Origin of the sequence: Limnobacter sp., assembly GCF_036405155.1 — a bacterium.
In the GTDB taxonomy this organism is placed as follows: domain Bacteria; phylum Pseudomonadota; class Gammaproteobacteria; order Burkholderiales; family Burkholderiaceae_B; genus Limnobacter.
In genome coordinates, this window is record NZ_DASWYD010000007.1 from 1 (window position 1) to 54,937 (window position 54,937).

The following is a 54,937-nucleotide window of genomic DNA, read 5'->3' on the forward strand; positions in this document are numbered from 1 at the left end:
GAGATGGTGTTGCCTGGTGACAACGTGTCCATCAACGTGGAGCTGATTGCGCCAATCGCGATGGAAGAAGGTCTGCGCTTTGCGATCCGTGAAGGCGGTCGCACAGTGGGCGCCGGCGTGGTTGCCAAGATTACGAAGTAACTGTAGACTCCGGCGACTCCTTATTGGAATCGCCGGTTTTTTTCGAGGTGAGCTGCGTTTAGCGGTCACACTCCCTGCTCTTTAGGATTAAACATGAACAACCAAAAAATTCGCATCCGCTTAAAGGCGTTTGATTACAAACTGATCGACCAGTCCGCTCAGGAGATCGTTGAAACCGCCAAGCGCACGGGTGCCGTTGTAAAAGGGCCGGTTCCTCTGCCCACACGCATGAAGCGTTTTGACATTCTGCGTTCGCCCCACGTGAACAAAACATCCCGTGACCAGTTCGAAATTCGTACGCACCAGCGTCTGATGGACATTGTGGACCCCACCGACAAAACCGTCGATGCGCTGATGAAGCTGGACCTTCCGGCTGGCGTGGATGTGGAAATTAAGTTGCAGTAACAGTTGCACTAAATTCGATTTGTGAATATACTCATGGGCTTACCTTAAAAAAGGTAAGTTCAAGAGAATTTTATCATTCGGCCAATCGCAGCCGAAATTGGAGAAATCATGAGTCTAGGCCTTATTGGTCGCAAGATCGGCATGATGCGCATCTTTACGGAAGCGGGTGTTTCGGTGCCCGTGACTGTTGTTGATGTGTCGTCAAACCGCGTTGCGCAGCTCAAAACAATCGAAACGGATGGCTACACAGCTGTTCAACTGGCCTATGGATCCCGTCGCCCCACCCGTGTGGCCAAGGCGCAGGCGGGTCACTACGCCAAGGCTTCCATCGAGGCCGCTTCTTCCCTGGTTGAATTCACTGTTGATGCTGCCAAGCTTGCTGAATTGCAAGTGGGCGCACCTGTGTCCGTGGAAATCTTTTCCGTTGGTCAGAAGGTGGACGTCAGCGGCGTAACTCAAGGTAAGGGCTTTTCAGGTTCCATCAAACGTCACCACTTCAGCTCCCAGCGTGCATCCCACGGTAACTCTGTGTCGCACAATGCGCCCGGTTCGATCGGTATGGCGCAGGATCCAGGTCGTGTGTTTCCTGGCAAGCGCATGGCTGGTCAATTGGGTAACGTCAATCGCACCACGCAGAACCTGGAAGTGGTTCGTGTGGACGCCGAGCGCGGTCTGCTCCTGATCAAGGGTGCTGTTCCGGGTTCCAAGGGCGGTGAGTTGCTGGTCAAGCCGGCCGTCAAGGCAAAGGCATAAGGAGAACCTGATGGAATTGAAAGTAATTGGCGATTCTGGGCAGGCCTCTCAAACTGTTCAGGTGTCCGATGTGGTGTTTGGTCGTGAGTACAACGAGCCGCTGATTCATCAGCTGGTGGTTGCTTACCAAGCCAATGCCCGTCAGGGTACGCGTGCCCAAAAAGACCGCTCTGAGGTTCGTGCTTCTACGCGCAAACCTTGGAAGCAGAAAGGCACAGGTCGCGCCCGTGTGGGTGCGGTGTCCAGCCCGCTGTGGCGTGGAGGCGGCCAGATTTTCCCGAACCGCCCAGACGAAAACTTCACGCAGAAGCTGAACAAGAAAATGTTCCGCGCTGGTGTTTGCTCCATATTGTCCCAGTTGGGTCGTGAAGAGCGTTTGGTGGTTGTGGATTCCATGCAGCTCGAAGCGCCAAAGACCAAGCTTCTGGATCAAAAGATCAAGAGCATGGGTTTTGAGTCCGTGTTGATCATTGTTGATTCCGTGGATGAGAACCTGTATCTCGCCTCTCGTAACCTGCCCAACGTGGCGATTGTTGAGCCTCGTTATGCCGACCCCCTCTCCTTGATCTATTTCAAGAAGGTGGTGGTGACTCGTGCTGCGCTGGACAAACTGCAGGAGATGTACGCATGAACACCCAGCGTCTGATGAAAATTCTGTTGGCCCCCATTGTCTCTGAAAAGAGCACCATGCTGGCTGACAAGCACGAGCAAGTGGCTTTTAAGGTGTGCTCCACTGCAACCAAAGGCGAAATCAAGGCGGCAGTCGAATTGCTGTTTAAGGTCGAGGTCGAAGCGGTGCGCGTGATCAATCAAGCCGGTAAGCAAAAGCGGTTTGGTCGCACCATGGGCCGTCGTTCCGATGTTCGCAAAGCTTATGTTGCACTGAAAGCCGGTCAGGAAATCAATTTCTCGGAGGCTGCGTAACATGCCATTGATTAAACTCAAACCAACGTCCCCTGGCCGTCGTGGTGTGGTTAAGGTGGTGCATCCGCACCTGCACAAAGGCGAGGCTTACGCACCATTGCTCGAGTCGCAGTCCAAGACTTCGGGCCGCAACAACAATGGTCACATCACAACCCGTCACAAGGGTGGTGGTCACAAGCAACACTATCGCTTGGTTGACTTCAAGCGCAACAAAGATGGCATTCCTGCGAAAGTGGAGCGGATTGAATACGATCCAAACCGCACCGCGCACATTGCCTTGATTTGTTATGCCGATGGTCAGCGTTCTTACATTATTGCGCCGCGCGGTTTGCAGGTCGGTCAAACGCTGTTGAATGGTTCCGAAGCGCCGATCAAGGTGGGCAATACGCTGCCAATTCGCAACATTCCAGTGGGTACCACGGTGCACTGCGTTGAAATGTTGCCCGGCAAGGGTGCTCAGTTGGCACGCTCCGCTGGCGGCTCTGCAATGTTGATGGCTCGTGAAGGTACTTATGCGCAGATGCGTCTGCGTTCTGGTGAAATTCGTCGTGTGCACATTGAGTGCCGAGCCACCATTGGTGAGGTCAGCAACGAGGAAAACAGCCTTCGCAAAATCGGTAAGGCCGGTGCTGTTCGCTGGAAGGGTATTCGCCCGACTGTTCGCGGTACAGCCATGAACCCGATCGACCACCCGCACGGTGGTGGTGAGGGCAAGACCGGTGAAGGTCGCGTGCCTGTGAGTCCGTGGGGTCAGCCAACAAAGGGCTACCGCACACGCTCCAACAAGCGTACCGATACCATGATCGTTCAGCGTCGTCACAAGCGCTAAGTGGGGTAAGCAAATATGTCTCGTTCATTGAAAAAAGGTCCTTTCTGCGACGCCCACTTGATCAAAAAGGTGGAGGCTGCAGTTGCATCCAAGGACAAGCGTCCAATTAAAACCTGGTCCCGTCGTTCGACCGTGCTCCCAGAGTTCATCGGTCTGACCATTGCGGTACACAACGGCAAGCAGCATGTGCCTGTGTATGTCAATGAAAACATGGTTGGTCACAAGCTCGGCGAATTTGCGCTCACGCGCACATTCAAGGGTCACGCGGCCGACAAGAAGGCCAAGCGATAAGGGGATAACATGGAAACTCGTGCAATTTTGAAAGGTGTGCGCATGTCGCCACAGCGCGGTCGCCAGGTTGCTGACCTGATCCGCGGTAAGAAAGTGGATCAGGCTCTGAACATCCTGACCTTCTCTCCCCAAAAAGCGGCTTTCATTGTCAAGAAGGTACTGGAGAGCGCAATCGCCAATGCAGAGCACAACGATGGTGCTGACGTTGATGAGTTGAAAGTCAAGACCATCTACGTTGAAGAGGGCCCTGTGCTCAAGCGCTTCACAGCCCGCGCGAAAGGCCGTGGCAATCGTATTACTAAGAAGACCAGTCACATTTATGTGACGGTTGGTAATTAAGGGGGTTTCATGGGTCAGAAAATTAACCCAACCGGTTTTCGCCTGGCAGTTTCTCGCAACTGGGCCTCTCGCTGGTATGCATCCAACCGTGAGTTTTCTCAGATGTTGATTGAGGACATTCAAGTCCGCGATTACCTGAAAAAGAAACTGAAGAACGCGTCCGTGGCGCGTGTGTTGATCGAGCGTCCTGCAAAGAATGCTCGAGTCACCATCTACTCCGCCCGCCCAGGCGTAGTAATCGGCAAGAAGGGTGAAGACATCGAGGTGTTGAAGAACAGCCTGCAAAAGCTGGTCGGCGTGCCTGTGCATGTGAACATCGAAGAAGTTCGCAAGCCCGAGATTGATGCGCAGCTGATTGCAGATGGCATTTCCCAGCAGCTCGAGCGTCGCATTATGTTCCGCCGTGCGATGAAGCGCGCTATGCAGAACGCGATGCGCATGGGCGCGCAGGGTATCAAGATCATGTCGTCCGGCCGTCTGAACGGGATTGAAATTGCCCGTACCGAATGGTATCGCGAAGGCCGCGTGCCTTTGCACACACTGCGCGCTGACATTGATTACGCGACCAGCGAAGCAGCAACAACTTACGGCATCATCGGTATCAAGGTGTGGGTCTACAAAGGCGACAACCTGGGTCGTGGTGAGGTGGCCGCTGCTCCTGTAGAGCAGGAAAAGGAAGAGCGTCGTCCACGTCGTCCATCGTCTCGCCCAACCGGTGCTCGCAAGCCCCGTAAAGATGGTGCAAGTGGTTCTAACAAAGAGGAAGCATCCGCTGGATCTTCCGCTGAACAGTAATTAGGAGCGCATGATGTTACAGCCATCACGTCGCAAATACAGAAAAGAGCACAAAGGCCGCAACACGGGTCTGGCAACACGCGGTGCAAACGTATCGTTTGGCGAGTTTGGTCTCAAATCGACAGACCGCGGTCGTCTGACCGCACGTCAAATTGAATCTGCCCGTCGCGCCATGGTTCGCCACATCAAGCGTGGGGGAAAGATCTGGATTCGCGTGTTTCCGGACAAGCCGATTACCAACAAGCCTGCTGAAGTGCGTATGGGTAACGGCAAGGGTAACGTGGAGTACTACGTGGCTGAGATTCAGCCTGGAAAGGTACTCTACGAAATGGACGGTGTAAGCGAAGAACTCGCGCGTGAGGCATTCCGCTTGGCAGCTGCCAAGTTGCCGTTGCGCACCGTGTTCGTGACCCGTCAGATTGGAGGTTAATCATGAAAGCGTCTGAATTGCGTGGCAAAAGCGCAGCAGAACTGACAACCGAGCTGGAAGCGCTGCTGCGTGCGCAGTTCTCCCTGTGTATGCAGGTGGCAACACAACAGTTGTCCAATTCTTCTCAGTTGTCCAAGGTACGTAAAGACATCGCTCGTGTAAAAACAGTGATGACTCAATTGAAGAGGTCCGCATGAGCACCGAAGCCAAAGTTAGTTTGAAGCGTACGCTGGTGGGACGTGTGGTGAGCGACAAGATGACCAAATCCGTGGTTGTTGCTGTTGAAAACCGCATCAAGCACCCTGTGTACGGCAAGTATGTTGTTAAGACACACAAGTACACCGCTCACGACGAGTCCAATGAAGTGGGCGAGGGTGACCTGGTTGAGATCGCTGAAGGTCGTCCAATCTCCAAGACAAAATCTTGGAGCGTGACAAAAGTGTTGGAGAAAGCAAAAGTCATCTGATTTTTGCTTGATCGAGAGGTACAAGCCTGCTATTATAGCAGGCTATCTTTTCAACCCATGCGGGACCAAGACTGGCAGTTAAAGGCACAAAGCGCCGCCAGGCGCTGCCAAGAACGGCTAAGTTGGTAAGGACAATCCATGATACAAATGCAATCACGGCTCGATGTGGCCGACAACACGGGTGCACGCTCAGTCATGTGCATCAAGGTTCTTGGTGGTTCCAAGCGCCGTTATGCCGGTATCGGCGACATCATCAAGGTGTCCATCAAGGATGCGGCCCCACGTGGTCGCGTCAAAAAGGGCGAAATCTACAACGCTGTCGTTGTTCGCACCGCAAAAGGTGTGCGTCGTGCCGATGGCGCCCTGATCAAATTCGATTCCAATGCGGCTGTTTTGCTGAATGCGAAGCTTGAGCCCATCGGTACCCGTATTTTTGGCCCAGTGACTCGTGAGCTTCGGAATGAAAAATTCATGAAGATTGTGTCCTTGGCGCCTGAGGTTCTGTGAGGTCAATATGAACAAAATCCGCAAAGGCGATGAAGTGTTGGTGTTGACCGGCAAATTCAAGGGCAAGAAAGGCGTTGTGTTGGCCCGCATCGACGATGAGCATCTGCTTGTTGAGGGTGTGAATGTGGTCAAAAAGCACCAGAAGCCGAACCCCATGAAGGGCGAGACGGGTGGTGTGGTCGACAAGACCATGCCAATCCATCAGTCCAACGTGAGTTTGTTTGACAAAGAAACAGGTAAGCCGTCGCGCGTTGCGATCAAGCAGGTGGATGGCAAGTCTGTGCGGGTTCTGGTGAAAACCGGTGCCCAGCTGGCCAACTAAGGGGTTTATCGTGTCGCGATTCCAAGAATTTTACAAAACCGAAGTGGTGGGTCAATTGACCAGTCAGTTCGGCTACAAGTCCGTCATGGAAGTGCCTCGCATCACCAAAATCACCTTGAACATGGGTGTGGGTGAGGCTGTGAATGACAAGAAGATTATCGAGAATGCTGTGGGTGATTTGACCAAAATTGCTGGTCAAAAGCCTGTGGTGACGCGCGCCAAAAAGGCGATTGCAGGTTTCAAGATTCGTGAGGGTTATCCAGTTGGCTGTATGGTCACACTGCGTGGTCCAAAGATGTATGAATTCCTTGATCGTCTGATCACTGTGGCTTTCCCTCGTGTTCGCGACTTCCGCGGCGTGTCGGGCAAGTCTTTTGATGGTCGTGGTAATTACAACATTGGTATCAAAGAACAGATCATTTTCCCTGAGATCGAGTACGACAAGATCGATGCTCTGCGTGGTTTGAATATCAGTGTGACGACGACAGCGAAAACCAACGACGAGGCGAAAGCCCTGTTGGCCGCTTTCAAGTTTCCGTTCCGCAACTGAGGTGTAACGTGGCAAAACTGGCTTTGATTAACCGTGAAAAGAAGCGTGCAGCCTTGGTCAAGAAGTATGCGGCGAAGCGTGAAGCACTGAACAAAATCGTGAAGGATCAGTCCGTGAGCGAAGGTGAGCGTTACGAAGCGCGCTTGAAGTTGCAGGCGCTGCCTCGCAATGCGAGCCCGACACGTCAGCGCAATCGCTGTGAGCTGACTGGTCGTCCCCGTGGCACATTCCGCATGTTCGGTTTGGCCCGTAACAAGATCCGTGAGATTGCCATGCGTGGTGAGATTCCTGGTATCACCAAGGCTAGCTGGTAAGGGGTTCAGATATGAGTATGAGTGATCCAATCGCCGACATGCTGACACGCATTCGCAATGCGCAAGGCGTCGACAAGGCGACGGTTGAAATGCCTTCTTCCAAACTGAAGGTGGCTATCGCCAAGGTTCTGAAGGACGAAGGCTACATCGAGAGCTTTTCGATTGTTGGTGAGGCAGCAAAGCCTGTGCTGAGCATTGAGCTGAAGTACTACGCTGGTCGTCCTGTGATTGAAAAGATCGAGCGTGTTTCCAAGCCAGGTCTTCGAATTTATAAGGGCAAGGATGATATCCCCGAGGTCATGAATGGCCTTGGTGTTGCCATCGTGTCGACATCCAAAGGTGTGATGACTGATCGCAAGGCCCGTGCCACTGGCATTGGTGGTGAAGTCATTTGCCTGGTGGCTTAAGGAGTAAGCGAATATGTCTCGTGTAGCCAAGGCCCCGATTGCCGTGCCTTCAAGCGTTCAAGTGGTCATTAATGGCCAGAACGTGACTGTGAAGTCTGGCAATGCCGAATTGAAATTGTGTGTAAACCCGCTTGTGGCGGTGATTTTCGCGGATGGTGTTTTGTCTGTGAAGCCCGTTGAAGACTCGACTGAAGCAAATGCGCAGGCTGGTACAGCACGTGCCTTGTTGGCCAACATGGTGTTGGGTGTCAGCAAAGGTTTTGAGCGCAAGCTGCAGCTGGTCGGTGTGGGTTACAAAGCGGCCGTTCAGGGCGACTCTCTGAACCTGGCACTGGGTTTCTCCCATCCGGTTGTTCACAAACTGCCCGCGGGCGTAAAGGCCGAAACGCCAACCCCGACTGAGATCATCTTGAAGGGCGCCGATAAACAAGTGATTGGTCAGACAGCCGCTGAAATTCGCGGATATCGCCCACCAGAGCCCTACAAGGGCAAGGGTGTTCGGTACGCGAACGAGCATGTGGTGATCAAAGAGACCAAGAAGAAGTAAGGCGCATAGAGGACCATCATGGAAACTAAGAGAGAAGCACGTCTGCGTCGTGCAAAACAGACCCGGAAGCGTATCGCCTTGGCGCGTGCAACCCGTCTGTGCGTCTATCGCACAAATTCTCACATCTACGCCGCAATTCATTCTGCCGATGGTGGTGAGGTTCTTGCCTCTGCATCGACTGTGGACAAAGAAGTGCGTGCAGCAATGGCTGGTAAGACCGGCGGCAACAAAGCCGCTGCAGCGGCGGTTGGTGCGGAAATCGCCAAGCGCGCACTGGCCAAGGGTATTTCTGCGGTCGCATTCGATCGTTCCGGTTTTGCCTACCATGGCCGCGTGAAAGAGTTGGCCGATGCCGCTCGTGAAGCCGGCTTGAAATTCTAAGGGGTTATCATGGCAAGAATGCAAGGTAAAAATGCGGCTCCCGAAGCCCGTGATGACGGTCTGAAGGAAAAAATGATTGCCGTGAACCGCGTGACCAAAGTGGTCAAGGGCGGTCGTATTCTCGGTTTTGCGGCGCTGACCGTGGTTGGTGATGGTGATGGTCGAGTCGGCATGGGCAAGGGCAAGTCACGGGAAGTTCCCGTGTCCGTCCAGAAGGCCATGGAGCAGGCTCGCCGCCAGATGGAACAAGTGTCTCTGCGTGACGGCACCATCCATCACACGGTCGAAGGTCGCCACGGGGCTTCCAAAGTGTTTTTGGCGCCTGCGCAGGAAGGTACTGGTCTGATTGCTGGTGGCCCAATGCGCGCAGTATTGGAAGTCGTTGGTGTGCGCAACATTGTTGCGAAGAGCCACGGTTCTTCAAACCCCTACAACCTGGTGCGTGCAACCCTGGACGCGCTGTCCAAGTTGCAAACACCTTCTGAAATTGCTGCCAAGCGTGGCCTTTCAGTTGAAAAATTGTTTGAGGCCTAATCATGAGTGCACAAGTCAAGGTAACGCTGGTGAAAAGCATTATCGGCACCAAGGAAGACCACCGTGCCACCGTTCGCGGTCTGGGTCTGCGTCGTCTGAACCACAGCCGTGTTCTGGTGGACACGCCCGAGGTTCGCGGAATGATTAACAAGGTTTCATACCTGTTGAAAGTAGAGGCTGCGTAATGGAACTTAATACTATTGCTCCAGCACCCGGCAGCAAATTCCCCAAGAAGCGAGTGGGCCGTGGCATTGGCTCCGGTTGGGGAAAGACGGCTGGTCGTGGTCACAAGGGTCAAAAATCACGCAGTGGTGGTTTCCACAAGGTTGGATTCGAAGGCGGTCAGATGCCCATGCATCGTCGTCTGCCCAAGCGTGGCTTTACATCACGCACTGCACAGTTCAACGCACAAGTTCGCTTGACGGATCTGGATGTGTTGGCTGTTGACCAGATTGATTTGCTGACGTTGCTGCAAGCTGGCTTGGTTCCTGCGGGAACACAGTCCGTGAAGGTGATTCTGGCCGGCGAAATCAAGCGTGCAGTGACTTTGAGTGGCATCAAAGCCACCAAGGGTGCATTGGCTGCCATTCAGGCGGCTGGTGGATCTGTGAACGCTTAAAGAGAGACGCGTGTGGCTTTGAACCCATCAGCTCTGGCTTCTTCTGGCAAATTCACTGATCTGCGCAAGCGCTTGGTTTTTTTGCTGTTGGCCTTGATCGTTTACCGGATCGGCGCGCACGTGCCGGTTCCGGGGATCGATCCTGTGCAGCTCAAGCAGCTGTTCAATACTCAGCAGGGCGGCATCTTGGGCATGTTCAACATGTTCTCGGGTGGTGCTTTGTCGCGCTTTACGGTTTTTGCGCTGGGTATCATGCCGTACATTTCTGCGTCGATCGTGATGCAGTTGGCGTCGGTGGTGGTACCGCAGTTGGAGGCCCTGAAGAAGGAAGGCGAGGCGGGGCGTCGTAAGATTACGCAGTACACGCGCTATGGCACCTTCTTTTTGGCCACTTTCCAAGCGATTGGTATTTCAGTTGCGCTGGAATCTCAAAAAGGCTTGGTCATCGATCCTGGTTTGGCTTTCCGCTTCACCACCGCGGTGTCGCTTGTCACTGGGACCATGTTCTTGATGTGGCTGGGCGAGCAAATCACGGAGCGCGGGCTGGGCAATGGCATCTCGATTTTGATTTTCGCGGGTATCGCTGCCGGCATGCCGGGTGCTTTGGGCGGTCTGTTTGAGTTGGTACGAACCGGCGCAATGAGTTCATTGGTAGCTGTCCTGGTCTGTGTGCTGGCTGTGTTGGTGACCTATTTGGTTGTGTTCGTCGAACGTGGTCAGCGAAAAATCACCGTGAACTACGCCAAGCGCCAGGTTGGTAACCGAGTGTACGCCGGGCAGACGTCGCACTTGCCGTTGAAGTTGAACATGGCTGGTGTGATTCCGCCCATTTTCGCGTCCAGCATTATCTTGCTGCCGGCAACGTTGACCAGTTGGTTTGGTTCAGGCAACGGCGCAGTGGTGGGCTTCCTGAAGGAGGTGTCTCAGACGCTATCCCCAGGCCATCCTTTGTACATGTTGTTGTACGCCAGTGCCATCGTGTTTTTCTGTTTCTTTTACACGGCCTTGGTATTCAACAGCCGTGAGACAGCAGACAACCTGAAAAAGAGTGGCGCGTTCCTTCCGGGCATTCGTCCGGGTGAACAGACCTCTCGATACATTGATCGAGTGTTGATGCGTTTGACACTGGTCGGGGCTGCTTACATCACCCTGGTGTGTTTGCTCCCAGAATTTCTGGTGCTGGGCTTCAAGGTGCCGTTTTACTTCGGTGGTACATCGCTGCTGATTATTGTGGTTGTTGCAATGGATTTCATGGCACAGGTTCAGGCCTACGTGATGTCCCAGCAATACGAAAGCCTCTTGAAGAAGTCCAGTTTCAAGGGCTCCGGTTTGACGAGGTAAGGATTGTCTAAAGACGACGTTATCCAAATGCAGGGTGAGGTGGTTGAAAACCTGCCCAACGCCACTTTCCGGGTCAAGTTGGAAAATGGTCACGTGGTGCTCGGTCATATTTCGGGAAAAATGCGAATGAACTACATTCGAATTCTTCCGGGTGACAAGGTGACGGTGGAACTCACGCCGTACGATTTGTCCAGAGCACGAATTGTATTCCGAGCCAAGTAATTTGGTTCTTTTTGGAGTTCGCCATGAAAGTTCAGGCTTCTGTTAAGAAAATTTGTAGAAAGTGCAAAGTGATCAAGCGCAAAGGCGTGGTCCGTGTGATTTGTTCTGACGCGCGCCACAAGCAGCGTCAAGGTTAATAAAAGGGGATTTCCATGGCTCGTATTGCCGGTATTAACATTCCAAGCCACCAGCACACCGTGATCGGTCTGACTGCGATCTATGGCATTGGTCGTTCGACAGCCAAGAAGATTTGTGCAGTGACTTCCATCGCCGAAAACAAAAAGGTGAAGGATCTGGACGATACGGATCTGGAAAAGCTGCGTGATGAAGTGGCCAAGTACCTGACTGAAGGTGACCTGCGCCGTGAGATCACCATGAACATCAAGCGTTTGATGGACCTGGGTTGCTACCGTGGTTTCCGTCACCGCAAGGGCTTGCCCGTTCGTGGTCAGCGTACGCGTACCAACGCTCGCACTCGCAAGGGTCCGAAGCGCGCCGGTATCGCCCTGAAGAAATAATCTGGATTTAAAGGAAGACTTGCCAAATGGCCAAAGGTACCGCAAACACCCGCGCTCGCAAGAAAGTCAAGAAGAACATTTCTGACGGCATTGCGCACGTACACGCTTCGTTCAACAACACCATCATCACCATCACCGACCGTCAGGGCAATGCACTGGCCTGGTCGACCTCTGGTGCGCAGGGTTTCAAGGGTTCACGCAAGTCAACTCCGTTCGCTGCTCAGGTGGCTGCCGAAGTGGCTGGTAAGGCCGCGCAGGAATGCGGCATCAAAACAGTTGAAGTCTTGATCAAAGGACCTGGCCCTGGCCGCGAGTCCAGCGTTCGTGCTTTGAACGCACTGGGAATCAAGGTGACGAGCATTTCCGACATCACCCCAATTCCACACAACGGATGTCGTCCTCCCAAGCGTCGTCGCATCTGATTTTTTAAGACCATTGTTCGCGCAGGCGGACTGAAGCGGCCTAACGGCTGCGTAATGAAAGAGGTTTTCAAGTGGCTAAATATACTGGTCCAAAGTGTAAGTTGTCCCGCCGTGAAGGCACCGATCTTGGTTTGAAGAGTGCACGTCGTGCACTGGATTCCAAGTGCAAACTCGATTCCAAGCCTGGTCAGCATGGCCGCACTTCCGGTGCGCGCACGTCTGATTACGGTCAGCAGTTGCGTGAAAAGCAGAAAGTGAAGCGAATGTACGGTATTTTGGAGCGTCAGTTCCGCCGCTATTTCGCAGAAGCGTCTCGCCGCAAGGGCAACACCGGTGAAACCCTGTTGCAATTGCTGGAAAGCCGTTTGGACAACGTGGTGTACCGCATGGGTTTTGGCTCCACACGCGCCGAAGCACGTCAGCTGGTTAGCCACAAAGCGATTCTGGTGAACGGCAAGCCCGTGAACATCCCCTCGTATGTTGTGAAGGTCAATGACGTGGTTGCCGTGCGCGACAAGTCCAAGACACAGTCACGGATTATTGAGTCGGTGGGTCTGGCTGAGTCCAACGGTTTCCCGATCTGGTTGTCTGTTGATTCCAAGAAACTGGAAGGTTCGCTGAAGGCACTGCCGGATCGCGCGGATCTGTCCCAGGAAATCAATGAAAGCCTGATCGTTGAATTGTATTCACGCTGATTAAGTTTTCTGATCTGTTCATTAACAATCCCCAGCCTTATCGGTGTAACGAGCCGAGGGTATTGACAAGGATTCTGAATGTTTAATGCTAGTTTGCTGAAGCCTCGCATTGTTGAGGTGGAATCGGTTGGTCACAGTGCAGCCAAGATTGTGATGGAGCCCTTTGAGCGTGGTTATGGCCACACTTTGGGTAACGCACTTCGCCGCGTATTGCTCTCTTCCATGATCGGTTACGCGCCAACGGAAGTATCGATTGCGGGTGTTGTTCACGAGTACTCGACACTGGACGGTGTACAGGAAGACGTTGTTGACCTGTTGTTGAACCTGAAAGGGATTGTATTCAAGCTGGAATCGCGCGATGTGGTGACTGTAACCCTGAAGCGTGAAGTAGAAGGTGTGGTGACTGCTGGAGACATCGAGCTGCCACATGACGTGCAAGTGTTGAACCCTGATCACGTGATTGCGCACCTGTCACAAGGCGGCAAGCTGGACATGCAGATCAAGGTGGAAAAAGGCCGTGGTTATGTCCCAGGTACGGTGCGCCGTTTCCCGGACGAGCCGAGCAAGGCGATTGGTCGCATTGTATTGGATGCGTCTTTCAGCCCGGTGAAGCGTGTGTCGTACTCGGTGGAAAGTGCCCGTGTGGAACAGCGTACAGACCTGGATCGCTTGGTCATGTTCATCGACACCAACGGTGTGTTGTCTCCTGAAGAAGCCATTCGTTTGGCGGCACGGATTTTGGTGGAGCAGTTGTCTGTGTTTGCTGCATTGGAAAACACGGCCGAGCCCGAAGCTGTATCACGTGCTCCCCAGGTTGATCCGATCCTGCTGCGTCCCGTGGACGATCTGGAATTGACTGTTCGCTCCGCCAACTGCCTGAAAGCAGAAAACATTTACTACATTGGCGATTTGATTCAGCGCACTGAAAATGAGCTGCTGAAGACCCCGAACCTGGGTCGCAAGTCACTGAATGAAATCAAGGAGGTGTTGGCCGCCCGTGGTCTGACACTCGGAATGAAACTTGAAAACTGGCCACCCGCCGGTCTCGATAAGCCTTGAGCTTAGCGTTTGTTTGATTGAAGGATATTAAAAATGCGTCACCGTCACGGATTGCGTAAGCTGAACCGCACAAGCAGCCACCGTTTGGCCATGTTCAGAAACCTGACCAATGCTCTGCTCAAGCACGAAGTCATCAAAACAACCCTGCCCAAGGCCAAAGAACTGCGCAAGGTTGCTGAGCCGCTGATCACTTTGGGTAAGACACCCACACTGGCCAACAAGCGCCTGGCGTTTTCCCGTCTGCGTGATCGCGAGATGGTGGTCAAGCTGTTTGAAGAGATCGGTCCTCGCTACGCGACCCGTCCTGGTGGCTATATGCGTGTACTGAAGTTTGGTTTCCGCAAGGGCGACAATGCACCCATGGCCTTGGTTGAACTGGTGGATCGCCCAGAGACCGCCGAAATGGTTGAAGTGGCCGAAGAGCAGGCGTAAGCCGGTCGTCGGCTGCTGGTGGCACACCCAAACAGTTGTCCAGCGGCGCATGCTGGATGATTGAAATGAGGTGATGCACCGCAGTGAATTGAGAATGCCGTGTTAGCGTTAAGCCAACACGGCATTTTTTTATGGGCGTTTGAATGAATGGATAGCATGGTGCAGATGCCAGTGTTGCAACTGGACAATGTGGTGAAAAAGTATGGTGAGCGAGAGGTCTTGAAGGGCCTCAACCTGACCGTGAACCGAGGCGAGTGTGTGGCACTGCTTGGGCCCAATGGGGCTGGGAAATCCACCACAGTGTCCCTCTCTTTGGGTTTAAGTGCTGCGTCGGGCGGGCAGGTTCAACTGCTGGGCCTTGACATGGCCACACAGGGGCATCTGGCCCGGGCTCAGGTCGGTGTGGTGCCTCAGTACGATTCACTCGACCCAGACTTCACGGTGATTGAAAACCTGCAGGTGTACGGGCGGTATTTTTCCTTGCGTGGCGCGATGCTTCGCGAGCGCGCCATCGAACTGCTGGGTTTTGCAGGACTGAGTGACCGCCAGGACGACGCGGTCAGTGCGCTGTCCGGTGGCATGCGGCGGCGGCTGATGTTGGCACGGTCGCTGGTCAATGGCCCGAAGATGTTGTTTCTGGATGAGCCAACCACCGGGTTGGACCCAACAGCGAAGCATGGCATGTGGGACGGTTTGTTGGCACTCAAACGCCAAGGCATGGCCATTTTATTGACAACCCATGACATGGATGAAGCTGAACGCTTGGCGGACCGTGTGGCGGTGTTGAATGGTGGCCAAGTGGTGGCGCTGGACACGCCCCGGGCGTTGATTGATGCGCATGTAGGCACCCAGGTGCTGGAGGTGTGGGGTACAGCGGCAGGGACTTACCTGCATGAGCGGCTGGGTGTTCCGCTGGCTGAATTGGAGCGTCGGGGTGAAATGCTGTTTTTACGCAATGATGTGGCCAGCCGGGCCCTGGAGCGGATTCGGGTGGAGCGCCCTGCTGAGGTGGAATGCCTGTTCAGGCCGGGTAATTTGGAAGATGTGTTTTTCCGCCTGACCGGCCGAGCGTTGGACATGCAGTTGAATGATGGTTCGGAGGGTTAACATGCTGGAGCGTTGGTTTGGCGTGAATGCATCGGCCATTGTGCAGGTGTGGCGGCGCAATGCACTGGTGTGGCGCAAGTTGGCGGCTGCTTCATTGATGGCCAATGTGATTGACCCGGTGATGGCGCTCATGGCGTTCGGTTTGGGGGTGGGGTCGCTGGTCAACACGGTGGAGGGGCAGCCTTACTTGCAGTACCTGGCCGTGGGAGCAGTCTGCATCAGTGCCATGAATGCGCCCACATTTGAATCGCTGTATTCCGCATTTTCGAGAATGCAGGTGCAGAAGACGTGGCAGTCCATCATGAACACACCGGTCCGGTTGCGCGAGGTGGTGTTGGGCGAATGTTTCTGGGCGGCCGCGAAAGGCTGCATCAGCACGGCCTGCATGATGGTGGTGCTGGCTTTGTTGGGCGTGGGTGACGGCCTGTTCTGGTTGATGGGCTGGTGCGTGCTGGCGTTGGCGTGTGTGATGTATGCGGCCCTTGGCTTGTGTGTGAATGCACGCGCACCGAGCTACGACTTTTTCATGTTCTATTTCACCTTGGTGATTACGCCCCAAACATTCTTGTCGGGCGCATTTTTCCCGAGAAGCCAGTTCCCGGAGTGGCTGCAGTGGGTGGCGCAATGCTTGCCCTTGTCGCTGGTGGTGGATTGCATGCGGGCTTTGCACGACCATCGATTTTTGGCCATGCCGGCACTTTTGCTGGGCATGATGGTCTACACCGCATTGGGATTGTGGGGCGCTGTCCAGTTGAGTGAACGACGCTTTGCCAAAGCGTCCTGAGTGGGGTGTGCGCTGTGAAGTCTTCCGAGCCGATTGACACTGCAGCCGTGTGGCTGGCCTATACCACGGTGGGCAGCGAAGCCGATGCTCGGGCTTTGGCCCGAATGCTGGTGGAAGGCAATTTGGCCCGTTGTGTCACCCTGTTGCCGAATGCAACGTCGGTGTATGTGTGGCAGGGGCAGTTGGAGACAACCCCGGAAATATTGCTGATGGTGAAGTGCAGCAATGCTCAGCGGCTGGCATTGAAGGACGTTTGGGTGGATTTGCACCCGTATGAACTGCCGGAGTTGTTGTTTGTGAAGGCGGATGACGGGCATGCGCCTTATTTGGATTGGATTCGAGGTGGTTGATATGTGGGCAGAATGGATGCGTGGCCTGTGCGTGAGGGCAAAAGCAGCGGGGCTGCCCATCGCGATGGTCTGTGTCATGGGACTGTTTGGTCTGTTTGGCTTGTTTGGGCTGAGTGGCCCTGCCCATGCTGCGGATGATTTTCTGCCGCCAGAGCAGGCGTTCAAGGTGACCGTGAGTGCGCTGGACCCGACCTGTGTTCAGAACTGTTTGATGGATGTGCGCATTGAGGTTGCACAGGGCTATTACCTGTACAGGGAACGTTTCAAGCTGGAGCCAGCTGCGGGTGTGCAAGAACTGGCGTTTGTGGATTTGCCGCGAGGCGACAAAAAATTCGATGAGTTTTTAAAAGAGCAGATTGAAGCGCTGCGGGGTGAGCTGAATGTGCAGCTTCGATATTCCATCGCAGCAAATGGCCCGTCGGGTGGTCAGCCACCGGCTTCCCTGGGGAAGTTGATCAGCCAGGGCTGTGCCGATGCAGGCCTGTGTTACCCACCCCAGCCCACGGAATTGACCGTGTCCAGCGGTGGCCTGTTGGGCAAGGCGTTGGGGTCGGGCAAGCAGGCGTTGGGTGCTTGGTTGGGGGGCGGTTCGCAGAGCGCCAGCGATGCCCAGGTGAATGCTGAGGCACCAACCCCGGTGGCACCAGTGCCACAAGCTGGCCCGGCCAATGAGGCCGATTCACTGGCTCAGCGTTTGTCCGGGCAGTCTGCCGCGGTGGTGTTGCCGATCTTTTTTGGACTGGGTTTGTTGTTGGCCTTCACGCCGTGTACCCTGCCCATGTTGCCCATCGTGAGCAGTTTGGTGGTGGGGCAGCAGGTGGGGCGAGGTGCATCCACGTCAGGCAGTAAAGTAAAGCCGCTGCTGTTGGCTTTGATGTATGTGGTGGGCATGGCCCTCACCTATGCCGTGCTCGGCGTGGTGGCGGGTTTGAGTGGACAGAGCCTGGTGGTGGCTTTACAGCAGCCCGCGGTGCTGTGGTCATTTTCGGCCGTGCTGGCTGGCTTGGGCCTGGCGCTGCTGATGGGTTATTCCCTGCAATTGCCCTCGGGCTTGCAGGGCTGGATTCAAGAGAAAACAGGCCGCTTGCAGGGTGGGCAGTTTGTGCCAGTTCTGGTGATGGGCATGTTGTCGGCGTTGTTGCTGGGCCCTTGTGTGGCGCCTCCCTTGGCGGGTGCGCTGTTGTACATCGGGCAGTCTGGCGATGCCCTGTTGGGCGGTGCAGCCCTGTTTGTGCTGGCCTTGGGCATGGGTTTGCCCTTGGTGTTGTTTGCCGCGGGTGCCGGAACTGTGCTGCCAAAAGCGGGCCAATGGATGAGTTGGGTGTCGGCTGCGTTTGGCTTTATTCTGCTGGCCTTGGCGGTGTGGACAGCCACCCCGGTGACGCCTGTGCCCGTGGTGATGGGCCTGTGGGCGTTGTTGGGTGCGCTGGTGGCCGCGGCGTTGTGGAGTGGTGTGCAGCGGGCTCAAGGCATGAGCCTGAAGGCGGTCGCGCTGGCGCGTGCAATGGCTTTGCTCAGTGCCTTGGCTGCATCGGCGTATGCGGTTGGGTTGTTCAGTGGGTCGCAAAGTTTGTTGACCCCATTGGCGGGTGTGGGGCTGGGTTCACAGCGCAGCACCACGGCTTCAAGCCAGCAAGCGGGCAGTGCCCCGCACAGTTTGTTTGAACGGGTAGACAGTGCAAGTGCGTTGGCAGCCATTGCGCAGAGCAAGCAGCCGGTGATGCTGGATTTTTATGCGGACTGGTGTGTGAGTTGCAAAGAGTTTGAGTTGTTCACCTTGGTAGACCCCACGGTGCAACAGCGCTTGAACGGTGTGCGTTTGTTGCAGGTGGATGTGACAGCCAACACGCCTGCAGACCAGGTGTTGATGAAGCAATTCAAGCTGTTTGGTCCGCCCGCGATTTTGTTTTTTCAGGCGGGTGCACAAACCGATGTATTCCGCGTGATTGGTTTTCAAAATGCTGAAAAGTTTGCAGCCACATTGGGCACCGTGCGGCCTTTGGTGGGTTTGCAGTAAAGCTTGGTGATTTGCGTGAATTGAATAAACGCTGCTGTGTGCAGCGTTTATTTTTTGAGGTGCTGCTGACGCCGAATGTGCCAGATGAGCACCACTGAGGCGATGGTGGACAGGCCCATCAAGCCCATGCAGGCCATGAACCCCCAACGCTCTGAAAGCCACGGCATGTTGGTGAAGTTCATGCCAAACAGGCCGGTGATGAGCGTGAGCGGCATGAATACCGCCGACAGCATGGTGAGCACGGTCACGATTTCATTGGTTTTGTGTGCAGTAGCCGAGAAGTGCAGTTGCACAGCAGCCTCGGTGTTGGCGCCCAGTCGGTCGGCCAGTTTGATCAGCCGTTTCACGTGTTCCTGTGTGTCGGCCAAATTCACCAGCACTGCACGACTGGGGCTTTGACGTTTCTCCAGGTCTTCCGTCCAGTCGCGCAGCGCATCGTGGTGGTCTTCAGCCATGGACTCCAGCTTGTTGAGCTCTGCTCGTGCTGCCAGCAAGGCGTTCCAGTCTTCAAACCGTTTGCGCGGGCTGAGCAAATCCCGCTGCCAGCGCTCTAGTCGGTCTGACAATTCCACCCGAAATGCCAAAAACCGATCGACCAAATTGCTGATGAGTTGGGTGGCCAGTTCTTCAGGGCTGTTGGGCAGTTTTTTGAATTGCAGAAATTGCTCAATGGCGGGTTGGGCTCGCCCGGTGAGCCCGGTTTGGTGTTCCTGAACTTGTGCCAGGTAATGTTCGGCGGATTGGAATGTGCGACTGTCCCGCGCCCGGTGTGTGACCAGCAATCGATCAAAGACCAGAAAGTAGCTGGGCCGGGTTTTGATGGACAGACGGTGCGCCTCGTCAAACAGGGGCCGGTTGCTCAGTGTGCGCAGGATAAGGCGGCTGTAGCCCTCACCCCGATCGTGGTGACTGGGGTGCAATGGGTTGCCGAGGTCTTCCAAGTGCAGTTCATCAATGCGCAAACCCGTGATGGACTCCACTGCGGGCAGCCAGCTCAATTCGTCATCCAGGTCGGTGTCGAGCCACAAAAATGGCTGGTCGGCATCCACCCCGGGTTGTGGCAGTGTGCCAGGGGCCTCACGGAGTGGTGTGGGCCCTTGTGCGGTGAACAGCGTCCAACGCACGGCAGCGTCAAGCCTGTTTCAGCCACTTCGCAGCGTCGAGTGCGAAGTAGGTGAGAATGCCATCGGCACCGGCCCGTTTGAACGCCAGCAGGGTTTCCAGCACCACGGCGGGCTCGTCCAGCCAGCCATTTTGTGCGGCTGCTTTGATCATGGCGTATTCGCCGCTGACCTGGTATGCGAAGGTGGGGCGGGCAAATTGTTCTTTCACCCGGCGAACGATGTCGAGGTAAGGCAGACCGGGTTTGACCATGACCATGTCGGCCCCTTCTTCCAGGTCGAGGCTGACTTCCAGCAGCGCTTCATCGCTGTTGGCCGGGTTCATTTGGTACACCTTTTTGTTGCTTTTACCCAGGTTGCCTTTGGAGCCTACGGCATCGCGGAATGGGCCGTAATAGGCCGATGCGTACTTGGCGCTGTAGGCCATGATGCTGGTGTGGATGAGGCGATTCGCTTCCAGGGTTTCGCGAATGGCGCCAATGCGGCCATCCATCATGTCGCTGGGGGCGACGATGTCCACGCCTGCTTCGGCTTGCACCAAGGCTTGCTGGCGCAACACGGCCACGGTTTCATCGTTGAGCACATAGCCCGTGCTGTCGATGAGGCCGTCCTGGCCATGGGTGGTGAAGGGGTCGAGCGCCACATCGGTGAGCAGCATCAGCTCTGGAAAGCGTGATTTGATGGCGCGCACCACGGTGGGCACCAGGCCCTCGGGGTTGGTGGCTTCCCGACCGTCTTCGGTTTTTTTCTCGGTTTCGATGACCGGAAACAGGGCCATGACGGGCACGCCCAGTTGCAGGCATTCTTCGGCCTTGTGCAACAGCAGGTCGAGCGACAAACGCTCGACACCGGGCATGGAGGCCACGGCTTCCCGACGCTGTTGGCCGGGCAGTACAAACACGGGGTAGATGAAGTCGCTGGCGCTCAGGGTGTGTTCGGCCACCAGGCGCCGGAGCGCATCGGTGCGACGCAGGCGCCGTGGGCGATGAAGCAGGTGTTGGGTCATGGTGTACTTCCCTCGGCGGGGGTTTCGGCGGCCGTGTCGGCCGGGCGAATCCACTGGGTCAATTGGCGTTCAAATTCGTCCACGCCCTGTTTTTTGAGGGCGGACCACAGCTGGACGGTGATGGCTTGACCTTTGGCACGGTGGGGGTCGAGCGCCTTGTTGGCGGCGCGCAAGGCCAGCACCTGCTCTTGCCGGTTGAATTTGTCGGCTTTGGACAGCAGGATGTGCACCGGCAATTGGCGGTGGCTGACCCAATGAATCAGCGCGTGGTCGAGTTCAAGCAGCCCGCGACGGGCATCCACAATGAGCACGCAGCCGCGCAGGCTGATGCGGTCGGCCAGGTAGCTGCCCAGTTCACGGTCCCACGCGCTTTGGCTGCTTTGGGCCAGTTGGGCAAAGCCATAGCCGGGTAGGTCAACCAGGCGGGCAATGGCTTCGCCTTGCTCCAGCACATGGAAAAAATTGAGGAGTTGCGTACGCCCCGGCATTTTGGAGGCATAGGCCAGTTGCCGCTGCTTGCACAGGGTGTTGATGGCGGTGGACTTGCCTGCATTGGAGCGGCCGGCGAAAACGATTTCCGGAACGCTGGCGCCCGGGCATTCGTTCATTTTCGAGGCGGAAATCTCGAAGTGCGTGTTGTGGAAATTGATGGTCATGCAATCATTTTAGATGCATCCGCGCAGATTGCGTGGTTATAATCTGAGGTTTGTGGAAAACTTCGCCCAAAAGGGCCGGTTTCCTGCCGCTTCAACACTTTTTGATGGGTTTGACATGCTGACCAAGCCGACGTTGATTACGCGATTTGCCTCCACGGTTGTTGCTTCTTTTTTGCTGGTGTCTGCCGTTCAGGCCAATGAACCCGCGAAGGCTGCCAAGCCCGATGCCAACAAGGGCAAAGCCATTGTTGAGCAGCAGTGCGCGGCCTGTCACGGCGCCGATGGCAATGCGTCTGCACCGCTGTACCCCAAGCTGGCTGGTCAGCACGCCGAGTACATCGCCAAACAACTGTCCAACTTCAAAGCCCAGCCTGGTCAGGACAAGCCCCTGCGTGAAAACGCTGTGATGGCCGGTTTTGCGGGCCAATTGTCTGATGAGGACATGAAAAACGTGGCTGCTTATTTGTCAGCCCAAACCATGAAGCCCGGTGTGGCCCGCAACAAGGACACCCTGGCCCTGGGCGAGAAAATTTACCGTGGTGGCATTGCCGAGAAAAAGGTGCCCGCCTGTGCAGGTTGCCACAGCCCCAATGGCGCTGGTATTCCGGCCCAGTACCCGCGCTTGGGTGGACAGCATGCCCAGTACACTGAAAGCCAATTGGTGGCGTTCCGCGAGGGCACCCGCCACAACAGCGAGCAGATGACCGCGATTGCCACCAAGCTGTCGGACCGCGAAATGAAAGCCGTGTCGGATTACATCGCCGGTTTGCGTTGAACGTTTGAATGACAAGGTGGTCAAAAAGGGGCTAAGCAAGGCCCCTTTTTTTTCGAGTCTGGCAAGACAAGCCAGGCCGTTACAAATCAGATAACTGAGCAAAGAACCGAGCAGTGCGTGGAGAGTGTGAGTGAGCGGGGTTGTGGACATTTCCGAGAATAGCCGACGGCCTGTCAGGCCCAGTTTCTGGTCGAACTTGATGGAGTTGCTGGGGTCGATGCGCTTTGCCATCTCCCTGTTGACCCTGATCTGCATCGCATCGGCCATTGGCACCGTGGTGTCCCAAAACCAGCCGTGGGTGAATTACGTCAACCAGTTTGGGCCATTCTGGGCGGAATTTTTCCAGCCCATGGGCTTGTTCCAGATTTACAACGCGCCCTGGTTTATTGCGGTGATGGCCTTTCTGGTGGTGTCCACTTCGCTGTGCGTGTACCGCAACACGCCCAAGATGATTCACGAAATGCGGGTGTACCGGGAGAACCTTCGCGAGGGTAGCCTGAAAGCCTTTGCCCACCGCTGGGAAGGTCAGTTCACGGAGAGTGCCCAGGCCTTGCCCGGCATTGTCTCCGAGTGGCTGACCCACAAGGGTTTCAAGGTGAAGCTGGACACACGCGGCCATGGCACCCTGGTGGCGGCCAAGGCGGGCAGCGGCAACCGGTTTGGTTACATTGCCACCCACATGGCGATTATCGTGATTTGTGTGGGGGGCTTGCTGGACAGTGGTGTGCCCTTGAAGGTGGCGGTGTGGGCGCTGGGCAAACAGCCGGTGAGTGGTGAAGCCATTTCATCGGGCATTCCCGAGGCTTCCCGCTTGGGCACCGCCAACCCCAGTTACCGGGCCAACTTGCTGTTGCCCGAAGGCGAAACCAGCCGTGTGGCGGTGTTGAACACGGACCACGGTTTGTTGATTCAGGACCTGCCCTTTGAGCTCACCCTGAAACAGTTCCGCATCGACTTTTACAGCACGGGCATGCCCAAGTTGTTTGCCAGCGATGTGCAGGTGTTTGACCCGGCAACCAAAGCACGCTTTGACGCGACCATTGAGGTGAACAAGCCGTTGATTTACAAGGGCGTGACGGTGTACCAGTCCAGCTTTGACGATGGAGGCACTCGCCTGCAACTCAAGGGTATTCCGCTGACGGGCGACCGGGATTACCGGGTGGATCTGGAAGGCACAGTGGGTACATCCACCAACCTGGGGTCACTGAACCTGCCTTACAAAATGGAGTTTGCCGGGTTCAAGTCCATCAACGTGGAGCAGATGCCCACGGACAATTCCAAGGAAGCGGCCGAGGCTGCGTTGAAGGATACGCAAGATGGCATGAAGCCCTTCAAGGACAACCTGGCCAGTGTGTTGGGGCCCGGAGTGAAAGGGCACTCGTCCACCCGACCCACCAACATTGGCCCAGCCATTACCTACAAGCTGCGCGATGCGTCCGGGCAAGCCCGGGAGTTTCACAACTACATGCTGCCGGTGTCGCTGGATGGTGGACGCTATTACCTGACGGGTGTACGCGATACCCCTGCCGATTCGTTCAAGTACCTACGTTTGCCGGTGGATGACCAGGGCCAGTTGGATGGCTTTATGCGCCTGCGGGCGGCCTTGCAAAATGAGGGTGTTCGAAAAGAGGCGGCCCGCCGGTTTGCCGAGCAGGCGTTTGGAAAGCGGGGTGAGTCGGCCGATTTGGTGAGCAGTGTGGCCGAGAGCGCCAAGCGCGCATTGGACCGGTTTGCAGGCACGCAAGGCGGTGTGGCGGGTTTGACAGCCATTGCCCAGTTTATTGAGCAAACCGTGCCGGAAGCCGAACGTGAAAAAGCCAGTGATGTGATTATTCGCCTGCTACAGGGTGCCATGTGGGAAGTGTATGAATTGTCCCGAGAGCGGGCCGGTTTGCCGCGTGCGGAGCCCAATGAAGTGCATGGCCGCTTTGTGCAGGATGCACAAATTGCCTTGTCGGACTTGTCGTTGTATGGCGCACCGGTGATGTTCCAGCTTGACCAGTTCAAGGAAGTCAAAGCCAGTGTGTTCCAGGTGGCCAAAGCCCCGGGGCAGTGGGTGGTGTATGCCGGTTGTCTGTTTTTGGTCATCGGCGTATTTTCAATGTTCTACATTCGTGAACGCCGGGTGTTTTTCTGGGTCACACCGGCAGAGCAGGGGTCGAAGGTGATGATGGGCATGTCCACCACACGCCGCACGCTCGACTTTGAAAAAGAATTTGGCCACATGGTTAGCGAGTTGAATGCCCGCGCCAAAGCGGATACACCCACAGCGGTGCATGGATTGAAGGGAGAAGGGTTGTCATGAGTTCAACATGGGTGGAACGCGCACCGGCTGGTGACAGCCAAGGTGCAACACCAGCGCGCAAGGCGGGTTGGTTTTCAAAACCGCTGCACTGGACGGACTGGTTGTTTACGGCGCTGTTGGTGGCCGCAGCCGGGTACGCCACTGAGCAGTACAAAGCCTTCATGGATTATTACGAGATCGGCATTTTGTGGAGCGTGGTGCCCGTGGCTGCTTACATGGCTTACCGCTGGAGTTCGCTCAAGGTGTTGATGGTGGCGGTGGCGGCCATGGCGCTGCTGTCGATTGCCAGTTATGGCGGTGAGCTGGCTGCAGCGGAACGCAAGTTTTTCCTGAAATACCTGTTGTCCAGCCAGTCGGCCATTTTGTGGATGGGCGTGCTGTTTGTGATTGCAACCGCCTCGTACTGGATTGGCTTGTTGGGTAAGTCGCCCACGGCGTCATTCGTGGGCACGGCCACCACCTGGGGCGCGGTCGCCATGGGCTTTGCGGGCCTGTTTGTGCGGTGGTATGAAAGCTACTTGATTGGCGCGGATGTGGGCCATATTCCGGTGTCCAACCTGTACGAAGTGTTTGTGCTGTTCTCGCTGATCACCGGCCTGTATTACCTGTACTACGAGCAGGTGTACAAAACACGCCAGCTGGGTGCCTTTGTATTGTTGGTGGTGGTGGCGGCGGTGGGCTTTTTGGCCTGGTATGGCGTTGAGCGTCAAGCCTATGCCATTCAGCCTTTGGTGCCGGCCCTGCAAAGCTGGTGGATGAAAATCCATGTGCCTGCCAACTTCATTGGCTACGGCACTTTCTCGCTGGCGGCCATGGTGGCTTTTGCCTACCTGTTGAAAGTGCATGCGCACGCATCCAGCATCAAAGCACTGGCGCCCACCGCAGCGCTGGGTGTGTTGATGTTCCTGGAACCTTTGGTGTTCCGCAGCGGTGGTTTGCCCATTTACTGGGCAGCCTATTTTGGCGTGGGGTGCGTGGTGGTGGGCGGTATTTTGCTGGCGCGCAAGCGCATTGCCGAAGCCCTGCCGTCGCTGGAAGTGCTGGACGATGTGATGTACAAGTCCATTGCCGTGGGGTTTGCCTTCTTCACCGTGGCGACCATTCTGGGTGCCTTGTGGGCTGCTGAAGCATGGGGCGCCTACTGGCAGTGGGACCCCAAGGAAACCTGGGCCTTGGTGGTGTGGTTGAACTATGCGGCTTGGCTGCACATGCGTTTGGTGAAAGGCCTGCGGGGTGTGGTGGCATCGTACTGGGCGCTGGTGGGTTTGCTGGTGACCGGCTTTGCCTTCCTCGGCGTGAACATGTTCCTGTCGGGTTTGCATTCCTACGGTGAGTTGTAAAACAGGCCTGCATGGGCTGAACGAATTGCCGATGCAATAGACTAACCCCCAAGTGCTGACAGCAGACTTGGGGGTTTTTTCATGGCATTTCGACGATCCGATTGGGACAAGTACCGAGACAACGATGTGACGCCGGAAGCGGTATTCAACCAACGCCGCAAATTGATTCAGGCTTTGGGTGCGGGTTCAGTGGCTGGGCCATTGGAAGGCTTGGCGGCTGCAACCCGATTGGGCGCTGCAGCAGTGGGCACTTTGGGTGCGGCACAGGCAGCGCGCGCTGAGGTGAAAATTGCTGGTTCTGTGGCCTTGGCGGAATGTGCCGATTTACCGGCCACCAAAAACACCCGGTGGGCCACGCTGGAAAAAGTGACCGATGCGTCGCTGGTCACCACCTACAACAACTTCTATGAATTTGGCACTGACAAGTCGGACCCGGCCCGCCATGCGTTGAGCCTGAAAACCCGTCCCTGGAGCGTGGTGGTGGAGGGCGAGTGCAACAAGCCCCGCACCTTTGCCATTGAAGACTTGTTGAAGCTGGCGCCCATGGAAGAGCGGATTTACAAGTTTCGCTGCGTGGAGGCCTGGTCGGTGGTGGTGCCGTGGATTGGTTATCCACTGGCCCGCTTGTTGAAGGCGGTGGAGCCCAATTCACGGGCCAAGTTTGTGGCCTTCGAAACCTTGGCGGACCCACAGCAAATGCCGGGTGTGCGTTCACCCGTGCTGGACTGGCCATACAAGGAGGGCCTGCGCATGGACGAAGCCATGCACGAACTGGCGCTGCTCACGTTTGGTCAGTACGGCAAGGTGTTGCCCAACCAGTCGGGCGCGCCCATTCGCATGGTGCTGCCGTGGAAGTATGGCTTTAAGAGCATCAAGTCGATTGTGCGCATTCGCCTGACCGAGAAGCAGCCACCCACCAGTTGGAACGAGAGCGCACCGCGCGAGTATGGGTTTTTCTCGAATGTGAACCCAATGGTGGACCACCCCCGCTGGAGCCAGGCCACCGAGCGGCGTTTGGGCGAGGGCGCCTTGGGCGGTTTGTTTGCACCCCGCCGAAAAACCGAATTGTTCAATGGCTATGCCGAGGCGGTGCAGGGTTTGTACACCGGGCTGGATTTGAAGAAATGGTTTTAAGCACGTGGCGGCAGCCCCAGGTGCTGCGCCGCATGGCTTGGGTATTGGCCAGCCTGCCATTGGTGGGGCTGGTGGCCAAAGCTTTGGCGATTGAGCTGGGCGCCAACCCGGTGGAAACGCTGGAACACGAGACTGGCAGTTGGGCGTTGATCCTCCTGCTGTGTTCACTGGCTGTCACGCCGGTAAGGCACCTCACGGGGTGGGGTTTTATAGCACCACTGCGGCGTACCCTAGGCTTGTTTGGCTTTGCGTATGCGGCCCTGCATGTGCTGATTTACGCGGTGCTGGACCGCAGCCTGCTGTGGAGCGAGTTGTTGGCCGACTTGGTGAAACGTCCGTATGTGATGCTGGGCATGGCGGCCTTTGTGTTGCTACTGGTGTTGGCCTGCACCTCGACCAAAACCATGGTGAAGCGTTTGGGGGCTGGTCGGTGGAAAGCCGTGCACCGCGCCGTGTACCTGGCGGTGCCATTGGCGGTGTTGCATTTCACTTGGTTGAAGCTGGACAAGAACCTGTTGGCACGGCCGCTGGGCTATGCAGCCGTGCTGGGTGTGTTGTTGGGTTTGCGCCTGTGGTGGCTTAAACGTCCTGCTCGGGGCGCAGCAGGTCTTCAATCGTCTCGCGCCGGCGAATAAGCCGGGCCTGCCCCTTCTCCACCAGCACTTCGGCTGCACGGCCACGGCTGTTGTAGTTGGAGGCCATGGTTTGACCATAGGCACCAGCAGACAGAATGGCCAGCACATCGCCTTGTTCGATGGCCAGTTCACGGTTGCGAGCCAACCAGTCGCCAGACTCGCACACTGGGCCCACCACGTCGTAGGTGTTGGGCCGGGCCTTGGGGTTGGGCTTCACCGTCACCACGCCGTGGAATGCTTCGTACATGGCCGGCCGCATGAGGTCGTTCATGGCGGCGTCCACAATAGCGAAATGTTTGCCTTCGTTTTCCTTGAGGAACTCCACCTCGGTCAGCAACACACCAGCGTTGCCCACAATGGAGCGACCTGGTTCAAATGACAGGCTGGGCATGCTGCGGCCTTGTGCTGTGGCCCAGGATTTGACCCGGGCAATCAACTTGGGCAGCACGTCGGCGGGTTTGGGCGGGGTTTCGTCGCGGTAACGGATGCCAATGCCGCCACCCAGGTCGAGGTGGTTGACCACAATGCCTTGCGCAGCCAGTTGGTCCAGCAGGGCCAGCACGCGGTCCAGCGCATCAAAGTAGGGGCTGGCATCGGTCAGTTGCGAACCAATGTGGCAGTCAATGCCGTGCACCGACAACCAGGGGTGTTGATGCGCATGGGCATACACACCGGGTGCAGCGGCCATGGACACGCCAAACTTGTTTTCTTTCAGGCCCGTGGAAATGTAGGGGTGGGTTTTGGCATCCACATCGGGATTGACGCGCACCGACACATTGGCCTTGATTTGAAGGCGCTGCGCCACTTCGCCAATGCGCACCATTTCGGCGGCCGACTCGACGTTGAAACAGCCCACACCGGCTTTCAGGGCGTATTCAATTTCGTCCACCGATTTGCCCACACCCGCAAACACCGCTTTGGCCGGGTTGCCACCAGCGGCCAGCACTCGGGCCAGCTCGCCTGCGGACACCAAGTCAAAGCCTGCGCCTTCATCGGCGAGCAACTTCAATATGTGGATGTTGGAGTTGGCCTTGATGGCATAACAAATGGTGACATCGGCCAGCCCCGCGCAGGCCTGGGCATAGCTTTGGTAGGCGCTGCGAATGGCCTGGGCAGAGTACACATACAGGGGCGTGCCGAATTGTTGGGCCAAAGTGTGGAGCACAGCGCCGTCGAAGGTGAGTTGGCCCGATGCGTCAATTTGCAGTTGGTCGGACAGGCTGCTGGGGTTTACGGTGGTGTCGGTCACGGTAGAATCTCGAACGGTAACGGGGCATGGGGCCCCGTGGGTTTATTGTTGTGCAGGTGCTTGGGCAGGCTTGTTTTGGCTTTGCTCTGCGGGCTGCTGTGCCTTGTCATACCCGGCGGGTTTGGGCAGTGGCGCTGGTGGCTGGGGCAGCATGAGTGGCCCGCGCTGGCCGCAGGCGGTCAGTGCCACGGCAGCCAACAGGGGCAGCAGTGCGTGCAATACAGGGGCGCGGAGCGCAGCAATCAAAGGTGATGTTTTCATGACAGATACAGAGTTCCAAGCCTTGGTGGATTCCACCCTCGTTCAAGTGGAAGAGTATATTGAATCTCTGGTGGATGCACTCGATCTGGATGCGGATTCAAGCCGCTCAGGCAATGTGCTGACGCTGGATTTTGAAGACCACGGCAAGATGATTTTGAACAGCCAAGTGGCCAATCACGAGTTGTGGCTGGCAGCCCGGGCGGGTGGATTTCACTATGTGCACAAAAACGGCCAGTGGCAAGACACCAAAACTGCCAAACCTTTCCCCGCGCATTTTGTGGAGCTGCTGAGCGGGCAGATCGGTGTGACCTGCCCGCCCATGGTTTGAACGGTTTGTCCTTCAGCGATTGCCAAACAGCCGCTCAATTTCATCCTTGGGCTGTTGGCTTTGCTGGTTTTTGGGGCGTGCAGGCTCGGGGGCCGGAATCACGGTGCCATCACCCCCTGTGTTGCCAATGGGTTTGGCGGGTGCGCCATCGCCACTGAACACATTGCCCAAGCCTTTCAGGAAGTTGAACAGGCCCGGCACGTCGCCACCCTCGCCACCGGTTTCGCCGCCGGCGGCGTCGATGCGGGCAATGCCACCATTGCCCGGTGTGAACTCGCTGTAGTAATAATCGCCGTTGATTTGTTCAACCCCCGGTGGCACCACCAGTGGCGTTTCAGGGGAGTGGGTCAGTGCCACTTTCATGTAATCGATCCACATGGGCAACGCCAGGCCGCCACCGGTTTCACGGGCACCCAGGTTGCGCGGCTGGTCGTAGCCCACCCAGGCAATGCCCACGATGTCTTTGTTGAAGCCTGCAAACCAGGCATCGTGGCTGTCGTTGGTGGTACCCGTTTTGCCGACGATGTCGTTGCGGTTCAGTGACCTTGCACGGGTGGCTGTGCCACGCTCCACCACGCCGCGCAACAGGCGGTTCATCACGAAGGCGTTGCGCTCGTCGATGGCTCGGTTGGCTTCCTCGCCAGCCACTGCAGGCTTGGCGCGGGCCACCACGCGGCCGCTGCCATCGGTGATTTTTTCAATCAAGTAGGGGTTGATGCGGTAGCCCCCGTTGGCAAACACCGAGTAAGCATTGGCCAGTTGCAGCGGGTTGGTGGTGACTGCACCCAACGCCATGGTGAGGTAGGGGGGGACAGCCGACTCTGGGAAGCCAAAGTTCATGGCCCACTTTTGTGCATACTGCGGGGTGATTTTTTGCAGCACGCGGATGGACACCATGTTTTTGGATTTGGCCAAACCGTCTTTCAACTGCATGGGCCCATCGTATTTGCCATCGTAGTTTTTGGGGCTCCAGTCTTGCCCGCCCGGCACGTCAGCGGGCACAAAAATCGGTGCGTCGTTGACGATGGTGGTCATCATCACGCCTTTCTCCAGCGAGGCTGAATACACGAATGGCTTGAAGGATGAGCCCGGTTGGCGCGTGGACTGGGTGACGTGGTTGAACTTGTTGCGCGAGAATTCGAACCCGCCCACCAGTGAGCGAATGGCACCGTCGTGGGGGTTGACTGACACGAATGCGGCTTCGACCTCGGGCAGCTGGGTCAGCATGATGGGCTGGTCCTTGCGCTTGAGCAAACGAACCACTGCGCCGCGCTTGAGGCGTTTGTTGGCGGGCGCCCGATCGTTTAACCAGCTCTCGGCGGGCTTCAAGCTGGCGCCGGTCAATTTGATGTTTTCACCGTGGCCCTGCGACAACACCACTTCGTTGCTGTTGGCCGACAGGATCACCGCACTTTCGAGAAATCCGTAATCCGGATAGTCGCCAATGCCATCGGCAATCACATCTTCGGCTTGAGCGGGGTCTGCGGGCAGTTCCATAAACCCTTCTGGCCCCCGGAAATACTGGCGCAACTCATAGTCCATAACGGTGTTGCGCAGGGCGCGGCGTGCGGCGCGTTGCTCGTCGGAAATGAGGGTGGTGGTGACGGTCACGCCCGAGGTGTAGGCATCTTCACCGAAAATTTCGACCGCAGCCTGGCGGGCCATTTCAGCCGCGTAGTCTGCGTTGGCCACATCACTGGGCGCATCGGGGTCGTCGCCGTTTTTGCGGTTGCGCAACACCAATTGGTAATCCATGGCCTGTTTGTATTGTGCATCGTTCAGGTAATTCAGGTCGTGCATGCGACGCAGCACATATTCCTGCCGCACACGCGCCCGCTTGGGGTTGACGATGGGGTTGTAGGCCGAGGGCGCCTTGGGCAGGCCTGCCAACATGGCCGCTTCAGCGGCGTTGATGTCTTGCAGCCGTTTGCCGTAGTACACCTGTGCGGCGGCTTGAAACCCGTATGCGCGCTGACCCAGGTAAATCTGGTTGATGTATAGCTCGAGGATTTGGTCTTTGGTGAGCTTGCTTTCAATTTTGTAGGACAGCAGCACTTCATATAGTTTGCGGGTCCAGGTTTTTTCGCGGGTCAGGAAGAAGTTGCGGGCCACCTGCATGGTGATGGTGCTGGCCCCTTGCGCCCGCCCGCCAGTGACCACGTTGGTGACCATGGCGCGGGCCACGCCCATGAAGTCAATGCCACCGTGTTGGTAAAAGCGGTCGTCTTCAGCGGCCAGAATGGCCTGCTGCATGATGAGGGGCACCTGGCTGATGCTGACAGGGCGCCGCCGCTCCTCGCCAAACTCGGCCACCAGCACACCATCGCTGGTGACCACACGCAGCGGCACCTTGGGCCGATAGTCGGTCAGGCTGTCCAGGGATGGCAGTTTGGGGAAGATCATCGACAGGGCTACGCCCAGCAGCAGGGCACCGGCTGCGGCTAGCCCTGCGAGGATAAGCAGGCCGGTTGCAATAAAACCCTTGTTGCGCGAGGCAACGCTGTTCTTGTTGGTGGTAACCACAGTGGATTGGTTTCTTGTGAACAAAGGAGCCCACATTGTAGCCCTCAAATTCATTCAAAACCTGAAGGGGGACTCCAGCCCCCTCCCCCTAGCGGTTGGACCCTCACTTGAGGGTTAGAAGCAGCAGCGCTTGGCTCTAGGCTGTTGTTAAGGCTATTTCAGGTTCCTTTGACATGCGTATTCAGTTACCCCCAGGAATGTTGCAATTCAGCAACTGGTCGCGTTCCCGCAGCGTCACGGCAATGTCCGTTTGCTTGGATGATTCGTCGGTTCGATGGGTGTGCGGAAGTGTTGTGGTGCGCGATGGCGTGTATCGCTTCGAGCGCATCCACGCCAGCGGTCGTGAATCCGTGTCCCAGTGTTTGCAGACCGTTGAGGGCAGCCTGGATGGGGATTTGCTGGCCAAGCTGTTGCGCCGCCTTCTGGGGTCCATGAGGCAGGGCGTTCCCACGCCAGAGGGTGTTGTGATTAGCCTGCCCGACAATTGGGTTTATTTTGCCGAAATCCAGACCCGTCAGGACGATGAGGAACAATCGATCCGGTTTCAAATTGAAGAGTTGTTGGAAACCGTGGCTGGGGATGAGGGCGTTTCCATGGCCTACGACTGGCAAACCAAGGCTCTGCTGAGCGATGGTTCCATGAGCCTGGCTGTGGCTGGCATGGACCAGCGCCATGTGCTGGAGGCGGAACGGGCTTGCAAACAACTCAAGCTTCAATGCCTCGGTGTCACGGTCAACACGCTGGCTGGATTGAACGGGTATCTGCAAACGCTTCGAAGCCAGGCCGAGCCGACATGGGGGCCCACCTTGCTGCATGGGCAACTGGGTGGGCATCGCATTGCATTGCGGGTGTACAGCGAAGGGTTGCTGTTGCATGAATCGGCCGAGGTCAATGACGAGGGGTTCTCGGCGGTGCAAGCCGTGTCTGCCATGGAAAAACTGGTATCGATTTGGAACCGGGACCATGCTGCGCGGGATGCTGAGCCGCCGCGGCTTATTCTCGGCGGCAGTTTGATGGCCACCAAGGGCGTGGAGGTGATTGTTCGGCGCAGTGCGGTGCTGTCAGCGCTCTGGGTGAACTCCCCGCCGCGACGTGAGCTGCAGGCCCACTGGCATGACGATGTGCTGCCGTTTGGGGCGCTGGAGGCGATGCCATGCGTTTGATTGTCTTTAACCTTTACCCCTACCGTCAGCTCAGCTTGAACCGCAGGCGTCGGCGGGTCATTGCCGAGTTGAGTGCCTGTCTCGTTTTGATCGTGTCGGCGCTGACGACAGCCAGCCTGTGGATATCGGACCGGCTGGATGCCCAGCAGGCGTATCAAAATGCCTTGCGCGACACACAACAACAAATTGCACAGCGGGTTGCGCATGTTCAAAGCATGAAAGCCCAGTTGCAAACCTTGCGTGAGCAGGTTCTGGCACTTCGCTCGGTGCAGGACAAAGCCATGTTGGCCAGCACCATGGTGGCCGCCTTGGAAAATGGTTTTCCCGAGACCACCGAGGTGAGCAAGGTGCTGTTCAAAGAAGGTGGGCTCCAGGTGTCGGGCACCACCAGTTCGGTTGCCGCTTTCACTGCTTGGGTCCACCAATTGGAGACGCGCCGCGGCGTGTTTTCCCAGGTGGAGGTGGTGAGGCTGCGCCAGCCGGTTCGGGACAATCAACTGGTCGACAACAATCGCCATGAATTTGACATGAAGATGCGTCTGAACCCACGGGGTTCAGCACCTCAACCTGCGCAGGAGCTCGTCGATGCCACCGCTCACCTCCGCTAGTCTGGCTGAAGCCTGGCAGCGTATCCATTTGCTCAAGGCCCGCGAGCGTGCCGCAGTCGTGGCAGGCGTTGGCCTTGCTTTGTTGGTGTTGTGCTATTTGGTGCTTTGGCGCGGGCAGTTGGAGCAGTCTGACATCAATCAGAAGGCGATTGCCGAGTTGGTCACCCAGCTGGAGGGCCAGTCGGCTTTGCTGGTGGAACAGCCCGCCATTGAAGAGGAATTGGCAAAGCTTCGTGTGGAAATTCCGGCATTGCAGAAATCACTGCCCAATGACAAGGAATTGACGGTCTTTTTGTCCCGCCTGAACGCCGGCGTGCAAGGCAGTGAATTAAAGCTGGCGGAATTTGAACCCACCGAAGCAAAAAATCTGGATGTGATGCGTGTTGTGCCGGTCAAGGTGGGGGTGTCGGGTTCCGGCCGTGCCATGTCCCGTTTCCCCAATTTGATTGCTGGGCTATCTCGCCAGGCCAATCTGGAGTCGTTCGAGCTGCAGTGGTTGCAGGATGAAAAAACCTGGGTGTTGAGCGGTGTTCTCAATGCGTATGCCCAACTCGTCCCTCAGGACAAACCGGAAGCCAATCATGATTGAACTGCTGATGAGTGCCTTGATCAACCCGTGGCTGGGTGTTGTGGACCGCCCCGAGGATTTGCATGCCGAAAAAATGCAGGTGATTGAACAGCGTCTGGCTCGCAGTCAAACCGCAATCACACCGGACCCGGCGACTTTGAATTTTACCCCGCCACCCAAACCCCCGTTGCCCGCCATCGATGGCCGTTTGCTGGAGCAGTCATTGAATGGCGACCGTGTGGTTGCACGCACCTTTGCACCCGGGATGGCGAACTGGACCATGACGGGGCTGATTGGTGCTGGCCCCAAACGGGTGGCGATTTTGAATGATGGCAGCCGGGACCAGGTGGTTGCACCCGGTGCGGTCATTGACCGGCAATGGCGAGTTGACAAGGTGGACGCAGAACGCGTGGTGTTGTTGCCCTTAACCCGCGCCGAAGGCCATCGCCCAGTCACGCTCTATTTGAATGCGCCCACTCCAAGCGAGGAATGAAGATGCTCACCATACGAATGAAGGCGATTTGTAAACCCGTTGTGCTGTGGTGTTGCATGGCCAGCTTGCTGTGGACGCCAGGGGCCATGTCGGCCACCCTGGAGCGTGTGGCGCTCGAGGATGCCGCAGACCACACTGAGGTGACGTTGACCTTCTCCGAGGGCCTGACCAAACCAGTCCGGCTGTTTCAGATCGGTAACCCGGATCGCCAGGTGATTCAATTTCTGGAGCCAGTTGGCCATTCAGTCGAAACCCCCAGCTTGAACAAGGAGGGCCGACTGAACAGCCTGGAGTGGATGGATGTGCAGTCACAAAGCCGCCTGGTGATTGGCATGAACAACCGGTACACCGTGGTCAAGTCGGACAAGCCCAACGAGTTGAAACTGGTTTTTCAGGGCCCCAAGCCGTTTGTACCAGGCTCAGAGTTGGGCTCGAAGTTGAGCGATGACAGTGCACTCAAACCCATGGTTGCCCAAGCGTTGGGTAAACAAGCCCTGGCACGCCCTCAGAGCGTTCGCTTGCAGGGCGTAAGCTGGTTGCAGGAAGGAGATGCCGATGTGCTGCGGTTGACGTTTGATCGCAGTGAAATGAAGTTGGACACCTTCATCAAGCAAGACCGTTACCGATTCCGTTTTCCTTTGGCAGTGTTGGCCGATGGCGTGCAGTCCGCGCTTGCGAACGCGCCTTCTGGGCGACTGAGTCAGGTGAAGCTCGAGGGCGGTGACGAAGCATTGACTTTGCAAATGCGGGGGGCAGGTGTTCGGCACCAAATTCGCCAACAAGGTGCTCAGCTGGACATTGTGTTCAAGCCTGTGGCCATGGCCGCCGAGGGCAGCAACCCACTGGTGGGCGAGGCTGTGTCGGGCAAGCCGGTTGCAACACCCGCCAGCGAGCTCAACAGCTTGTTGGCCCGTTACAGTGGTCGCCCCATCAGCCTGGATTTCAAAGAGGCTGACATCCGAACCGTCTTGCAGGTGTTTGCCGAGTTCACCAAGATGAACCTGGTCGTGAGCGATTCGGTGCAGGGCAAGGTCACGGTCCATCTCAAGGATGTGCCGTGGGACCAGGCCTTGGAGATTGTGTTGCGGTCCAAGGGGTTGGTGTCCAGCCAGTCGGGCAATGTATTGCTGGTGTCGAACCCGGCCGATGGCGGCGGCGATCAACTGGAGGCCGCCAACCAGCGTGCGCAAGACGACATGGAGCCGCTGGTGTCCCGCAGTTTTGTGGTCAGCTACCAGAAGACGGCCGAAGTGTTGAATCTCATCAAAGCCAAGGATTCGAAATTGCTGTCCTCGCGCGGCACCATCCTGTCGGACGAGCGCACCAGCCAGATTTTTATCCAGGACACGCCCAGCCGAATTGAACGCATTCGCGCCATCATCCAGAGCATGGACAAGCCGGTGAAGCAGGTCATGATTGAGGCCAAAGTGGTGTTGGCCGACACCACCGTCTCACGCCAATTGGGGGCCCGGGTGCGCGCCACCGACAGTCGTTCCACCGCTTTTAACGATGTGGGCGACATTTTCGGTAAAAAAGGGTTTATCGACACTGGGTCGGACGCTGGCAATGTGCTGGCCTACACCCTGTACAACAAAGCCTCCACCCGCTTGATCAACCTGCAGTTGCGCGCACTGGAGACTGAAGACAAGGTGCGCACCGTGTCCAACCCGCGCGTCATCACCTCGAACAAAGAACCTGCCGTGATTGAGCAAGGCACGGAAATTCCATACCAGGTGGCCACCAGCAGCGGTGCCACGGCCATTGAATTCAAGCAGGCCAATTTGAAACTGGACGTGACACCACAAATTTCGCCGGACGGCACCATTTTGCTGGAGGTCAATGTGTCCAAGGATTCTTTGGGCGTGACCACGGCCAATGGCCCTGCCATCAACACCCGCCGCGTCAAAACCAAGGTGTTGGTCAGCGATGGTGGCACCGTGGTGCTTGGTGGCATTTTTGAAGAAGAGGACAGCGACAAAAAAGACAAGGTGCCTGGCCTGGGCGATGTCCCGATATTGGGCCACTTGTTCAAAGGGAGCACTGGCAGCAAGCGCCGGGCCGAACTGCTCATCTTCTTGACCCCCGTGGTGTTGCAAGACTCCTGAGAGCCCGCTTTACCGTACAATGCGTTGATTGACGATCAACATTTGATGAAGTGTCTAATCCATGCATTGTGCTTGTGGGCATGATGGGTGCCGGCAAAAGCACAGTCGGCAAGGCCTTGGCCAAACATCTGTCTTGGGAATTTGTAGACACCGACCACCTGATTGAACAGCAGACCGGTGTCAGCATTCCCACCATCTTCGAAATTGAGGGCGAAGCCGGGTTTCGTCGCCGGGAAAGCCACGTGTTGACGGGACTGGAAGGCCGCGAAGGCCTGGTGGTGGCCACCGGCGGTGGCATTGTACTCGCCGAAGAAAACCGCTCGACCCTGAAACGGGTCGGCTCGGTGGTGTATCTCAGCGCGTCTGCCGCAGAGCTTTACCAGCGCACCCGTTTGGATAAGAATAGGCCTCTTTTGCAAGGGCCCAACCCGCGCAAAAAAATCGAAGAGTTGCTGGCGCTGCGTCTGCCGTTGTACAAATCGGTGGCCGATGTGGTGGTGGAAACTGGCCGTCAGCCAGTCTCGCAACTGGTGAGTAAAATCTGTCAGGCCGTGGGGGTTGAAAAGGCCCGCAGCCCTGTGGGAAGCAAATGAGCATGCACAGTCTGAACGTGGACCTTGGGGACCGCAGTTACCCCATACACATCGGCAGTGGCCTTCTGGCCCGCGCCGAGCTGTTTGCGCCGGTGGTGAACGGCCGAACTGTGATGGTGTGCACCAACACCACCGTGGGCCCGCTGTACGCTGACCGCCTGAATGCCACATTGCGCGAAGCCGGCGCCAAAGCGGTTCACACCGTAACGCTGCCCGATGGCGAAGAATACAAAGACTGGCCCACCCTGCAACGCGTGTTTGATGCGCTGCTGCACAACCACTGCGACCGCAAAACTGTTCTGGTGGCGTTGGGCGGCGGCGTGATTGGCGACATGGGTGGTTTTGCTGCGTCGGCTTTTATGCGGGGTATTCCTTTTATTCAAGTGCCCACCACGCTGCTCAGCCAAGTGGACAGCTCGGTGGGCGGCAAAACCGGCATCAACCACCCGCTGGGCAAAAACATGATTGGGGCGTTTTATCAGCCCCAACTCGTTATTACCGACATTTCAACCCTGAACACCTTGCCTGACCGGGAGTTGAGTTGTGGCCTGGCAGAAATCATCAAGCATGGTGCCATTGCCGACACGGCCTACCTGGACATGGTGGAGCAGAACATGCCCGCACTGTTGAGCCGCGATGTCGAATTGTTGGCTCTGGTGGTCAAGCGCAGTTGCGAAATCAAGGCCGACGTGGTGTCCAAGGACGAACGCGAGGGCGGCTTGCGGGCCATTCTGAATTTTGGTCACACCTTTGGCCATGCCATTGAAGCCGGCATGGGTTACGGCCAGTGGTACCATGGTGAGGCCGTGGGTTGCGGCATGGTGATTGCGGCCGAACTGTGCAAGCGCATGGGGCGGCTCACTGCTGAAGAATCTGCCCGCCTGAAGAAGGTGGTGATACAGGCCCGGCTGCCCGCCATTCCACCCAAGCTGGGCGTGAACAAATTCATGGAATTGATGGCGCACGACAAAAAGAACGACGCCGGTGCCATCAAGTATGTATTGCTCAAAGGCTTGGGCAAGGCCAACACCTCGCCAGCGGACGAAGCCTTGGTGCGGCAAACCCTGCATGAGATGGGTGCCGGAGACTGATGGACCTGCGAGGCTGCCATGCTGGACTTTGAGCGCAACCTGGCACCCTATGCGGTGTCGTCGGCCAACACAAAAGGCCGTGTGCACCCCGAGGAGCCGCCTTTTGGTCGCACCGAGTTTGAGCGTGACCGCGACCGCATTATTCACAGTGCGGCCTTTCGCCGGCTGGAATACAAAACCCAGGTGTTTGTAAACACCGAGGGCGATTTGTACCGCACCCGCCTCACCCACAGCCTTGAAGTGGCGCAACTGGCCCGCAGCATTGCCCGCAACCTGGGCCTGAATGAAGAGCTGACCGAAGCCGTGGCCCTGGCGCACGACCTGGGGCACACACCCTTTGGCCATGCCGGGCAAGACGCGCTCAACGAGTGCATGCAGCCCCACGGTGGCTTTGAGCACAACCTACAAAGCCTGCGGGTGGTGGACGATCTTGAGGAAAAATACGCCAGTTTTAATGGGCTCAACTTGTGCTTTGAAACCCGTGAAAGCATTTTGAAGCACTGCAGCCGACCCAATGCCGAGCGTTTGGGCGATGTGGCCAAGCGTTTTTTGGACAACCGCCGCCCGGTGCTGGAGGCGCAGGTCACCAACCTCGCCGATGAAATTGCCTACAACAACCACGACATTGACGATGGTTTGCGCTCTGGCCTGATCACGCTGGAGCAATGTGCTGAAGTCCGCCTGTTCAAGCAGCACCTGGACCGTGTGCTGGCACGACACCCCAAGCTGGAAGGCCGCCGCCTGATCCACGAAACCGTGCGTGGGGTGATCAATGCTTTGGTGTCAGACCTGCTGGCCGAGTCCGATCGTCGTATTCAGCAACACCAGCCCACCTGCGTGGCCGATGTGCAACAGGCACCCGCCTTGATTGGTTTTAGCGATGGCATGGCCGAGTTGAACCGGGAGCTGAAAGCCTTTTTGCGCAAAAGCCTGTACCAGCATTACCAAGTGCTGCGCGCCACAATGAAAGCCCGGCGCGTGGTGCAAGACCTCTTTGCCACCTTCATGGAAGACCCGCGCCTGCTTCCCCCGCAGTTTTTTCAGCGTGCACAGGCCGATGCCCCGCGGGCCATTGCCGACTACATTGCCGGCATGACCGACCGCTACGCCATGAAAGAGCACCAGCGCCTGTCAGTGCCTGGCATGCCTGGTTAAAAGCCACCGCAACGCGCATGGCCCGTCAGGCTCGCCTTTTCATCCCGGAATGCCCTGTGGTGCTGGAGCTGCAAGGCGTGGGCGGGCAGGACGTGTTCAAAACCCGTGAGGCCTTTGCCTTTTTTCGCGACCGTCTGCCGGTGAGTGCCCGGGAAGAGGGAGTTCAGGTGCATGCCTACGGCTTGGCCACTGTGGGCGCCATGGTCATGTTGCTGGTCACCGATGCCCAGCAGGCGGGGCGGTTTGTGCAAAACCTGAATCGCCATTTTTCGCCGGTGATTAAAGACGCCCAGCCCACCTTGGGTGGCCCGGTGTGGGAGCCGCGTTTCAAGTCCACCGTGGTGCAGCCCGGCTCGCGCAGCTTGAAGGCTTGCCTGTTTGTGGAGCAGTTGGCCCTGCGGGTGCATCAAACCTTGGACCTGGCCACCTACCCCTGGAGCAGTTATGCCGCCCATGCCGGTGTGGTGAATGAGCCATGGCTGGCGGACTTGCCCAGCTACTGGGCCCTGGGCAACACCCCGTTTGAACGCCAAAGCCGCTACCGCCAGTTCAGTGAGCAAGGGTTTTCCGATCGCGACCAGCGTGAGCTGACCGAGTGCATTCACAAAGGCTGGTTGTGGAGCGATGATGCTTTCTTTCAGCAAGTTGAACCTTTGGCCAATCGGGCAGCCCGCCCAAGGCCGCGCGGCCGCCCCGCCAAGGCGTGATTGAGCCGCCGATGCACGAATAGCGTGCATTTTTCAATGGTCTGTCCCTAATTTATTTTGGTGAATTGGGGTTGGGGCTCTAAAATGGGGTCAGACCCCATTTATTTTCCTTGATCTGCATGCCGCACTGCAGTACAGTGCGTGTTCACTTGGGCTAAAAGCCCTGAATTTCATGGGGATTTGTTGCGCCTCACCCCTTTCAGGCCGGCGAACAGTCCTCCGCATTCCGGAGATTGCACATGCAAGACATTCGCCAGGCAGCCGAACAACACGGCCTGTACTCCAAAGAATACGAACACGACGCATGCGGCGTGGGTTTTGTGGCCCACATCAAGGGCAAGAAAACCCACGACATCATCGCCAGCGGCTTGAAAATTCTGGAAAACCTGGACCACCGGGGCGCCGTGGGTGCCGACCCATTGATGGGCGACGGTGCCGGTATCCTGATTCAAATTCCCGATGCCTTCTTCCGCGAAGAAATGGCCAAGCAGGGCGTGACATTGCCACCTGCCGGTGAATACGGCGTGGGCATGTTGTTCCTGCCCAAGGAAACCGCTTCCCGCATTGCCTGCGAGCAGGAAATGGAACGCGCCATCAAGGCCGAAGGCCAGGTGTTGTTGGGCTGGCGCGATGTGCCGGTGAATGCCGACATGCCGATGAGCCCCACCGTGCGCGCCAAAGAGCCGGTGATTCGTCAGGTGTTCGTGGGCCGTGGCCGCGACATCATGGTGACCGACGCCCTGGAACGCAAACTGTACGTGATCCGCAAGCGCGCCGTGCATGCCATCAAGGCCTTGAACCTGGCCCACGGTACCGAATACTTCACACCGTCCATGAGCGCCCGCACCATTGTGTACAAGGGCCTGCTGCTGGCCAACCAAGTGGGTGAGTATTACCTGGACCTGCAGGACCCACGCTGTGTGTCGGCCCTGGCTTTGGTTCACCAGCGCTTCTCGACCAACACATTCCCCGAGTGGCCACTGGCCCACCCGTACCGCATGCTGGCCCACAACGGTGAGATCAACACCGTCAAGGGCAACTTCAACTGGATGCGTGCGCGTGAAGGCGTCATGAAAAGCGCCGTGCTGGGCGACGACCTGCAAAAGCTCTACCCGCTGATTTTTGAAGGCCAGTCTGACACTGCCTGTTTCGACAACTGTCTGGAACTGCTGGTGATGGCGGGCTACCCCATTGCACAGGCCATGATGATGATGGTGCCTGAAGCGTGGGAGCAGCACACCCTGATGGACGACAACCGTCGTGCCTTCTACGAATACCACGCCGCCATGATGGAACCCTGGGATGGCCCCGCCGCCCTGGCCTTCACCGACGGCAAGCAGATTGGTGCCACGCTGGACCGCAACGGCCTGCGCCCTGCCCGTTACATCGTGACCGAAGACGACCTGGTGGTGATGGCGTCTGAATCCGGCACGCTGCCGATTCCCGAAAGCAAAATCGTCAAGAAGTGGCGCCTGCAGCCCGGCAAAATGTTCCTGATCGACATGGAAGCCGGCCGCATCATCAACGACGACGAACTGAAAAACCAGCTCGCCTCGTCCAAGCCCTACAAGCAGTGGATTGACACCATCCGCGTGAAGCTGGATGAAGTGGAAGGCCAGCCTGAGCCCGTGCAGCCGCGCGAAAGCCTGCTGGACCGCCAGCAAGCCTTTGGCTACACCCAGGAAGACCTGAAGTTCCTGATGGCCCCCATGCTGGTGTCGGCTGAAGAAGCCACCGGCTCCATGGGCAATGACAGCCCGTTGGCAGTGATGTCCAACAAGTTGAAGCCCCTGTACAACTACTTCAAGCAGTTGTTTGCGCAGGTGACCAACCCGCCGATCGACCCGATCCGCGAAAACCTGGTGATGAGCTTGAACAGCTTCATTGGGCCCAAGCCCAACCTGCTGGACCTGAACAATATCAACCCACCGATGCGCTTGGAAGTGGGCCAGCCTGTGCTCACGTCCAAGGACATGGCGAAGATTCGCAACATTGAGCAGTTCACCGGTGGCAAGTTCAAGAGCCATGAGCTGAACATTTGCTACCCCGTGGCCTGGGGCAAGGAAGGCATTGAAGCCCGCCTGGCCTCCCTGTGTGCCGAAGCGCGCGATGCCGTGAACAACGGTGCCAACATCCTGATCATTTCCGACCGTTTGGTCGACCGTGGTCACGTGGCCATTCCCGCCTTGTTGGCCACGTCGGCCATTCACCAGCACCTGGTGAAAGTGGGTCAGCGCACCTCCACTGGTTTGGTGGTTGAAACCGGCTCTGCCCGTGAAGTGCACCACTTTGCGCTGCTGGCCGGTTACGGTGCCGAGGCTGTGCACCCCTACCTGGCCATGGAAACCATTGCCGACATGAGCAAGGGCCTGACCGGTGACCTGAGCCCCGAGAAGGCCGTGTACAACTACATCAAGGCGGTGGGCAAGGGCTTGATGAAGGTGATGTCCAAGATGGGCATTTCCACCTACATGAGCTACACCGGCGCACAAATTTTTGAAGCCGTGGGCTTGAACCAGGCCTTCATCGATGCCTACTTTGCCGGCACACCCACCAAGGTGGAAGGCATTGGCGTGTTTGAAGTGGCCGAGGAAGCCATCCGCATTCACCAAGCTGCGTTCAGCCCCGACCCGGTGTTGGCTGGCGCGCTGGACGCCGGTGGTGAATACGCCTGGCGTACCCGTGGTGAAGAGCACATGTGGACCCCCGATGCGATTGCCAAATTGCAGCACTCCACCCGCAGCGGCACCTACAACACCTACAAGGAATACGCGCAAATCATCAACGACCAAAGCAAGCGCCACATGACGCTGCGCGGTCTGTTTGAGTTCAAGATCGACCCTTCCAAAGCCATTCCGATTGAAGAAGTGGAATCGGCCGAAGAAATCGTCAAGCGCTTTGCAACCGGCGCCATGTCGCTGGGTTCCATTTCCACCGAAGCACACTCCACACTGGCTGTGGCCATGAACCGCATTGGCGGCAAAAGCAATACCGGTGAAGGTGGTGAAGACGCCAAGCGTTACCGCACTGAATTGCGTGCGGGTCTGGACAAGTTTGGCCCGGGCAATGGTCCCATCGCCGAAGGCGCCACGCTGAAAAGCGAACTGGGCGACGTGGTCGTTGCCGACTTCCCCTTGAAGAAGGGTGACAGCCTGCGTTCACGCATCAAGCAGGTGGCTTCGGGTCGTTTCGGCGTGACTGCCGAATACCTCACTTCTGCTGATCAAATCCAGATCAAGATGGCCCAGGGTGCCAAGCCCGGTGAAGGCGGCCAGTTGCCCGGCGGCAAAGTGTCCGACTACATCGGCAAGCTGCGTTACTCCGTGCCCGGCGTGGGCCTCATTTCCCCACCCCCTCACCACGACATTTACTCGATTGAAGACTTGGCCCAGCTGATTCACGACCTGAAAAACGTGAACCCAGCCGCCTCCGTGTCGGTGAAGTTGGTGTCTGAAGTGGGTGTGGGCACGATTGCTGCCGGTGTGTCCAAGGCCAAGGCCGATCACGTGGTGATCGCCGGTCAAGACGGTGGTACCGGTGCATCGCCTGTGTCGTCCATCAAGCATGCCGGTACCAACTGGGAACTCGGCCTGGCCGAAACCCAGCAAACCCTGGTGCTGAACGGCCTGCGCGGACGCATTCGCGTGCAAGTGGACGGCCAAATGAAAACCGGCCGCGACGTGGTGATTGGTGCCATGTTGGGTGCCGATGAATTTGGCTTTGCCACCGCACCGCTGGTGGTGGAAGGCTGCATCATGATGCGCAAGTGCCACTTGAACACCTGCCCAGTGGGTGTTGCCACACAAAACCCCGAGCTTCGCAAGAAGTTCACTGGCAAGCCCGAGCACGTGGTGAATTACTTCTTCTTCGTGGCCAATGAAGTGCGCGAAATCATGGCGCAGTTGGGCATTCGCAGCTTTGAAGAACTGATTGGCCGTGCCGACCTGCTGGACATGAAGAAAGGTATTTCCCACTGGAAAGCCAAGGGCCTGGACTTCAGCCGCCTGCTGTGGGTGCCCACCGGCACCACAGAACCCCTGCGCCACACAGGCGAACAGGACCACGGGCTGGACAAGGCCCTGGACCAAAAGCTGATTGCACAAGCCAAACCCGCGCTGGAGAAGGGCGAGAAGGTCTCCTTCATCACCCCGATCAAAAACGTGAACCGCACAGCCGGTGCCATGTTGTCTGGTGAAGTGGCCAAGCGTTACGGCCATGAAGGTTTGCCCGACGACACCATCCACATCCAGTTCACCGGCACAGCCGGTCAGTCCTTCGGTGCCTTCCTGGCACACGGCATCACAGCCGACCTGGTGGGTGAAGGCAACGACTATGTTGGCAAGGGCCTGTCAGGCGGCCGCATCATTGTGCGCCCCACCAATGACTTCCGTGGCGAAAGCTTCGAGAACATGATCGTGGGCAACACCGTGTTGTACGGCGCGATTGCGGGTGAGGCCTTCCTGAGTGGTGTGGCTGGCGAGCGTTTTGCCGTGCGCAACTCGGGCGCTGCTGCCGTGATTGAAGGCACCGGCGACCACGGCTGCGAATACATGACTGGCGGTACCGTGGTGGTGTTGGGCCAAACAGGCCGCAACTTTGCTGCGGGCATGAGCGGTGGCCTGGCCTATGTGTACGACATCGACGGCTTGTTCGCCAAGCGCTGCAACATGGCGCAGGTGGAGCTGGAAGGCGTGCAAACCGCCAGCGAGCAGGAAGCCAAGGGCGACAAGGAAATTTGGCACAGCGTGGCCCGGGGTGCAGAGCGTCAAACCGACGAAGCCATCCTGAAAGGCTTGATTGAGCGCCACGCCCGCTACACCGGCAGCCCGCGCGCCAAGGACATTCTGGACAACTGGGCCACTGAGCGCAAAAAGTTCGTCAAGGTATTCCCGACCGAATATCGCCGCGCACTGAAAGAGCTGTATGTGGCAGCGCAGTCTGGCGCCAAAGTGGCCGCTTGAAGAACAACGGGGCAGATTGCCTGTTTATGAGGATTTAAAAAATGGGAAAAGTCACCGGTTTTATGGAATTTGAACGCCAGGAGGAGCAGTACGAAGCTCCCCAGGCGCGCGTGAAGCACTACAAGGAATTTGTGCTGACGCTGACCGACGAACAGGCCAAAGTACAGGGCGCACGCTGCATGGACTGCGGCATTCCGTTCTGCAACAACGGCTGCCCGGTCAACAACATCATTCCCGACTTCAACGACTTGGTGTTCAAGCAAGATTGGCAGAATGCGCTCAACACGCTGCATTCCACCAACAACTTCCCGGAGTTCACCGGCCGCATTTGCCCCGCACCCTGCGAAGCAGCGTGTACATTGGGTATTCACGAAGCACCGGTGGGCATCAAGTCGATTGAGCATGCGATTATCGACAAGGGTTGGTCCAATGGTTGGGTGGTACCCCAGCCTGCTGCTGCCAAAACAGGCAAGAAAGTGGCGGTGGTGGGCTCTGGCCCTGCCGGCATGGCCGCTGCCCAGCAGTTGGCCCGCGTGGGTCACGATGTCACCGTGTTCGAAAAGAACGACCGCATCGGCGGCTTGCTGCGCTATGGCATTCCAGACTTCAAAATGGAGAAGAGCCACATTGACCGCCGCGTGAAGCAGATGGAAGCCGAAGGCGTGACCTTCAAGACCAGCGTGTTTGTGGGCGAAAAACTGGTGGAAGGCGGCATTGCCAACTTGGCCAAAGAAACCATCAGCCCCAAAGAACTGATGAAGCAGTTTGACGCGGTCATTCTCACCGGTGGTTCGGAAGTGCCCCGTGACTTGCCCGTGCCCGGCCGTGAATTGAATGGCGTGCACTTCGCCATGGAATTCCTGCCGCTGCAAAACCGCGTGAATGCGGGTGACAAGCTGAAAGACCAAATCATGGCCACCAAGAAAAACGTGCTCGTGATTGGCGGTGGCGACACCGGTTCCGATTGCGTGGGCACATCCAACCGCCATGGTGCCAAGCAAGTGGTGCAGATTGAACTGATGCCACAGCCACCCGAGCAGGAAAACAAGCCGCTGGTGTGGCCATACTGGCCCATGAAAATGCGCACATCGTCTTCCCACGAAGAAGGTGTACAACGCGATTTCGCGGTGACCACCAAGAAGTTCATCGACGATGGCAAAGGCAACGTGAAAGCCGCCCTGTGCGCTAAGGTGGAATGGGTGAAAGACGACGCCACCGGCCAGATGAAAATGCAGGAAGTGCCTGGTAGTGAATTTGAAATTGCCGCCGACCTGGTGCTGTTTGCCATGGGCTTTACCAACCCCGCCAAGAGCGTGTTGGACGCCTTCGGTGTTGACAAAGACAACCGGGGCAACGCCAAAGCCACCACCGATGGTGAAGGCTGCTACCGCACCAACGTGGACAAGGTGTTTGCAGCCGGCGACATGCGCCGTGGCCAATCCTTGGTGGTGTGGGCCATTCGCGAAGGACGCCAGGCCGCCCGCGAGGTGGACCAGTTCTTGATGGGCGCGACTGTATTGCCACGTTAATTACATCAGGCATTGCAAAAAACAAAACCCCGAAGGGCTTGGCCCCTCGGGGTTTTTTTCTGGGATTGTGGAGAGAGAGACAATCCGTCGAAAAGGTCACTTCACGGGCTTTTGCCCGTCGCGGTTTTTCCATCGCTGCTCGCGGCGGTCTTCCAGTGCTTTCAGTTTGGTGCGCTGGTCGGGTGTTAAAACCATGTAGATGTCATGCTGGGTTTGCAGCATGCTCAGCCGGTCATTCAATTCCTGCTGCTGTTGCTGCTGAATCAACTGCGTGGCCTTGGCTTGGTCAAACGTGTCACTTTCCACCAGTGCGCGCATCTCGTCGCGGTGGGCTTTGTGGGCTTCGCGTTTGCCGTCCATGCTGGCCCGTTGCTTGTCCAAAATCTGCTTCACCTTCGCATTCTGGTCTGGCGTCAGGTTCAGTTTTTTCAGGAGGGCCATGGGGCCATGCTCATGCCGCTCCATGCCATGCCCACCGCGCATTTCGTGCGGGGGTGGGGGTGGCGCAGCGGTTGCATCACCCGCGGCAGGCATGGCGGCCTGTGCAGCGCCCAAGGGCAATGCCAGTGCAAAGGCGCTGGCGGCCAGCCACCGGTATACATTGCGGGTGTTGGTGGGTTCGATGCGTGTTGTCATGTGCATTACTCCTTGTTTGTTCATGCAATCGGATGCTGTTGCATCACGGTGTCCATCTTGCACAGCAAGCCTGTAAAGCAGGTCACGGTGTCGGTAAAGAAAAGTAAACCCACCGTGGCACAACTTGGGGTCGCTTCCTTTCCAACGGTACACTGTGGGCATTGGTTGACGTAGCTGAACATCCACATGACCTGCATTCTTCACATCGACGACGACATTGAATTGGGCACCATGCTCTGTGAATACCTGCGCGGCGAAGGATTTGAGGCTGAGCACTGTGCCAACCCACTGGAGGGGCTGAACCGTATTCAGCAAGGCGGGGTGGACCTGGTGGTGCTCGACGTCATGATGCGTGAGCAAAATGGGTTGGACACGTTGAAAGCCTTGCGCCAAACCAGCGAGGTGCCTGTGTTGATGTTGACCGCAAGGGGCGACAACATTGACCGCATTGTGGGGCTGGAGTTGGGGGCGGATGACTATGTGCCCAAGCCCTGCATGCCCCGCGAGATTGTGGCGCGCATTCGTGCCATCCTGCGCCGCTCAGCAGAGCCGTCCAATGCTTCAGCCGCCAAGCAGGTGCACAACCTGGGCCCCTTGCTGCTGGATGCCAGCAAGCGCAAGGCCAGTTTGCAGGGGCAGCCTGTGGAGTTGACCAGTGCCGAGTTCAATGTGCTGGAAGTGCTGATGAGCCATTCAGGCGAAGTGGTCAGCAAAGAGGTGTTGTGCGAACTGGGCTTGGGCCGAAAACTGGAGCGCTTTGACCGCAGCATTGATGTGCACATGAGCGCCCTGCGCAGCAAACTGAACCTGAATGCAGACAGCAGCGCTTTGGCCCTGCACACCATTCGCGGGCAGGGCTATCAGCTCAGTCTTCGCTAAGGGTTAAGCCTTCATGCGCACCCTATTCTGGAAATTCTTTCTCGCCTTTTGGTTGTGTCTGTTTGTGGCGGCGGGCTTGACCGGTGTGGTGCTGCACGCCCTGCGTGAAGACCCTTCATTGCGAGACTTGGCCGAAGGGCCGCGTGCCCAGTTTTTGCTCGAGTCCACACAAGCGGTGCTGGAGGGCAAAGGGCCCGATGCACTTAAGGAATTGCTGACCCGCAACCACCATCGCACTGGTGGTCCAGTCCCCGTGTACGCCGTGAGTGAAGATGGTGAGGAGTTGCTTGACCGGGCCGTGCCCGCTGAATTGCAAGCGCGCGTACAAAAGGCGCTGGACGCCGGTGAGCTGGAGGAGTCGGGCATTGTGGTCACCACCGACCCTGACCAAACCCGGTGGGTGTTGTTCATTCCAAAGCCCAAGCCACCGGCACTGGGTGAGGCTGCGAAGTCCCGAAGAAAGCCGGAGCCGCCGTTGTTGCCGCCCATGCCTTGGGTGAACTGGCTGGTGGTTTTTGTCGCCAGCATGCTGTTCGCCGGAGTGTTGGCCTACTATTTCAGCCGACCCCTCACGCGGTTGCGCAAAGCCTTTCGGTCGGCCTCCAAAGGCGATCTCAGCGTTCGCCTCACCGATGGAAAACACAGCGCCGGCAAAGGCGATGAGGTGGGTCAGTTGTTGCAGGGCTTCGACTTGATGGCCCATGAATTGCAGGCGCGCATCGATCAACAAAAGGCACTGCTGCACGATGTGTCACATGAGTTGCGCTCGCCACTGGCGCGCTTGAATTTGGCCACCGGCCTTGCCCGGCAAAACCCGGCACAGTTGGAACAAAGTTTGAGTCGCATCGAGCTGGAAGCCGAACGACTGGACAATTTGATCGATGAATTGTTGCGTTTGTCTCGTCTGGACTCAGGCTCATTGGGTGAGCCTGAAGACGAGCAGGATGTGATTGAGTTGTTGACGCAAGTGGTGGAAGATGCCCAGTTTGAGGCGGGTTCGCAGGATGTGCAGGTGGTGTTCAACAACACGGTGGACCACTGGAACCTGCCGTGTGAACCAGAACTCCTGATGCGCAGCTTTGACAATATACTTCGCAATGCCATCAAACACAGCCACCAGGGGCAGACCATCACCGTGAGTGCATCGGCCAACGGCGATGGCTTGAAGATTTCAATTCAAGACCAGGGGCCTGGCGTGCCCGCTGAACTATTGCCAAAAATATTTGACCCGTTTTTCAAGCACGGCGACAAGGCAGGCCAAGGGTTGGGGCTGGCCATCGCCAAGCGGGGCATTGAGCGCCATCACGGTGCATTATCGGTGGAGTTGCTTCAGCCAACGGGGTTGAGTTTCAGAATTGCCCTGCCAGCGGCGGCCTTGGCTTCAGCGACTTGAGCCGCACTGGGCACTTCGCCTTTGCTGACAAGCTCAGCCAGCTGAAGGCGCTCGATGCTTTCTCGGTGGCCCAGTTGGGCCGCTTTGACATAAAAACGGTTGGCCAGTGCCAGGTCGTGCTCGGGGCCAGAAATGCTGATCAAGCCTTTCTCCAGCAGAAGACCTAAAAAATAATTGGCATTGACCGAGCCTTGTAGGGCAGCGTGAGACAACAAGTTTGCGCCTGTGTTCACGTCCCGTTGCCCATCGGCCCGGTGTTTGCCTTGGAGCATCACCATGGCCAGGTTTTCGGTGGCTTCGACTTCCCCGGCGCGATGCCCAAGCACCAGCACAGACAGTGCTTCTGGGTCACTCTGTTGAACAACCCGTCGCATCATGGTCTTGAAATCGATCTGTAGGCTGGGCAGGGAGTCCAAGGGCACAGGATTGAGCGTTGGGACAGCCTGGGATGGAAGCTGCGCGGCCAAGTGCTGGCTTGTTTGAAGGATGCCACCGGCTTGGGAGGTGCTGCCGGTGCTTGAGTGCTCAAATTGCATCTGCTGGGCACGGCCGATTTGTGCAGCAACGGACAACAATTCGCTGGGTGTAAAACGAAAATGATTGGGGGTCATGGGTGGCCTTGTGGATTGAAAAAAGGATCACTCAGTGGCCACACCCGCCAAATGGTTCAGTCGGCTGCTTTGTGCAGTGTCATCTGCGGGAATGGAATTTCCACCTGTTCCCGGTCGAACACATTCTTGATGCGCCGGAAATATTCTCGCCGGATGGCCCACTGCTCACCGCCCACGGTTTTAAACCGGCAGCGGATGACCACGGATGAATCGCCCAGCATTTGAACGCCCATCACCATGAATTCGCCCATCAACTGGTTTTTCCACGGTTCCTCATTCAACATGCTCTGGCCCACCTCATCCATCAGTGCCATGGCGCGCTGCACATTTTCTTTGTAGGCAATGCCCACATCAATAATGGCGTACGAAAAGCCCATGGACATGTTGGTGACCGAGCTCACCACCCCATTGGGCACAAAGTGCACATTGCCCTCTGCGTCGCGCAGGCGCACATAGCGCAAGGTCACTTCTTCCACCGTGCCGGTGCGGTTGTCCAGCGTGACCACGTCGCCCACACGGATCTGGTTTTCAATCAGCAGCACAATGCCGGTGAAGTAATCCTTCACCAGGCTTTGTGCACCAAAGCCCACAGCAATGCCCACCACCCCGGCAGCCGCCAGCATCGGTGCAATCGAAATGCCGATGGTGTTCAGTGCCGCCAACACACCCATGATCATGATGACGATGTTGGCCACGTACTTGAACACCCGCATCAAGGTCTCGATGCGTTTGCGTTCACCGCGTGTGGCGGCCTTGGCTTGCAGGCGTTTGCCCACGCGTCCAATAAACACTTTGACCACTTTGAGCACCACCGCGGCCAGCACCAAAATGAGCACAAACTTGATGCCCAGCGTGGTCCATTCCACCCATTTGGAATCCTCAATGCGGTCCATCCATTGATGCCAGTTGAATGTCATGCCACTTGTCCTCCCGCAGTTTGTTTGGCCATGTGTTTCATCATTTTGCTCAAAAAGCGCCCTGTGTGGCTGGCTTTGTTCTTGGCCACTTCAGCCGGTGTGCCTTGCGCCACCACGGTACCGCCGCCATCGCCACCTTCCGGGCCCATGTCAATAATCCAGTCGGCACAGCGAATCACATCCAGGTTGTGTTCAATCACCAGCACGGTGTTGCCTTGCTCCACCAGCGGGTTCAGTACTTTCAGCAACAGGGCAATGTCATGGAAGTGCAAGCCAGTGGTGGGTTCATCCAGAATATAGAGGGTTTTGCCGGTGTCGCGTTTTGAAAGCTCCAGCGACAGCTTCACACGCTGTGCTTCGCCGCCTGACAAGGTGGTGGCCGATTGGCCCAAGCGAATGTAACCCAGCCCAACATCCATGAGTGTGTGCAGTTTTCGCGAAATGGTGGGCACGGCCGCAAACACCTCCAGCGCCTGCTCCACCGTCAGGTCCAGAATTTCGGAAATGTTTTTGCCCCGGTAGAGAATTTCCAGGGTTTCGCGGTTGTAACGTTTGCCGTGGCACACATCGCAGGGCACATACATGTCGGGCAAAAAGTGCATTTCCACTTTCACCACGCCATCGCCCTGGCAGGCCTCGCAACGTCCACCTTTCACGTTGAATGAAAAGCGGCCCACGTCGTAACCCCGCTCGCGCGCGGCTGGCACGCCCGCAAACAGTTCGCGAATCGGCGTGAACAAGCCCGTGTACGTGGCCGGGTTGCTGCGGGGTGTGCGGCCAATGGGGCTTTGGTCCACCGCAATCACCTTGTCGAAATGTTCCAGCCCGGTGATCTGCTCGTGCGGTGCTGCTTCCGAATGGGCGCGGTTCAATTGCCGTGCAGCTTCAGCCAACAGGGTGTCGTTGATCAGGGTTGATTTGCCCGAGCCGGATACGCCTGTTACGCACACAAACAAGCCCACGGGAATGTCCACCGTGACGTTTTTCAGGTTGTTGCCCCGTGCACCGTGCACCGTCAGTTTGCGAGCTGGGTCTGCCTTGCGCAGGGGCGACAGGCGATCAATCTTCAACACACCACCCAGATATTGGCCGGTGAGTGAATCGGGGTTGTCCAGAATGTCCTGCGGTGTACCAGCCGCCACCACATGGCCACCATGTTCGCCCGCACCGGGGCCCATGTCCACCACGTAGTCGGCACAGCGTATGGCGTCTTCGTCGTGTTCCACCACCAATACCGTGTTGCCCAGGTTTTTCAGGCGCAGCAGGGTTTGAATGAGCCGATCATTGTCCCGCTGGTGCAGTCCAATCGACGGTTCATCCAACACATACATGACACCGGTCAGGCCCGAACCAATTTGACTGGCCAAACGGATGCGCTGGCTTTCGCCGCCACTCAAGGTGTCGGCACTGCGGTTCAAGGTGAGGTAATTCAAACCGACATCGTTCAAAAATTGCAGGCGGGCTTTGATTTCGGAAATCACTTTTTCGCCAATCTGCCCTTTCGCCCCGCGCATCTGCAGGCTGTTGAAATAGTCCAGGCATTTCTGAATGGGCAACTCAGTCACTTCATGCAGGGCCTTGCGTTGTTCGGCGTCGCCAATGAACACATGGCGTGCGCCGGTTTTCAAGCGTGAACCACCACAGGCCTGGCATGAGCGCACCGCCATCAGTTTGCCCAGTTCGTCCCGCACGGCCGAGGAGTCGGTGTCGCGGTGGCGCCGGGCCAGGTTGGTCACAATGCCTTCGAAGGCGTGGGTTTTGCACACCGGCTTGCTGCGTTCGCTCAAGTACGTGAAGGTGATTTCATCGCTGCCCGAGCCGTACAACACCACCTGCTGCACATCGTCGGGCAGTTCATTCCAGGGGGTTTCCAAATCGAAACCATAATGCGCGGCCAGGCTTTGCATCATTTGATAGTACAAGGCGTTGCGTCGGTCCCAGCCGCTGATCGCCCCTGCCGCCAGCGACACTTCCGGGTGGGCCACCACGCGCAGCGGGTCGAAAAAGGTTTCATGGCCCAGGCCGTCGCACACCGGGCAGGCACCCGCCGGGTTGTTGAATGAAAACAGCCGAGGCTCCAGTTCGGTCAGGCTGTAGTCACACACCGGGCAGGCAAACTTGCTGGAAAACAGGGTTTCCTGTTGGGTGTCCAAATTCAACGCAATGGCTTTGCCGTCGGTAAGCCGCAACGCAGTTTCAAAACTTTCGGCCAGGCGTTGGCGCGCATCCATGCGCACTTTCAACCGGTCCACCACCACATCCAGGTCATGTTTGTGGTGCTTGTCCAGCACGGGCAAGCGGTCCAGTTCCACCACCTCGGCCTGGGTTTGCGGCCCGGTCTTCAAGCGCACCCGCACAAAGCCTTGTGCGCGCAAGTCGTTCATCAGTTCGCTGTGTTCGCCTTTGCGCTGGTTCAGCACCGGCGCCAAAATCATCACCTTGGTGTCTTCCGGCCAACCCAGCACCGTGTCCACCATTTCGCTCACGGTTTGCACGCTCAGTTCCAGGTCGTGCTCGGGGCAGCGGGGTGTGCCCGCGCGGGCAAACAGCAATCGCAGGTAGTCGTGAATTTCAGTCACGGTGCCCACGGTGGACCGCGGGTTGTGGCTGGTGGCCTTTTGCTCAATCGAAATGGCTGGGGACAGGCCCTCAATCAGGTCCACGTCCGGCTTTTCCATGAGCTGCAAAAACTGCCGGGCATAGGCCGACAGGCTTTCCACATAGCGGCGCTGCCCCTCGGCGTACAGGGTGTCAAAGGCCAGCGAGCTTTTGCCCGAGCCCGACAAACCGGTGAGCACCACCAGCGAGTCACGCGGCAAGTCCAGCGAGATGTTTTTCAGGTTGTGGGTGCGCGCACCCCGAATGCGGATGGAATTCATGCAATACAGCGAAAGGACTTTGCGGCCAACCCATTAGTGTAATTGGGTTTTCTCTCCCTGTCCCACCGTCAGTCGCAGAGCGTCCATGTCCGCTTTGATCCGTTCACATTCGCGGGCCTGCACTTGCCGCAAGTTTTCCGAGTAGAGCATGGCCTGGTGGCGCGACTGCATCACCTTCATCACCAAGGTCTGTTGGTATCGCAGTCGCTGCAGGCGTTCAATCAGCACCGTCGTGCTCACGCTCACCAATGCAAAATCGGCCAGTGCCCACCATTCATGCGGCGAAATGCCGTCCAGCACATACACAGTCGGCTTGAACAACCCCTGGCAAGCCATGAAGCCGGTCAGGGTGGTCAGTAGCCCCCAACGGTACCCAAACACATAGGTGCTGCCCAAACCCACAGTGGCAAACAGGTACAGAAAGTCCACCCCATCAGCCCAGGGGTTCAACACCCAGTGCACCACGACCGACAGCAACACCAGGCCCAGTGATCCCAGCACTTTCTGTTCGGTGCTGTGGGGTGACCAGTCCGCCGCATTTTGAATGTTCATTGCACAAACTCCCGGGCTTTGCGGCGCAAACTGCGGCGCAATTCGGGTGAAATCACCTCGGGCACTGCAAACACGGCAGAACCTGTTTTGGCATTCATGCGTTCTTTCAGGAAGCGGGTCACGTCCTGCTTCACCTGTTCCCGTTCGTTGTCCACCGTGATCATGTGATAACAATCGCCCAGGTAAATGAACTCTTTGCTTGGGCTGGCCAATTGTTCAAAAGCCCGTTCCGGGGTTCGGATGTGGGCCACTTCATCGTCCAC

At 57.2% G+C, this 54,937-nt stretch carries 64 protein-coding genes and 1 pseudogene (1 of these 65 cut by a window edge); 53 read left to right on the top strand and 12 right to left on the bottom strand.

Annotated features, from left to right (window positions below; all coding sequences use genetic code 11):
• From tuf to dsbD, 34 genes and pseudogenes are all read left to right on the top strand, one after another.
• Positions 1–141: pseudogene (gene tuf, locus VGE55_RS10540) on the top strand (elongation factor Tu); the annotation flags it as partial.
• A gap of 93 nt (positions 142–234) precedes the next feature.
• A complete protein-coding gene (gene rpsJ / locus VGE55_RS10545; RefSeq protein WP_331131663.1) occupies positions 235–546 on the top strand; it encodes a 30S ribosomal protein S10 in 312 nt (103 codons plus the stop codon).
• Between the two features lie 108 nt (positions 547–654).
• A complete protein-coding gene (gene rplC, locus VGE55_RS10550) occupies positions 655–1,299 on the top strand; it encodes a 50S ribosomal protein L3 (RefSeq protein WP_256763035.1) in 645 nt (214 codons plus the stop codon).
• 10 nt (positions 1,300–1,309) lie between these two features.
• Entirely contained in the window at positions 1,310–1,930 is a 621-nt protein-coding gene (rplD, locus tag VGE55_RS10555; protein WP_331131664.1) for a 50S ribosomal protein L4, read from the top strand.
• Positions 1,927–2,223, top strand: coding sequence for a 50S ribosomal protein L23 (gene rplW, locus VGE55_RS10560; RefSeq protein WP_331131665.1), 297 nt, complete (start codon positions 1,927–1,929; stop codon positions 2,221–2,223). The genes rplD and rplW overlap by 4 nt, the downstream gene beginning before the upstream one ends.
• A gap of 1 nt (position 2,224) precedes the next feature.
• On the top strand, positions 2,225–3,052 hold the full coding sequence (gene rplB / locus VGE55_RS10565) for a 50S ribosomal protein L2 (RefSeq protein ID WP_256763032.1): 828 nt from the start codon (positions 2,225–2,227) through the stop codon (positions 3,050–3,052).
• A gap of 15 nt (positions 3,053–3,067) precedes the next feature.
• Complete coding sequence (rpsS, locus tag VGE55_RS10570) at positions 3,068–3,343, top strand: 30S ribosomal protein S19 (protein ID WP_256763031.1); 276 nt, start codon at positions 3,068–3,070, stop codon at positions 3,341–3,343.
• Positions 3,344–3,352: 9 nt separating this feature from the next.
• Positions 3,353–3,682, top strand: a complete 330-nt coding sequence (rplV, locus tag VGE55_RS10575; protein WP_256763030.1) for a 50S ribosomal protein L22 — start codon at positions 3,353–3,355, stop codon at positions 3,680–3,682.
• Between the two features lie 9 nt (positions 3,683–3,691).
• The gene (gene rpsC, locus VGE55_RS10580) at positions 3,692–4,477 is read left to right on the top strand and encodes a 30S ribosomal protein S3 (RefSeq protein WP_256763029.1); all 786 of its coding nucleotides are present in this window, start codon (positions 3,692–3,694) and stop codon (positions 4,475–4,477) included.
• Positions 4,478–4,490: 13 nt separating this feature from the next.
• Positions 4,491–4,907 (top strand): 50S ribosomal protein L16, encoded by a 417-nt coding sequence (rplP, locus tag VGE55_RS10585; RefSeq protein WP_331132286.1) that lies wholly within the window; start codon positions 4,491–4,493, stop codon positions 4,905–4,907.
• A 2-nt stretch (positions 4,908–4,909) separates the two neighbouring features.
• Positions 4,910–5,104: a 50S ribosomal protein L29 gene (gene rpmC / locus VGE55_RS10590; protein ID WP_331131666.1), complete on the top strand. Its 195-nt coding sequence runs from the start codon at positions 4,910–4,912 to the stop codon at positions 5,102–5,104.
• The gene (gene rpsQ, locus VGE55_RS10595; RefSeq protein WP_331131667.1) at positions 5,101–5,373 is read left to right on the top strand and encodes a 30S ribosomal protein S17; all 273 of its coding nucleotides are present in this window, start codon (positions 5,101–5,103) and stop codon (positions 5,371–5,373) included. The genes rpmC and rpsQ overlap by 4 nt, the downstream gene beginning before the upstream one ends.
• Positions 5,374–5,511: 138 nt before the next feature.
• Positions 5,512–5,880, top strand: coding sequence for a 50S ribosomal protein L14 (gene rplN / locus VGE55_RS10600; RefSeq protein ID WP_331131668.1), 369 nt, complete (start codon positions 5,512–5,514; stop codon positions 5,878–5,880).
• Between the two features lie 7 nt (positions 5,881–5,887).
• Complete coding sequence (rplX, locus tag VGE55_RS10605; RefSeq protein ID WP_256763026.1) at positions 5,888–6,202, top strand: 50S ribosomal protein L24; 315 nt, start codon at positions 5,888–5,890, stop codon at positions 6,200–6,202.
• A 10-nt stretch (positions 6,203–6,212) separates the two neighbouring features.
• Positions 6,213–6,752 (top strand): 50S ribosomal protein L5, encoded by a 540-nt coding sequence (gene rplE, locus VGE55_RS10610; RefSeq protein WP_256763025.1) that lies wholly within the window; start codon positions 6,213–6,215, stop codon positions 6,750–6,752.
• 8 nt (positions 6,753–6,760) lie between these two features.
• Positions 6,761–7,066, top strand: a complete 306-nt coding sequence (rpsN, locus tag VGE55_RS10615; RefSeq protein WP_331131669.1) for a 30S ribosomal protein S14 — start codon at positions 6,761–6,763, stop codon at positions 7,064–7,066.
• A gap of 11 nt (positions 7,067–7,077) precedes the next feature.
• On the top strand, positions 7,078–7,473 hold the full coding sequence (gene rpsH, locus VGE55_RS10620) for a 30S ribosomal protein S8 (protein WP_331131670.1): 396 nt from the start codon (positions 7,078–7,080) through the stop codon (positions 7,471–7,473).
• A gap of 13 nt (positions 7,474–7,486) precedes the next feature.
• A complete protein-coding gene (gene rplF, locus VGE55_RS10625; protein WP_331131671.1) occupies positions 7,487–8,020 on the top strand; it encodes a 50S ribosomal protein L6 in 534 nt (177 codons plus the stop codon).
• Positions 8,021–8,038: 18 nt separating this feature from the next.
• Positions 8,039–8,401 (top strand): 50S ribosomal protein L18, encoded by a 363-nt coding sequence (gene rplR / locus VGE55_RS10630; RefSeq protein ID WP_256763021.1) that lies wholly within the window; start codon positions 8,039–8,041, stop codon positions 8,399–8,401.
• 9 nt (positions 8,402–8,410) lie between these two features.
• The gene (rpsE, locus tag VGE55_RS10635; RefSeq protein ID WP_414675008.1) at positions 8,411–8,935 is read left to right on the top strand and encodes a 30S ribosomal protein S5; all 525 of its coding nucleotides are present in this window, start codon (positions 8,411–8,413) and stop codon (positions 8,933–8,935) included.
• Positions 8,936–8,937: 2 nt separating this feature from the next.
• On the top strand, positions 8,938–9,120 hold the full coding sequence (gene rpmD, locus VGE55_RS10640) for a 50S ribosomal protein L30 (protein WP_414675009.1): 183 nt from the start codon (positions 8,938–8,940) through the stop codon (positions 9,118–9,120).
• The gene (gene rplO / locus VGE55_RS10645) at positions 9,120–9,554 is read left to right on the top strand and encodes a 50S ribosomal protein L15 (RefSeq protein ID WP_331131672.1); all 435 of its coding nucleotides are present in this window, start codon (positions 9,120–9,122) and stop codon (positions 9,552–9,554) included. The genes rpmD and rplO overlap by 1 nt, the downstream gene beginning before the upstream one ends.
• 18 nt (positions 9,555–9,572) lie before the next feature.
• Positions 9,573–10,895 (top strand): preprotein translocase subunit SecY, encoded by a 1,323-nt coding sequence (gene secY, locus VGE55_RS10650; protein ID WP_331131673.1) that lies wholly within the window; start codon positions 9,573–9,575, stop codon positions 10,893–10,895.
• Positions 10,896–10,898: 3 nt separating this feature from the next.
• Complete coding sequence (infA, locus tag VGE55_RS10655; protein ID WP_008249415.1) at positions 10,899–11,117, top strand: translation initiation factor IF-1; 219 nt, start codon at positions 10,899–10,901, stop codon at positions 11,115–11,117.
• Between the two features lie 23 nt (positions 11,118–11,140).
• Entirely contained in the window at positions 11,141–11,254 is a 114-nt protein-coding gene (rpmJ, locus tag VGE55_RS10660) for a 50S ribosomal protein L36 (protein ID WP_256763017.1), read from the top strand.
• A gap of 15 nt (positions 11,255–11,269) precedes the next feature.
• Positions 11,270–11,635 carry a 30S ribosomal protein S13 gene (gene rpsM, locus VGE55_RS10665; RefSeq protein ID WP_256763015.1) on the top strand — a complete coding sequence of 122 codons (366 nt, stop codon included), beginning with the start codon at positions 11,270–11,272 and terminating at the stop codon, positions 11,633–11,635.
• 26 nt (positions 11,636–11,661) lie between these two features.
• Positions 11,662–12,057, top strand: a complete 396-nt coding sequence (gene rpsK / locus VGE55_RS10670) for a 30S ribosomal protein S11 (RefSeq protein ID WP_256763014.1) — start codon at positions 11,662–11,664, stop codon at positions 12,055–12,057.
• A gap of 71 nt (positions 12,058–12,128) precedes the next feature.
• Entirely contained in the window at positions 12,129–12,752 is a 624-nt protein-coding gene (rpsD, locus tag VGE55_RS10675) for a 30S ribosomal protein S4 (RefSeq protein ID WP_256763013.1), read from the top strand.
• Between the two features lie 78 nt (positions 12,753–12,830).
• On the top strand, positions 12,831–13,811 hold the full coding sequence (locus tag VGE55_RS10680; RefSeq protein WP_256763012.1) for a DNA-directed RNA polymerase subunit alpha: 981 nt from the start codon (positions 12,831–12,833) through the stop codon (positions 13,809–13,811).
• 33 nt (positions 13,812–13,844) lie between these two features.
• The gene (rplQ, locus tag VGE55_RS10685; protein ID WP_331131674.1) at positions 13,845–14,243 is read left to right on the top strand and encodes a 50S ribosomal protein L17; all 399 of its coding nucleotides are present in this window, start codon (positions 13,845–13,847) and stop codon (positions 14,241–14,243) included.
• Positions 14,244–14,399: 156 nt separating this feature from the next.
• Positions 14,400–15,350 (top strand): ATP-binding cassette domain-containing protein, encoded by a 951-nt coding sequence (locus VGE55_RS10690; protein ID WP_331131675.1) that lies wholly within the window; start codon positions 14,400–14,402, stop codon positions 15,348–15,350.
• A gap of 1 nt (position 15,351) precedes the next feature.
• Positions 15,352–16,134 (top strand): ABC transporter permease, encoded by a 783-nt coding sequence (locus VGE55_RS10695; RefSeq protein WP_331131676.1) that lies wholly within the window; start codon positions 15,352–15,354, stop codon positions 16,132–16,134.
• Positions 16,135–16,148: 14 nt separating this feature from the next.
• Complete coding sequence (gene cutA / locus VGE55_RS10700; RefSeq protein WP_331131677.1) at positions 16,149–16,484, top strand: divalent-cation tolerance protein CutA; 336 nt, start codon at positions 16,149–16,151, stop codon at positions 16,482–16,484.
• The gene (dsbD, locus tag VGE55_RS10705; RefSeq protein ID WP_331131678.1) at positions 16,450–18,501 is read left to right on the top strand and encodes a protein-disulfide reductase DsbD; all 2,052 of its coding nucleotides are present in this window, start codon (positions 16,450–16,452) and stop codon (positions 18,499–18,501) included. Before cutA ends, dsbD begins: the two co-directional genes overlap by 35 nt.
• A gap of 47 nt (positions 18,502–18,548) precedes the next feature.
• Here dsbD and VGE55_RS10710 read toward each other — a convergent pair whose 3' ends face one another.
• Genes VGE55_RS10710 through yihA form a run of 3 tightly spaced genes read right to left on the bottom strand, consistent with a single transcriptional unit; the run spans position 18,549 to position 21,284 of the window.
• Positions 18,549–19,625 carry a magnesium transporter CorA family protein gene (locus VGE55_RS10710; RefSeq protein WP_331131679.1) on the bottom strand — a complete coding sequence of 359 codons (1,077 nt, stop codon included), beginning with the start codon at positions 19,623–19,625 and terminating at the stop codon, positions 18,549–18,551.
• Between the two features lie 7 nt (positions 19,626–19,632).
• Entirely contained in the window at positions 19,633–20,628 is a 996-nt protein-coding gene (hemB, locus tag VGE55_RS10715; protein WP_331131680.1) for a porphobilinogen synthase, read from the bottom strand.
• Complete coding sequence (gene yihA, locus VGE55_RS10720; protein WP_331131681.1) at positions 20,625–21,284, bottom strand: ribosome biogenesis GTP-binding protein YihA/YsxC; 660 nt, start codon at positions 21,282–21,284, stop codon at positions 20,625–20,627. Before yihA ends, hemB begins: the two co-directional genes overlap by 4 nt.
• Positions 21,285–21,399: 115 nt before the next feature.
• Here yihA and VGE55_RS10725 point away from each other — a divergent pair, with 115 nt between their 5' ends.
• From VGE55_RS10725 to VGE55_RS10745, 5 genes are all read left to right on the top strand, one after another.
• Complete coding sequence (locus VGE55_RS10725; RefSeq protein ID WP_331131682.1) at positions 21,400–22,059, top strand: c-type cytochrome; 660 nt, start codon at positions 21,400–21,402, stop codon at positions 22,057–22,059.
• 130 nt (positions 22,060–22,189) lie between these two features.
• Complete coding sequence (locus tag VGE55_RS10730; RefSeq protein ID WP_331131683.1) at positions 22,190–24,364, top strand: cytochrome c biogenesis protein ResB; 2,175 nt, start codon at positions 22,190–22,192, stop codon at positions 24,362–24,364.
• Positions 24,361–25,704, top strand: a complete 1,344-nt coding sequence (ccsB, locus tag VGE55_RS10735; RefSeq protein ID WP_331131684.1) for a c-type cytochrome biogenesis protein CcsB — start codon at positions 24,361–24,363, stop codon at positions 25,702–25,704. Before VGE55_RS10730 ends, ccsB begins: the two co-directional genes overlap by 4 nt.
• 81 nt (positions 25,705–25,785) lie before the next feature.
• Entirely contained in the window at positions 25,786–26,838 is a 1,053-nt protein-coding gene (gene msrP, locus VGE55_RS10740) for a protein-methionine-sulfoxide reductase catalytic subunit MsrP (protein WP_331131685.1), read from the top strand.
• Entirely contained in the window at positions 26,829–27,473 is a 645-nt protein-coding gene (locus VGE55_RS10745; protein WP_331131686.1) for a protein-methionine-sulfoxide reductase heme-binding subunit MsrQ, read from the top strand. The genes msrP and VGE55_RS10745 overlap by 10 nt, the downstream gene beginning before the upstream one ends.
• Here the strand turns inward: VGE55_RS10745 and lysA are convergent.
• Positions 27,418–28,722: a diaminopimelate decarboxylase gene (gene lysA / locus VGE55_RS10750; protein ID WP_414675011.1), complete on the bottom strand. Its 1,305-nt coding sequence runs from the start codon at positions 28,720–28,722 to the stop codon at positions 27,418–27,420. The two genes, VGE55_RS10745 and lysA, sit on opposite strands and share 56 nt — an antisense overlap.
• Before the next feature lie 42 nt (positions 28,723–28,764).
• A complete protein-coding gene (lptM, locus tag VGE55_RS10755; protein ID WP_331131687.1) occupies positions 28,765–28,983 on the bottom strand; it encodes an LPS translocon maturation chaperone LptM in 219 nt (72 codons plus the stop codon).
• Here lptM and cyaY point away from each other — a divergent pair.
• Entirely contained in the window at positions 28,982–29,311 is a 330-nt protein-coding gene (cyaY, locus tag VGE55_RS10760) for an iron donor protein CyaY (RefSeq protein WP_331131688.1), read from the top strand. The genes lptM and cyaY overlap by 2 nt on opposite strands.
• Before the next feature lie 12 nt (positions 29,312–29,323).
• Here cyaY and VGE55_RS10765 read toward each other — a convergent pair whose 3' ends face one another.
• Positions 29,324–31,834, bottom strand: coding sequence for a penicillin-binding protein 1A (locus tag VGE55_RS10765; protein ID WP_331131689.1), 2,511 nt, complete (start codon positions 31,832–31,834; stop codon positions 29,324–29,326).
• Positions 31,835–32,076: 242 nt separating this feature from the next.
• Between VGE55_RS10765 and VGE55_RS10770 the strand changes: the two genes are divergently transcribed.
• The 11 genes from VGE55_RS10770 to VGE55_RS10820 all read left to right on the top strand — a co-directional run bounded on the left by VGE55_RS10770 (position 32,077) and on the right by VGE55_RS10820 (position 46,807).
• Positions 32,077–32,997: a hypothetical protein gene (locus VGE55_RS10770; protein WP_331131690.1), complete on the top strand. Its 921-nt coding sequence runs from the start codon at positions 32,077–32,079 to the stop codon at positions 32,995–32,997.
• Positions 32,988–33,605: a hypothetical protein gene (locus VGE55_RS10775; RefSeq protein ID WP_331131691.1), complete on the top strand. Its 618-nt coding sequence runs from the start codon at positions 32,988–32,990 to the stop codon at positions 33,603–33,605. Before VGE55_RS10770 ends, VGE55_RS10775 begins: the two co-directional genes overlap by 10 nt.
• Positions 33,583–34,194, top strand: a complete 612-nt coding sequence (locus tag VGE55_RS10780; protein ID WP_331131692.1) for a type 4a pilus biogenesis protein PilO — start codon at positions 33,583–33,585, stop codon at positions 34,192–34,194. The genes VGE55_RS10775 and VGE55_RS10780 overlap by 23 nt, the downstream gene beginning before the upstream one ends.
• Positions 34,187–34,666 carry a hypothetical protein gene (locus VGE55_RS10785; RefSeq protein WP_331131693.1) on the top strand — a complete coding sequence of 160 codons (480 nt, stop codon included), beginning with the start codon at positions 34,187–34,189 and terminating at the stop codon, positions 34,664–34,666. Before VGE55_RS10780 ends, VGE55_RS10785 begins: the two co-directional genes overlap by 8 nt.
• A 2-nt stretch (positions 34,667–34,668) precedes the next feature.
• Positions 34,669–36,771: a type IV pilus secretin PilQ gene (locus VGE55_RS10790; RefSeq protein WP_331131694.1), complete on the top strand. Its 2,103-nt coding sequence runs from the start codon at positions 34,669–34,671 to the stop codon at positions 36,769–36,771.
• 50 nt (positions 36,772–36,821) lie between these two features.
• The gene (locus VGE55_RS10795; RefSeq protein WP_331131695.1) at positions 36,822–37,364 is read left to right on the top strand and encodes a shikimate kinase; all 543 of its coding nucleotides are present in this window, start codon (positions 36,822–36,824) and stop codon (positions 37,362–37,364) included.
• A 2-nt stretch (positions 37,365–37,366) separates the two neighbouring features.
• Positions 37,367–38,455, top strand: a complete 1,089-nt coding sequence (aroB, locus tag VGE55_RS10800) for a 3-dehydroquinate synthase (RefSeq protein ID WP_331131696.1) — start codon at positions 37,367–37,369, stop codon at positions 38,453–38,455.
• 18 nt (positions 38,456–38,473) lie between these two features.
• Positions 38,474–39,610, top strand: coding sequence for a deoxyguanosinetriphosphate triphosphohydrolase (locus VGE55_RS10805; protein ID WP_331131697.1), 1,137 nt, complete (start codon positions 38,474–38,476; stop codon positions 39,608–39,610).
• Positions 39,611–39,627: 17 nt separating this feature from the next.
• Entirely contained in the window at positions 39,628–40,317 is a 690-nt protein-coding gene (locus tag VGE55_RS10810; RefSeq protein ID WP_331131698.1) for a hypothetical protein, read from the top strand.
• A 239-nt stretch (positions 40,318–40,556) separates the two neighbouring features.
• Positions 40,557–45,278, top strand: coding sequence for a glutamate synthase-related protein (locus VGE55_RS10815; protein ID WP_331131699.1), 4,722 nt, complete (start codon positions 40,557–40,559; stop codon positions 45,276–45,278).
• Positions 45,279–45,319: 41 nt separating this feature from the next.
• Positions 45,320–46,807: a glutamate synthase subunit beta gene (locus VGE55_RS10820; RefSeq protein ID WP_331131700.1), complete on the top strand. Its 1,488-nt coding sequence runs from the start codon at positions 45,320–45,322 to the stop codon at positions 46,805–46,807.
• A 96-nt stretch (positions 46,808–46,903) separates the two neighbouring features.
• On the opposite strand, the gene VGE55_RS10825 is transcribed toward VGE55_RS10820, so the two are convergent.
• Entirely contained in the window at positions 46,904–47,443 is a 540-nt protein-coding gene (locus VGE55_RS10825) for a Spy/CpxP family protein refolding chaperone (protein ID WP_331131701.1), read from the bottom strand.
• A 186-nt stretch (positions 47,444–47,629) separates the two neighbouring features.
• Here VGE55_RS10825 and VGE55_RS10830 point away from each other — a divergent pair, with 186 nt between their 5' ends.
• Together VGE55_RS10830 and VGE55_RS10835 are read left to right on the top strand one after the other, a co-directional pair.
• Complete coding sequence (locus tag VGE55_RS10830; RefSeq protein WP_331131702.1) at positions 47,630–48,322, top strand: response regulator transcription factor; 693 nt, start codon at positions 47,630–47,632, stop codon at positions 48,320–48,322.
• Positions 48,323–48,335: 13 nt separating this feature from the next.
• Positions 48,336–49,715, top strand: a complete 1,380-nt coding sequence (locus VGE55_RS10835) for a sensor histidine kinase (RefSeq protein ID WP_331131703.1) — start codon at positions 48,336–48,338, stop codon at positions 49,713–49,715.
• On the opposite strand, the gene VGE55_RS10840 is transcribed toward VGE55_RS10835, so the two are convergent.
• The 5 genes in view from VGE55_RS10840 to VGE55_RS10860 are tightly spaced (at most 56 nt apart) and all read right to left on the bottom strand, a layout consistent with a single transcriptional unit that may run on beyond the window.
• Positions 49,652–50,326 carry a hypothetical protein gene (locus VGE55_RS10840; protein WP_331131704.1) on the bottom strand — a complete coding sequence of 225 codons (675 nt, stop codon included), beginning with the start codon at positions 50,324–50,326 and terminating at the stop codon, positions 49,652–49,654. The genes VGE55_RS10835 and VGE55_RS10840 overlap by 64 nt on opposite strands.
• A gap of 56 nt (positions 50,327–50,382) precedes the next feature.
• Positions 50,383–51,243: a mechanosensitive ion channel family protein gene (locus VGE55_RS10845; RefSeq protein WP_331131705.1), complete on the bottom strand. Its 861-nt coding sequence runs from the start codon at positions 51,241–51,243 to the stop codon at positions 50,383–50,385.
• Positions 51,240–54,122 (bottom strand): excinuclease ABC subunit UvrA, encoded by a 2,883-nt coding sequence (gene uvrA / locus VGE55_RS10850; RefSeq protein WP_331131706.1) that lies wholly within the window; start codon positions 54,120–54,122, stop codon positions 51,240–51,242. The genes VGE55_RS10845 and uvrA overlap by 4 nt, the downstream gene beginning before the upstream one ends.
• 33 nt (positions 54,123–54,155) lie before the next feature.
• A complete protein-coding gene (locus VGE55_RS10855) occupies positions 54,156–54,674 on the bottom strand; it encodes a DUF4118 domain-containing protein (RefSeq protein WP_331131707.1) in 519 nt (172 codons plus the stop codon).
• Positions 54,671–54,937 carry the 3' end of an alpha/beta hydrolase gene (locus VGE55_RS10860; protein ID WP_331131708.1) on the bottom strand. 609 nt of this gene lie beyond the right edge of the window, so only the last 267 of its 876 coding nucleotides appear in the window; the start codon falls outside the window, past its right edge; it ends in the stop codon at positions 54,671–54,673. Before VGE55_RS10860 ends, VGE55_RS10855 begins: the two co-directional genes overlap by 4 nt.

Coding starts and splice junctions, on each gene's coding strand:
- VGE55_RS10745 (WP_331131686.1), top strand. CDS start 26,829: ATGGTTTTAAGCACGTGGCGGCAGCCCCAGGTGCTGCGCCGCATGGCT.
- VGE55_RS10680 (WP_256763012.1), top strand. CDS start 12,831: ATGTTTAATGCTAGTTTGCTGAAGCCTCGCATTGTTGAGGTGGAATCG.
- VGE55_RS10830 (WP_331131702.1), top strand. CDS start 47,630: ATGACCTGCATTCTTCACATCGACGACGACATTGAATTGGGCACCATG.
- rplC (WP_256763035.1), top strand. CDS start 655: ATGAGTCTAGGCCTTATTGGTCGCAAGATCGGCATGATGCGCATCTTT.
- VGE55_RS10840 (WP_331131704.1), bottom strand. CDS start 50,326: ATGACCCCCAATCATTTTCGTTTTACACCCAGCGAATTGTTGTCCGTT.
- rplQ (WP_331131674.1), top strand. CDS start 13,845: ATGCGTCACCGTCACGGATTGCGTAAGCTGAACCGCACAAGCAGCCAC.
- VGE55_RS10820 (WP_331131700.1), top strand. CDS start 45,320: ATGGGAAAAGTCACCGGTTTTATGGAATTTGAACGCCAGGAGGAGCAG.
- rplX (WP_256763026.1), top strand. CDS start 5,888: ATGAACAAAATCCGCAAAGGCGATGAAGTGTTGGTGTTGACCGGCAAA.
- rplV (WP_256763030.1), top strand. CDS start 3,353: ATGGAAACTCGTGCAATTTTGAAAGGTGTGCGCATGTCGCCACAGCGC.
- rpsS (WP_256763031.1), top strand. CDS start 3,068: ATGTCTCGTTCATTGAAAAAAGGTCCTTTCTGCGACGCCCACTTGATC.
- uvrA (WP_331131706.1), bottom strand. CDS start 54,122: ATGAATTCCATCCGCATTCGGGGTGCGCGCACCCACAACCTGAAAAAC.
- rpsQ (WP_331131667.1), top strand. CDS start 5,101: ATGAGCACCGAAGCCAAAGTTAGTTTGAAGCGTACGCTGGTGGGACGT.
- dsbD (WP_331131678.1), top strand. CDS start 16,450: ATGCGCCTTATTTGGATTGGATTCGAGGTGGTTGATATGTGGGCAGAA.
- rpsH (WP_331131670.1), top strand. CDS start 7,078: ATGAGTATGAGTGATCCAATCGCCGACATGCTGACACGCATTCGCAAT.
- rplR (WP_256763021.1), top strand. CDS start 8,039: ATGGAAACTAAGAGAGAAGCACGTCTGCGTCGTGCAAAACAGACCCGG.
- rpmJ (WP_256763017.1), top strand. CDS start 11,141: ATGAAAGTTCAGGCTTCTGTTAAGAAAATTTGTAGAAAGTGCAAAGTG.
- VGE55_RS10695 (WP_331131676.1), top strand. CDS start 15,352: ATGCTGGAGCGTTGGTTTGGCGTGAATGCATCGGCCATTGTGCAGGTG.
- VGE55_RS10805 (WP_331131697.1), top strand. CDS start 38,474: ATGCTGGACTTTGAGCGCAACCTGGCACCCTATGCGGTGTCGTCGGCC.
- rplO (WP_331131672.1), top strand. CDS start 9,120: ATGGAACTTAATACTATTGCTCCAGCACCCGGCAGCAAATTCCCCAAG.
- VGE55_RS10810 (WP_331131698.1), top strand. CDS start 39,628: ATGGCCCGTCAGGCTCGCCTTTTCATCCCGGAATGCCCTGTGGTGCTG.
- rpsE (WP_414675008.1), top strand. CDS start 8,411: ATGGCAAGAATGCAAGGTAAAAATGCGGCTCCCGAAGCCCGTGATGAC.
- rplW (WP_331131665.1), top strand. CDS start 1,927: ATGAACACCCAGCGTCTGATGAAAATTCTGTTGGCCCCCATTGTCTCT.
- rpmD (WP_414675009.1), top strand. CDS start 8,938: ATGAGTGCACAAGTCAAGGTAACGCTGGTGAAAAGCATTATCGGCACC.
- rpsJ (WP_331131663.1), top strand. CDS start 235: ATGAACAACCAAAAAATTCGCATCCGCTTAAAGGCGTTTGATTACAAA.
- rpsK (WP_256763014.1), top strand. CDS start 11,662: ATGGCCAAAGGTACCGCAAACACCCGCGCTCGCAAGAAAGTCAAGAAG.
- lptM (WP_331131687.1), bottom strand. CDS start 28,983: ATGAAAACATCACCTTTGATTGCTGCGCTCCGCGCCCCTGTATTGCAC.
- ccsB (WP_331131684.1), top strand. CDS start 24,361: ATGAGTTCAACATGGGTGGAACGCGCACCGGCTGGTGACAGCCAAGGT.
- VGE55_RS10775 (WP_331131691.1), top strand. CDS start 32,988: ATGCGTTTGATTGTCTTTAACCTTTACCCCTACCGTCAGCTCAGCTTG.
- VGE55_RS10835 (WP_331131703.1), top strand. CDS start 48,336: ATGCGCACCCTATTCTGGAAATTCTTTCTCGCCTTTTGGTTGTGTCTG.
- VGE55_RS10845 (WP_331131705.1), bottom strand. CDS start 51,243: ATGACATTCAACTGGCATCAATGGATGGACCGCATTGAGGATTCCAAA.
- rpsC (WP_256763029.1), top strand. CDS start 3,692: ATGGGTCAGAAAATTAACCCAACCGGTTTTCGCCTGGCAGTTTCTCGC.
- cyaY (WP_331131688.1), top strand. CDS start 28,982: ATGACAGATACAGAGTTCCAAGCCTTGGTGGATTCCACCCTCGTTCAA.
- VGE55_RS10815 (WP_331131699.1), top strand. CDS start 40,557: ATGCAAGACATTCGCCAGGCAGCCGAACAACACGGCCTGTACTCCAAA.
- rpmC (WP_331131666.1), top strand. CDS start 4,910: ATGAAAGCGTCTGAATTGCGTGGCAAAAGCGCAGCAGAACTGACAACC.
- hemB (WP_331131680.1), bottom strand. CDS start 20,628: ATGACCCAACACCTGCTTCATCGCCCACGGCGCCTGCGTCGCACCGAT.
- VGE55_RS10855 (WP_331131707.1), bottom strand. CDS start 54,674: ATGAACATTCAAAATGCGGCGGACTGGTCACCCCACAGCACCGAACAG.
- VGE55_RS10790 (WP_331131694.1), top strand. CDS start 34,669: ATGCTCACCATACGAATGAAGGCGATTTGTAAACCCGTTGTGCTGTGG.
- rpsM (WP_256763015.1), top strand. CDS start 11,270: ATGGCTCGTATTGCCGGTATTAACATTCCAAGCCACCAGCACACCGTG.
- VGE55_RS10825 (WP_331131701.1), bottom strand. CDS start 47,443: ATGACAACACGCATCGAACCCACCAACACCCGCAATGTATACCGGTGG.
- msrP (WP_331131685.1), top strand. CDS start 25,786: ATGGCATTTCGACGATCCGATTGGGACAAGTACCGAGACAACGATGTG.
- aroB (WP_331131696.1), top strand. CDS start 37,367: ATGCACAGTCTGAACGTGGACCTTGGGGACCGCAGTTACCCCATACAC.
- rplP (WP_331132286.1), top strand. CDS start 4,491: ATGTTACAGCCATCACGTCGCAAATACAGAAAAGAGCACAAAGGCCGC.
- VGE55_RS10770 (WP_331131690.1), top strand. CDS start 32,077: ATGTCCGTTTGCTTGGATGATTCGTCGGTTCGATGGGTGTGCGGAAGT.
- rplD (WP_331131664.1), top strand. CDS start 1,310: ATGGAATTGAAAGTAATTGGCGATTCTGGGCAGGCCTCTCAAACTGTT.
- rplN (WP_331131668.1), top strand. CDS start 5,512: ATGATACAAATGCAATCACGGCTCGATGTGGCCGACAACACGGGTGCA.
- rplF (WP_331131671.1), top strand. CDS start 7,487: ATGTCTCGTGTAGCCAAGGCCCCGATTGCCGTGCCTTCAAGCGTTCAA.
- yihA (WP_331131681.1), bottom strand. CDS start 21,284: ATGACCATCAATTTCCACAACACGCACTTCGAGATTTCCGCCTCGAAA.
- VGE55_RS10725 (WP_331131682.1), top strand. CDS start 21,400: ATGCTGACCAAGCCGACGTTGATTACGCGATTTGCCTCCACGGTTGTT.
- rplB (WP_256763032.1), top strand. CDS start 2,225: ATGCCATTGATTAAACTCAAACCAACGTCCCCTGGCCGTCGTGGTGTG.
- VGE55_RS10780 (WP_331131692.1), top strand. CDS start 33,583: ATGCCACCGCTCACCTCCGCTAGTCTGGCTGAAGCCTGGCAGCGTATC.
- VGE55_RS10690 (WP_331131675.1), top strand. CDS start 14,400: ATGGTGCAGATGCCAGTGTTGCAACTGGACAATGTGGTGAAAAAGTAT.
- VGE55_RS10785 (WP_331131693.1), top strand. CDS start 34,187: ATGATTGAACTGCTGATGAGTGCCTTGATCAACCCGTGGCTGGGTGTT.